The organism is Aeromonas sp. 75A (assembly GCF_051919425.1).
Taxonomy (GTDB): domain Bacteria; phylum Pseudomonadota; class Gammaproteobacteria; order Enterobacterales; family Aeromonadaceae; genus Aeromonas; species Aeromonas veronii.
The window spans coordinates 4,405,872-4,463,224 of sequence record NZ_JBQBES010000002.1; the positions used below are offsets into that span (position 1 = coordinate 4,405,872).

General features: G+C 57.5%; 52 protein-coding genes (2 of these 52 cut by a window edge). 25 read left to right on the top strand and 27 right to left on the bottom strand.

What is annotated here, in order from left to right; translation table 11 throughout:
- The 4 genes from ACTG2T_RS20480 to ACTG2T_RS20495 form a co-directional block, all read right to left on the bottom strand.
- Nucleotides 1-61, bottom strand: partial view of a glutaredoxin family protein gene (locus tag ACTG2T_RS20480; protein WP_182937440.1) — the beginning only. It extends 170 nt beyond the left edge of the window; only the first 61 of its 231 coding nucleotides appear in the window; the start codon lies at nt 59-61; its stop codon lies beyond the left edge, outside the window.
- A complete protein-coding gene (gene rlmKL, locus ACTG2T_RS20485) occupies nt 61-2,238 on the bottom strand; it encodes a bifunctional 23S rRNA (guanine(2069)-N(7))-methyltransferase RlmK/23S rRNA (guanine(2445)-N(2))-methyltransferase RlmL (RefSeq protein WP_330124259.1) in 2,178 nt (725 codons plus the stop codon). The genes ACTG2T_RS20480 and rlmKL overlap by 1 nt, the downstream gene beginning before the upstream one ends.
- A 141-nt stretch (nt 2,239-2,379) precedes the next feature.
- Nucleotides 2,380-2,505 carry a type B 50S ribosomal protein L36 gene (gene ykgO, locus ACTG2T_RS20490; protein WP_005336596.1) on the bottom strand — a complete coding sequence of 42 codons (126 nt, stop codon included), beginning with the start codon at nt 2,503-2,505 and terminating at the stop codon, nt 2,380-2,382.
- Nucleotides 2,506-2,769: a type B 50S ribosomal protein L31 gene (locus ACTG2T_RS20495; protein ID WP_005336598.1), complete on the bottom strand. Its 264-nt coding sequence runs from the start codon at nt 2,767-2,769 to the stop codon at nt 2,506-2,508.
- A 251-nt stretch (nt 2,770-3,020) separates the two neighbouring features.
- On the opposite strand from ACTG2T_RS20495, the gene ACTG2T_RS20500 reads away from it, so the two are divergent.
- Entirely contained in the window at nt 3,021-3,164 is a 144-nt protein-coding gene (locus ACTG2T_RS20500; protein WP_235655513.1) for a hypothetical protein, read from the top strand.
- On the opposite strand, the gene ACTG2T_RS20505 is transcribed toward ACTG2T_RS20500, so the two are convergent.
- The 9 genes from ACTG2T_RS20505 to ACTG2T_RS20545 all read right to left on the bottom strand — a co-directional run bounded on the left by ACTG2T_RS20505 (nt 3,152) and on the right by ACTG2T_RS20545 (nt 16,823).
- Nucleotides 3,152-3,688, bottom strand: coding sequence for a cell division protein ZapC (locus tag ACTG2T_RS20505; protein ID WP_005345444.1), 537 nt, complete (start codon nt 3,686-3,688; stop codon nt 3,152-3,154). The genes ACTG2T_RS20500 and ACTG2T_RS20505 overlap by 13 nt on opposite strands.
- Nucleotides 3,689-3,778: 90 nt before the next feature.
- Complete coding sequence (gene pyrD, locus ACTG2T_RS20510) at nt 3,779-4,789, bottom strand: quinone-dependent dihydroorotate dehydrogenase (RefSeq protein ID WP_005336601.1); 1,011 nt, start codon at nt 4,787-4,789, stop codon at nt 3,779-3,781.
- 77 nt (nt 4,790-4,866) lie between these two features.
- Nucleotides 4,867-9,705 carry an NAD-glutamate dehydrogenase gene (locus ACTG2T_RS20515; RefSeq protein ID WP_330124260.1) on the bottom strand — a complete coding sequence of 1,613 codons (4,839 nt, stop codon included), beginning with the start codon at nt 9,703-9,705 and terminating at the stop codon, nt 4,867-4,869.
- 278 nt (nt 9,706-9,983) lie between these two features.
- Complete coding sequence (locus ACTG2T_RS20520; protein WP_033136823.1) at nt 9,984-10,205, bottom strand: DUF2835 domain-containing protein; 222 nt, start codon at nt 10,203-10,205, stop codon at nt 9,984-9,986.
- Between the two features lie 70 nt (nt 10,206-10,275).
- A complete protein-coding gene (pepN, locus tag ACTG2T_RS20525) occupies nt 10,276-12,900 on the bottom strand; it encodes an aminopeptidase N (protein WP_330124262.1) in 2,625 nt (874 codons plus the stop codon).
- A gap of 144 nt (nt 12,901-13,044) precedes the next feature.
- Complete coding sequence (gene prc, locus ACTG2T_RS20530; protein WP_005351922.1) at nt 13,045-15,060, bottom strand: carboxy terminal-processing peptidase; 2,016 nt, start codon at nt 15,058-15,060, stop codon at nt 13,045-13,047.
- 8 nt (nt 15,061-15,068) lie between these two features.
- Complete coding sequence (proQ, locus tag ACTG2T_RS20535) at nt 15,069-15,707, bottom strand: RNA chaperone ProQ (protein ID WP_005351923.1); 639 nt, start codon at nt 15,705-15,707, stop codon at nt 15,069-15,071.
- Nucleotides 15,708-15,809: 102 nt separating this feature from the next.
- The gene (locus ACTG2T_RS20540; RefSeq protein WP_088868948.1) at nt 15,810-16,268 is read right to left on the bottom strand and encodes a GAF domain-containing protein; all 459 of its coding nucleotides are present in this window, start codon (nt 16,266-16,268) and stop codon (nt 15,810-15,812) included.
- Nucleotides 16,269-16,361: 93 nt separating this feature from the next.
- Entirely contained in the window at nt 16,362-16,823 is a 462-nt protein-coding gene (locus ACTG2T_RS20545) for a hypothetical protein (RefSeq protein WP_302247059.1), read from the bottom strand.
- A 281-nt stretch (nt 16,824-17,104) separates the two neighbouring features.
- Between ACTG2T_RS20545 and ccoN the strand changes: the two genes are divergently transcribed.
- The 11 genes from ccoN (at nt 17,105) to ttcA (ending at nt 27,347) form a co-directional block, all read left to right on the top strand.
- On the top strand, nt 17,105-18,529 hold the full coding sequence (gene ccoN, locus ACTG2T_RS20550; RefSeq protein ID WP_005336616.1) for a cytochrome-c oxidase, cbb3-type subunit I: 1,425 nt from the start codon (nt 17,105-17,107) through the stop codon (nt 18,527-18,529).
- A gap of 16 nt (nt 18,530-18,545) precedes the next feature.
- Complete coding sequence (ccoO, locus tag ACTG2T_RS20555; protein WP_021230095.1) at nt 18,546-19,160, top strand: cytochrome-c oxidase, cbb3-type subunit II; 615 nt, start codon at nt 18,546-18,548, stop codon at nt 19,158-19,160.
- A gap of 10 nt (nt 19,161-19,170) precedes the next feature.
- Nucleotides 19,171-19,350 carry a CcoQ/FixQ family Cbb3-type cytochrome c oxidase assembly chaperone gene (locus ACTG2T_RS20560; protein ID WP_005336620.1) on the top strand — a complete coding sequence of 60 codons (180 nt, stop codon included), beginning with the start codon at nt 19,171-19,173 and terminating at the stop codon, nt 19,348-19,350.
- A complete protein-coding gene (gene ccoP / locus ACTG2T_RS20565; RefSeq protein ID WP_021230094.1) occupies nt 19,350-20,333 on the top strand; it encodes a cytochrome-c oxidase, cbb3-type subunit III in 984 nt (327 codons plus the stop codon). The genes ACTG2T_RS20560 and ccoP overlap by 1 nt, the downstream gene beginning before the upstream one ends.
- A gap of 140 nt (nt 20,334-20,473) precedes the next feature.
- Entirely contained in the window at nt 20,474-20,974 is a 501-nt protein-coding gene (locus ACTG2T_RS20570; protein ID WP_330124263.1) for a FixH family protein, read from the top strand.
- An 86-nt stretch (nt 20,975-21,060) separates the two neighbouring features.
- Entirely contained in the window at nt 21,061-23,445 is a 2,385-nt protein-coding gene (locus ACTG2T_RS20575; RefSeq protein WP_330124264.1) for a heavy metal translocating P-type ATPase, read from the top strand.
- Nucleotides 23,446-23,583: 138 nt separating this feature from the next.
- Entirely contained in the window at nt 23,584-23,772 is a 189-nt protein-coding gene (gene ccoS / locus ACTG2T_RS20580; protein ID WP_005336630.1) for a cbb3-type cytochrome oxidase assembly protein CcoS, read from the top strand.
- Entirely contained in the window at nt 23,756-24,442 is a 687-nt protein-coding gene (locus ACTG2T_RS20585) for a sulfite exporter TauE/SafE family protein (protein WP_042054997.1), read from the top strand. The genes ccoS and ACTG2T_RS20585 overlap by 17 nt, the downstream gene beginning before the upstream one ends.
- Before the next feature lie 68 nt (nt 24,443-24,510).
- On the top strand, nt 24,511-25,266 hold the full coding sequence (locus tag ACTG2T_RS20590; protein WP_005351934.1) for an FNR family transcription factor: 756 nt from the start codon (nt 24,511-24,513) through the stop codon (nt 25,264-25,266).
- 150 nt (nt 25,267-25,416) lie between these two features.
- Nucleotides 25,417-26,364 carry a universal stress protein UspE gene (uspE, locus tag ACTG2T_RS20595; protein ID WP_042083128.1) on the top strand — a complete coding sequence of 316 codons (948 nt, stop codon included), beginning with the start codon at nt 25,417-25,419 and terminating at the stop codon, nt 26,362-26,364.
- A 74-nt stretch (nt 26,365-26,438) separates the two neighbouring features.
- Nucleotides 26,439-27,347 carry a tRNA 2-thiocytidine(32) synthetase TtcA gene (ttcA, locus tag ACTG2T_RS20600; RefSeq protein ID WP_005336634.1) on the top strand — a complete coding sequence of 303 codons (909 nt, stop codon included), beginning with the start codon at nt 26,439-26,441 and terminating at the stop codon, nt 27,345-27,347.
- Between the two features lie 103 nt (nt 27,348-27,450).
- On the opposite strand, the gene ACTG2T_RS20605 is transcribed toward ttcA, so the two are convergent.
- Complete coding sequence (locus tag ACTG2T_RS20605; protein WP_330124265.1) at nt 27,451-28,137, bottom strand: DUF2987 domain-containing protein; 687 nt, start codon at nt 28,135-28,137, stop codon at nt 27,451-27,453.
- Between the two features lie 16 nt (nt 28,138-28,153).
- Nucleotides 28,154-28,891, bottom strand: coding sequence for a hypothetical protein (locus tag ACTG2T_RS20610; protein ID WP_005351939.1), 738 nt, complete (start codon nt 28,889-28,891; stop codon nt 28,154-28,156).
- A 201-nt stretch (nt 28,892-29,092) separates the two neighbouring features.
- Between ACTG2T_RS20610 and potA the strand changes: the two genes are divergently transcribed.
- From potA to ACTG2T_RS20675, 13 genes are all read left to right on the top strand, one after another.
- The gene (gene potA, locus ACTG2T_RS20615; RefSeq protein WP_330124266.1) at nt 29,093-30,196 is read left to right on the top strand and encodes a spermidine/putrescine ABC transporter ATP-binding protein PotA; all 1,104 of its coding nucleotides are present in this window, start codon (nt 29,093-29,095) and stop codon (nt 30,194-30,196) included.
- The gene (gene potB, locus ACTG2T_RS20620; protein WP_330124267.1) at nt 30,183-31,070 is read left to right on the top strand and encodes a spermidine/putrescine ABC transporter permease PotB; all 888 of its coding nucleotides are present in this window, start codon (nt 30,183-30,185) and stop codon (nt 31,068-31,070) included. Before potA ends, potB begins: the two co-directional genes overlap by 14 nt.
- A complete protein-coding gene (gene potC / locus ACTG2T_RS20625; RefSeq protein ID WP_005336644.1) occupies nt 31,067-31,837 on the top strand; it encodes a spermidine/putrescine ABC transporter permease PotC in 771 nt (256 codons plus the stop codon). Before potB ends, potC begins: the two co-directional genes overlap by 4 nt.
- Nucleotides 31,838-31,918: 81 nt before the next feature.
- Nucleotides 31,919-32,986, top strand: coding sequence for an extracellular solute-binding protein (locus ACTG2T_RS20630; RefSeq protein ID WP_101530551.1), 1,068 nt, complete (start codon nt 31,919-31,921; stop codon nt 32,984-32,986).
- 402 nt (nt 32,987-33,388) lie between these two features.
- Nucleotides 33,389-33,664 carry an OapC/ArvC family zinc-ribbon domain-containing protein gene (locus tag ACTG2T_RS20635; RefSeq protein ID WP_139747255.1) on the top strand — a complete coding sequence of 92 codons (276 nt, stop codon included), beginning with the start codon at nt 33,389-33,391 and terminating at the stop codon, nt 33,662-33,664.
- Between the two features lie 8 nt (nt 33,665-33,672).
- Entirely contained in the window at nt 33,673-34,134 is a 462-nt protein-coding gene (locus ACTG2T_RS20640) for a hypothetical protein (RefSeq protein ID WP_058058162.1), read from the top strand.
- Nucleotides 34,135-34,413: 279 nt separating this feature from the next.
- Nucleotides 34,414-35,031, top strand: coding sequence for a glutathione S-transferase family protein (locus tag ACTG2T_RS20645; RefSeq protein ID WP_267516767.1), 618 nt, complete (start codon nt 34,414-34,416; stop codon nt 35,029-35,031).
- Between the two features lie 233 nt (nt 35,032-35,264).
- Nucleotides 35,265-35,684 (top strand): D-ribose pyranase, encoded by a 420-nt coding sequence (gene rbsD, locus ACTG2T_RS20650; RefSeq protein WP_201931224.1) that lies wholly within the window; start codon nt 35,265-35,267, stop codon nt 35,682-35,684.
- 35 nt (nt 35,685-35,719) lie between these two features.
- Nucleotides 35,720-37,249 carry a ribose ABC transporter ATP-binding protein RbsA gene (gene rbsA / locus ACTG2T_RS20655; protein ID WP_182970999.1) on the top strand — a complete coding sequence of 510 codons (1,530 nt, stop codon included), beginning with the start codon at nt 35,720-35,722 and terminating at the stop codon, nt 37,247-37,249.
- Nucleotides 37,246-38,214, top strand: a complete 969-nt coding sequence (gene rbsC, locus ACTG2T_RS20660; protein ID WP_330124268.1) for a ribose ABC transporter permease — start codon at nt 37,246-37,248, stop codon at nt 38,212-38,214. Before rbsA ends, rbsC begins: the two co-directional genes overlap by 4 nt.
- Nucleotides 38,215-38,244: 30 nt before the next feature.
- Nucleotides 38,245-39,120: a ribose ABC transporter substrate-binding protein RbsB gene (rbsB, locus tag ACTG2T_RS20665; RefSeq protein WP_330124367.1), complete on the top strand. Its 876-nt coding sequence runs from the start codon at nt 38,245-38,247 to the stop codon at nt 39,118-39,120.
- 108 nt (nt 39,121-39,228) lie between these two features.
- Entirely contained in the window at nt 39,229-40,161 is a 933-nt protein-coding gene (gene rbsK / locus ACTG2T_RS20670) for a ribokinase (protein WP_124929418.1), read from the top strand.
- Nucleotides 40,161-41,165, top strand: a complete 1,005-nt coding sequence (locus ACTG2T_RS20675) for a substrate-binding domain-containing protein (protein ID WP_330124269.1) — start codon at nt 40,161-40,163, stop codon at nt 41,163-41,165. Before rbsK ends, ACTG2T_RS20675 begins: the two co-directional genes overlap by 1 nt.
- Nucleotides 41,166-41,251: 86 nt before the next feature.
- On the opposite strand, the gene ACTG2T_RS20680 is transcribed toward ACTG2T_RS20675, so the two are convergent.
- From ACTG2T_RS20680 to ACTG2T_RS20735, 12 genes are all read right to left on the bottom strand, one after another.
- Nucleotides 41,252-42,901, bottom strand: coding sequence for a GGDEF domain-containing protein (locus tag ACTG2T_RS20680; RefSeq protein WP_330124270.1), 1,650 nt, complete (start codon nt 42,899-42,901; stop codon nt 41,252-41,254).
- A complete protein-coding gene (locus ACTG2T_RS20685) occupies nt 42,901-43,377 on the bottom strand; it encodes a hypothetical protein (protein ID WP_330124271.1) in 477 nt (158 codons plus the stop codon). The genes ACTG2T_RS20680 and ACTG2T_RS20685 overlap by 1 nt, the downstream gene beginning before the upstream one ends.
- A gap of 91 nt (nt 43,378-43,468) precedes the next feature.
- On the bottom strand, nt 43,469-44,242 hold the full coding sequence (gene cobB / locus ACTG2T_RS20690; RefSeq protein WP_005351956.1) for a Sir2 family NAD+-dependent deacetylase: 774 nt from the start codon (nt 44,240-44,242) through the stop codon (nt 43,469-43,471).
- Nucleotides 44,243-44,302: 60 nt separating this feature from the next.
- Nucleotides 44,303-44,944, bottom strand: coding sequence for a GNAT family N-acetyltransferase (locus tag ACTG2T_RS20695; protein ID WP_139733251.1), 642 nt, complete (start codon nt 44,942-44,944; stop codon nt 44,303-44,305).
- A 3-nt stretch (nt 44,945-44,947) separates the two neighbouring features.
- Nucleotides 44,948-46,192, bottom strand: a complete 1,245-nt coding sequence (locus ACTG2T_RS20700) for a response regulator (protein WP_330124272.1) — start codon at nt 46,190-46,192, stop codon at nt 44,948-44,950.
- Nucleotides 46,179-50,168, bottom strand: coding sequence for a response regulator (locus ACTG2T_RS20705; RefSeq protein ID WP_330124273.1), 3,990 nt, complete (start codon nt 50,166-50,168; stop codon nt 46,179-46,181). Before ACTG2T_RS20705 ends, ACTG2T_RS20700 begins: the two co-directional genes overlap by 14 nt.
- 15 nt (nt 50,169-50,183) lie before the next feature.
- On the bottom strand, nt 50,184-50,480 hold the full coding sequence (gene ihfA / locus ACTG2T_RS20710) for an integration host factor subunit alpha (protein WP_005300715.1): 297 nt from the start codon (nt 50,478-50,480) through the stop codon (nt 50,184-50,186).
- Between the two features lie 3 nt (nt 50,481-50,483).
- The gene (gene pheT / locus ACTG2T_RS20715) at nt 50,484-52,871 is read right to left on the bottom strand and encodes a phenylalanine--tRNA ligase subunit beta (protein ID WP_245131736.1); all 2,388 of its coding nucleotides are present in this window, start codon (nt 52,869-52,871) and stop codon (nt 50,484-50,486) included.
- A 12-nt stretch (nt 52,872-52,883) separates the two neighbouring features.
- Nucleotides 52,884-53,867, bottom strand: coding sequence for a phenylalanine--tRNA ligase subunit alpha (gene pheS, locus ACTG2T_RS20720; protein ID WP_005336686.1), 984 nt, complete (start codon nt 53,865-53,867; stop codon nt 52,884-52,886).
- 469 nt (nt 53,868-54,336) lie between these two features.
- Complete coding sequence (locus tag ACTG2T_RS20725) at nt 54,337-55,323, bottom strand: phage integrase (RefSeq protein ID WP_330124274.1); 987 nt, start codon at nt 55,321-55,323, stop codon at nt 54,337-54,339.
- A 548-nt stretch (nt 55,324-55,871) separates the two neighbouring features.
- A complete protein-coding gene (locus ACTG2T_RS20730) occupies nt 55,872-56,975 on the bottom strand; it encodes a ComEC/Rec2 family competence protein (RefSeq protein ID WP_330124275.1) in 1,104 nt (367 codons plus the stop codon).
- On the bottom strand, nt 56,968-57,353 hold the 3' portion of the coding sequence (locus tag ACTG2T_RS20735; protein ID WP_330124276.1) for a hypothetical protein. 118 nt of this gene lie beyond the right edge of the window; 386 of the gene's 504 nt are visible here — the last part of the coding sequence; its start codon lies beyond the right edge, outside the window — the gene reads right to left on this strand; its stop codon occupies nt 56,968-56,970. Before ACTG2T_RS20735 ends, ACTG2T_RS20730 begins: the two co-directional genes overlap by 8 nt.

Sequence of the window (57,353 nt, forward strand, 5' to 3'; positions counted from 1 at the left end):
CCACCAGCGCCCAGGCCTGCTCGCACAGGTGGCAACCGTCGGTATGAAACAGGGTCAGCATCACGCCTCGCCTTGCTCCGGCGCATGGGTGATGATCCAGCAGTTGTGGATGTGCTGGTTGCGCTCGAAATCCTTCGGTCGCGTCTTCTGGGTGATGTTCTGGGCCTTGAGACCAGTAGCCTCGAGACCGGCCAGATCCATCTTGAAGTGACGCTTGTTGTTGGAGAAGACCAGGGTGCCGTCCGCCGCCAGCAGGCGCTTCAGGTGCTGCATCAGCAGCAGGTGATCGCGCTGTACGTCGAAGCTCTCGTCCATCCGCTTGGAGTTGGAGAAGGTGGGCGGATCGATGAAGATGAGGTCGTACTTATCATCGGCTTCAGACAACCACTTCAGGCAATCAGCCTGGACAAACTTGTGCTGACGGCCCACCAGCGAGTTGAGACGCATGTTGTCCTGCGCCCAGTTCAGGTAGGTGTGGGACATGTCGACTGTGGTGGTCTCGCTGGCACCGCCAAGACCTGCGTGCACGGTGGCACTGCCGGTGTAGGCAAACAGGTTCAGGAAGCGCTTGCCCTTGGCCATCTGACCCAGCATGCGGCGAGTCTGACGATGGTCGAGGAACAGGCCGGTATCCAGATAGTCGTATAGGTTGACCCACAGGCGGGCACCGTACTCCTGCACTTCCATCCGGTGCTGCTCTTCGGAGAGCTTCTGATACTGCTGTTTGCCTTCCTGACGCTCACGCACCTTCAGGATCACCTTCTCGCCATCCATGCCGGTCACCTTGATGGCGGCCTGAACCATGTCAAGCAGACGCTGACGGGTCTTCTGGGCGGGGATATCCTTGGGCGCCGCGTACTCCTGCACCACCAGATAGTCCTGATAGCGGTCGATGGCGGCGTTGTACTCAGGTAGATCGGCGTCGTAGAGACGGTAGCAGTCGAGATTCTCTTTCTTGGCCCACTTCTCGAGCGCTTTCAGATTCTTGCGCAGACGGTTGGCAAAGTCCTGCGCCACCTCTTTTTGCGAGGCGACGGCATCGAGCGCGATCTGGTAGTTACGCAGCTGACACTCAAGGGCACCGTTGAACAGGCGATATTGCTTGTCGGCGCGCAGGCGCAGACAGCTGAGCAGCTCGGGTGATGCGGACAGAATGGAGACTCTCCACCCCTGGAAGCTGCGACGCAGGGCATCGCCGAGGGCTTGATGCACTTCCAGCAGGGCCGGAAATTCGCCGAGACGTTCGCCGTAGGGCGGGTTGGAGATCAGCATACCGACCTGACGGGCATCCCCTTCCACAGCTGGCATCGGCAGCGGATTTTCCAGCTTGGTGACATCGGCCTGCTTGAAGGTGATGAGGTGAGCGACACCCGCTGCTTTGGCGTTGTCACGGGCTTTGAGCAGCACGCGCGAATCGGCATCACAACCAAACAGTTTCACCTCGCAGCGCTGCATGCCACGTTTGGCACGTACTTGTGCTTCCATCATCAGGCTTTGCCACAGCTCACTATCATGCTGCAGCCAACGATCAAAACCGAAGCGCTCACGGCGCAGGGCCGGAGCCATGTCGGCAGCGATAAAGGCCGCTTCAATCAGCAGTGTACCGGAACCGCACATCGGGTCCATCATGGGCTCACCGGCCCAACCGCTACGGGCAATCATGGCGACCGCCAGGTTCTCTTTGAGCGGTGCTTCACCTGTGCCCTGACGATAGAAACGCTGATGCAGCGCCGGGCCTGACAAGTCCAGCGTGATATTGGCCTTGCCTTTGCCCAGATGCGCCATGATGCGAATATCCGGGGATTTCTTGTCCACGTCCGGGCGCACATGACCGCGCTTGGTAAAGCGATCGACGATGGCATCCTTGATCTTCAACGCGCCATATTGGGTATTGCGAATGGAGGCGTTGGTACCGGTAAAGTCCACCGCAATGGTGGCGGTGCCGGAGAAGTGCTCTTCCCAGGGGATGGTATGCGCGCCCAGATAGAGATCCAGATCGTCGTTCATCTGGAATTCGGAGAGCACCAGTACGATGCGGGAAGCCAGACGGCTCCAGAGACAGGCCTTGTAGCCTACCGCCAGTTCGCCTTTGAAGTGGACGCCAGCCACGGTCTCACGGACCTGCTCTGCACCCAGATTGGTCAGCTCGTCGGCCAACAGGTTTTCCAGCCCCTTGGGGCAGGTTGCAAAAAATTCTTTCATCACGCTCACGGGGAACCCATAAAAATAGTGCCGCATTATACCTCATCAGGCGGGCTGGGGCATGCAAAAGTCGGCGCAAACAGCAGGATGGAAACAGAGATTGGTAGACAGAGAGAAAGGCAAGAGACCCCATGACTACCCTATTGCGAGATCATGGGGCCAGACATCATTCACGAATCACTTCATGCGAGCCTTGAAGCGGGGATTGCTTTTACAAATCACGAACAATTTTCCCCGACGACGCACCAACTGACAATCGGGATGACGCGCCCGTGCGGATTTGAGTGAACAGACGACCTGCATTCAGGACTCCTTCTTGCTTGAAAATGCGCCAAAGCGCTTGTTGAATCGGGCCACACTCCCCTCGCTCGATACCTGCTTCTGCTTGCCGGTATAAAACGAGTGCGACTGGCTGGAAACATCGAGCGACACATAGGGGTACTCCTTCCCGTCTTGCCACGTATAGCGGCGATCGCTCTTGATGGTTGAACCGACCAGGAAAAAGGCATCAGCTGCCGTGTCATGGAACAGCACCAAACGATAATCCGGGTGAATATGAGGTTTCATAGTAACTCCATTTTGTTATGTTATAACAAAATGTAAGTGAGAATGGCTCTCGTTTCAAGCATGAAATGTCGTATGAAGAAAATCGCAGCAGTGAGTGATGTGTTGATAGCGAGGTGGAGGCACTACGCAAGTAGAACGAAACAAGAATGAGGCACCATGCTTACAGCACGGAAGACCAAGATACAGCGTGGGTCAGAACACAGGGTGCAAGTGGATGTAACAAGCCTCAAGAGAGAGGCTGGATCACAACCATGAAGATCAATCAGAATGGGCAAGATGTTCGCGGATCAATGAAGTATCAGAAACGAGGCACTATGGAGGTGACAACAGTAAAAACAGGCAGCGGTGTAATCACAGAGATAAAAAGATTGATGAAAATATATCAACTGACCTGACGATATTGCTCGGTCACGGTAATACGCGGCTTCATCCGGTTATTCATCACCTTGATCACCCCGAAACGCGGCAAGGTTTTACTAGTGGTCAATACCAGATCGGCAGTGAGGTTCAAACAGACGCTAGCCTGATCCCCTGCCTCAATGACCATAAATTCGCCGTTGCCGTGGGGTGTATTCATCAGGACCAGATCACCATTTTGCGGGATCACTTGCGGATGTTGTTCACTAAAAAACCAGCTTTGCGGCATCAGGGGTTTATAAAAACGACTGACCGCGATGGCATTAAGCACCAACTGAACCTGATGTGGAATACTCCACTCAAGTTCGGCTGCTTTATCCATCAACTGATAATAGAGGGCGGCATCATCAACACAAAAAGGCTGGGTCGCAAACGAGCTGGGCACCAATTGCCGCCCTTTATACTCGGTAGCAAATAACATGTTATCAGACAGGTCCAACATCAGACGGTCACTCTGGGCATCATAGTGCCATTGCCAGCTATCGGTCGGTTGGATAAACATGTTGGAGCCCTTACTTGATAATTACCAGTTGACTTTATTCCATATGCAGGAAATCAGCAACGTCAAATAAAGGGCTCCGCCATCTATTTCTTAAATATTGGTCACAATCTCTTTGACCAACCCCGGCCCTTTATAAATAAAGCCGCTATAAATTTGTACCAGACTGGCACCGGCGGCCAATTTTTCACGGGCGGCCATGGCACTATCAATACCACCCACACCGATAATTGGCAGGGCACCATTGAGCGCCTTGGCCAGATGACGGATCACCTCGGTACTCTTGTGCTGCAGCGGACGACCGCTCAGGCCACCCGCTTCACCGGCGTGGGGCATGTCATAAATCATCTCGCGCTCGAGGGTGGTATTGGTGGCGATAACCCCATCAATGCCATTACGCACCAGCGAAGCGGCCACCTGATCTATTTCTTCAAGGCTTAAATCCGGGGCAATTTTAACCGCCAGCGGCACATACTTTTTATATTGAGCGGCCAGCTCTTGCTGACGCACCTTGAGGGCGGCCAGCAATTCATCCAGCGCCTCGCCATATTGCAGTGAACGCAAACCCGGGGTGTTGGGGGAAGAGATATTGACGGCAATATAACCGGCATGATCATAAACCTTGTCCATGCAGATCAGGTAATCATCCTTGCCCTGTTCGATGGGAGTGTCTTTGTTTTTGCCGATATTAATGCCGATGACTCCCTGATATTTGGCCTCTTTTACCTTGGCCACCAGATGATCCACCCCCTTGTTGTTGAATCCCATCCGGTTGATGATCCCCTCTGCCGGAATAACCCGGAACAGGCGCGGCTTGTCATTACCGCTTTGGGGTCTGGGGGTGACGGTACCGACTTCGATAAAACCAAATCCCATGGCGCCCAGCGCGTCAATGCACTCACCATCTTTATCCAGACCGGCCGCCAATCCCACCGGATTGGCAAAAGAAAGCCCCATGACAGTGACGGGGCGTTTCGGCAAATTCTGGCGGAAGAAACAATCGAGTGGCGTACCGAGAAGGCGGGGCAAATATTTCATGGAGAGATCGTGAGCCTGTTCCGGATTGAGCTTGAACAGGAAATGCCTGGCGATGGGGTACAACATCTTTGCTCCTTAAAGAAAGCCCCGGCAACTGGCCGGGGCTTTGGGTGTAATGTCGGTGTCATGCCTTAATCTGGCAATTAAAGTGCCCGACAATTCAACTGGAGCAGGTTCAACTCTCGCAAGGCCACCGAGAACTTGGCGAACTCGTGAGTGCTGGTGGTCTTGAAGTCGGCCAACATATGGGTCCAACGGGACAAGAGTTGCTCATGCTCCGAAATCCAGTCGGCCAATATGGTAGCGCATTCTCCCTGATCTTTGCACCCTTCCAGTACCACAGAAGTGAGACTGCGTTGCTGCCAGTCCAGATCTTCGCGGAAGGATGCACGCGCCATCGCCTGCCAGTGGTTGCCAACCGGCTGATGGTTGATCTGGTCGAGGAACCAGTGCAGATCCAGTTTGGCACCGAGGCGATAGTAAACGTTGGCGGCGCGCAGGATATCGGTCTTGTGCTCCGCGGCAATCTGCGCCAAATCCAGGCTGGAGAAGAGGCTGCTCATATGGGCGACCTGACGGGCAATGGCCTCCGGCACCTGTTTCTCCATCCACTTTGCAACAGCCTGACGATGCTCGGCTACTTCGCTCTCATCCATCACCTCGTAGAGGTGTTGACCGAGGGTTTCGAATGCCGGACGGAAGAAGGCGATGTTCTCGCTGATGCTCCAGCTGCGATTGCGGGCACGCAGGAACCAGCGGGTGGCACGGCGCACGATCCGGCGGCTGTAGAACATCAGCTCGAGCTGAGTCTGGGCATCCACCAGATTGTCGCACCCTTCGATATCACGCCACAGCTGGTTCATGCCAAACACTTCGCGGGCCATGGCAAAGCAGCAGGCCACTTCGGCGACCGAGGCACCGGTCTCGTCCTTCATCCGGCTGGCGAAGTTGAGCCCCATGTCGTTGACCAACATATTGGCCACCCGGGTAGCGATGATCTCGCCGCGTAGCGGGTGATCGGCCAGCTGGGCACCAAACTGCTGCTGTACTTTGGCCGGGAAGCTGGTGACCAGCATGTTGGCGAGGAAGGGCTCGTCGGTCACTTCCGGGCAGTTGAGCTGCTCTTTCAGCACCATCTTGCCGTAAGCCACCAGCACCGCCAGTTCGGGGCGGGTCAGTCCCTGCCCTGCCGCCATCCGCTCGGAAAGCTCCTCATCGGATGGCAGGAACTCGAGCGCACGGTCCAGCTTGCCTTCCCGCTCCAGTCCCTGAATAAAGCGCTGCTGCTCTTTCAGTTGTTCAGAGCCGCGGAAGCTGGTGACCGAGATGGACTGGGACTGGCGATAGGCGTTGGTGATCACGATCTGCGCCACGTCGTCGGTCATCTCATACAGCATCTGGTTACGTTGCTTGAGGGTCAGCTCCCCTGCCGCCACCAACTGGTTCAGCAGGATCTTGATGTTCACCTCGTTATCAGAGCAATCCACCCCACCCACGTTGTCGGTAAAATCGGTATTGATGCGACCGCCCTGACTGGCGTACTCCACCCGGCCGAGCTGGGTAAAGCCAAGGTTGCCCCCCTCTCCTACGATACGGGCCCGCAGATCGCGGCCATTGACCCGCAATGCGTCATTGCTGCGATCGCCCACTTCCCCATCGCTCTCGCGAGCGCTCTTCACATAGGTGCCGATGCCGCCGTTCCACAGCAGGTCGACATTAAGGCAGAGCAGCGCCTTGATCAGCTCGTTCGGCGCCATGTTGGCCTTGTCGGTGCCGAGCAGGGTCTGCATCTCGGGGCTGAGCTTGATGGACTTGGCCGAGCGCAGGAAGATGCCACCCCCTTGTGATATCAGCTCGCGGTTGTAGTCATCCCAGCTGGAACCCGGCAGATCGAACAGACGCTGGCGTTCGACAAAGCTCTTTGCCGCATCCGGGGTCGGGTCAACGAAGATGTGCATGTGGTTGAACGCGCCCACCAGCCGGGTGTGCTCGGAGAGCAGCATGCCATTGCCGAACACGTCGCCGGCCATGTCCCCAATCCCCACGCAAGTGAAGTCGGTGGTCTGGCAGTTGACGCCAATTTCACGGAAGTGGCGCTTGACCGACTCCCAGGCACCGCGGGCGGTGATACCCATCTTCTTGTGGTCGTAACCGACCGAGCCGCCGGAGGCGAACGCATCGCCGAGCCAGTGGCCGTATTCGAGGCTTATTTCGTTGGCGATGTCGGAGAAGGTCGCCGTGCCCTTGTCGGCGGCGACCACCAGGTAGTAGTCATCCTCGTCGTGACGCACCACGGATGTCGGCGGGATCACCTCGCCGCCGATGATGTTGTCGGTCACATCGAGCAGGCCACGAATAAACAGGCGATAACAGGCCTTGCCCTCCTCCTGAATGACGGCACGGGGCGCCCCCACCGGCATCTGTTTGCAGTAGAAACCGCCCTTGGCCCCCACCGGCACGATGACGGTGTTCTTCACCTGCTGGGCTTTCACCAGACCCAGCACTTCGGTGCGGAAGTCCTCTTTGCGATCGGACCAGCGCAGGCCGCCACGGGCGACCTTGCCCCAGCGCAGATGCACCCCTTCCACCCGCGGCGAGTAGACGAAGATCTCGAATTTCGGCAGTGGCAGCGGCATGTCGGTGATGCTGGAGGGAGCCAGTTTGAAGGAGATGTAGGGCTTGATGTTGCCCGCCTTGTCCAGCTGGTAGTAGTTGGTGCGCAGGGTAGCGTCGATCATCTCCACATAGCGGCGAATGATGCGATCGTCGTCCAGGTTGGCCACCTGATCCAGCTTGGTGGCAAGCTCCTCATGCAACTTGGCTTCTGCTTTGGCATCCTGCTTGCTGGCAGGATCCAGGCGCTGTTCGAACAGGGTAAACAGCAGTTGGGCGATATCAGGGTAACGGGTCAGGGTCTCTTCGATATAGGACTGGCTGAAGGAGACGCCGGTCTGGCGCATGTATTTGGCATAGGCGCGCAGCACCGAGACCTGACGGCCGGTGAGACCCGCCCCCAATACCAGCCGGTTGAAGCCATCATCTTCCAGCTGCTTGTTCCAGATGGCGGCAAACGCCTGCTGGAAGCGCTGCTGACTCTGGGCCAGATCAAAGGGCTGCTCGCCATGCAGCAGCATGGAGAAGTCGAGGATCCAGAACAGATCACCGCCCGGAGTGCGTACCTGATACGGGGTCTCGCCGATCACCCGCAGCCCCATGTTCTCCAGCATCGGCAGCACATCGGAGAGGTGAATGGGCTCGGTGCGATGGAACAGCTTGAGCCGTACCCGACGGTCATTCTCCTCCTCCTGCGCGCGGTAGAACAGCATGCCCAGCGGCTCGGCTTCGCTCAGGTTATCGAGCGCCATGATATCGGCCACGGCCGAGCCAGGCAGCACATCTTCTTTGTAAGCGCGAGGGAATGCAGTGCTGAAACGGCGGCGCAGCTCGTTGCCACGGGCCTCGCCATAATGGGAAAGCAGCACGGAGTCGAGTCTGTCGTCCCAGCTGCGGGCCGCTTCAATCAGGTTGTTCTGTACTTCGTTCACATCCACATCCACGTTGTTGTTGTTGACCCGCACTATGTAGTGGGTCCGCGCCAGCACGCCTTCGGTGAAGTAGACGTTGAACTCCACCTCTTCATTGCTGCCAAAATATTTCTGCAAAATTTGCTGGGTCTTGATACGCAGCGCTGTGTTGTAGCGCTCCTTGGTGACATAGACCATGCAAGAGAAGAAACGACCATAGACATCCCGGCGCACGAATAGCCGCAGCATGTCACGCTCCTGCATCTCCAGCACCCCAAGACCGGTGGCCAACAGCTCCTCTTCACGAGCCTGGATCAGTTCGTCACGGGGATAGGTTTCCAATACATTGAGCAGCGCCTTGTAGGCGTGGGAGCCCTTCTCGTGACCGGAGGCGGCCATGATGCGCTCGAGACGATGGCTGATGAGCGGGATCTGGGTCGCGCTGGTGTTGTAGATGGAAGATGCATAGAGGCCGATGAAGCGATCTTCCCCGATCACCTTGCCATGCTCGTCGAAGCGCTTGATGCCGATGTAATCCACATAAGCCGGACGGTGCACCCGGGACTTGCTGTTGGATTTGGTGAGGATCAGCAGGTCAGAGCTCAGAGCGGCGTGACGGGCGCTGGCTGGCATGTTGCCAAGGCGCTGACCTACCTCCTTGATGGAGTTTTTCATCAGCCCAAGGCTGGAGCTCGCCTGCGGCAGGATCTCGTGATCCCCCTCCACTGCCTTGACGTCGTAACGGCGATAGCCCATCAGGGTGAAGTTGTGGGCCGCCACCCATTTAAGGAAAGCAACGCAGGAGGCCACCTCCTCCTTGCTAACCGGGTGCTTGCGCTTGGGCAGTTCGTCGATGATCTCATTGAGCTTGGCCAGCATGGGCTGCCAGTCGCCGACTGCCAGCGCCACTTCACCGGCCACGGAGTTGAGCTCGGTAGCCAGAGCGGCCATCTGCTCCTCGCTGGTGAGGTGATCGATCTCGATAAGGAATGCCGTTTCAACCGAGGTCTGCCCATCGGTGTTGTCGAGCTCCAGAATGGCGTCAATCTTGCCATCCGCACCACGAATGAGGTGCAGCGGTTGGTGCAGCATCATGTGGGCAGTGATATTGAGTCGCTTGAGCGCCATCCGGATGGAGTCCACCAGGAAGGGGGAGTCCTGCAGGATCACCTCGACGATGGTATGGGGCGATTGCCAGCCGTGACGGGTCAGTTCGGGATTGTAGACCCGGATGTAGGGATCGGTACCGCTGCGCTGATTGAGGGCATTCCACAGGCTCAGGGCCGCACCGTAGAGATCGCTGTCATTGCGGTCGTGCAGATCGGAGCTCGCCATGTTGCCGTAGAACTTGGCAACGAAGCGCTCGACCAGAGAGGCGCTGTTTTTGGGCAACTTTTGATGGATCAGGCTGAGAACGTTTTCGAGCAGAACTGAGGTAGGGGCGTCTTTCAATGCCATTTTTATATTCCTTATCGGACGACATTAACCACCGACGCAGAGGCAACCACCCTGGTTACCCGCTGGTGCAGAGTTGTTGCGAAGTGTAATGGCTTGGATAAGGGAAGGCGAGGAAAGGTGCTAACGAGATGTTAAAAACAAGGTACAGATCACGGCTTAAACTGTGAGAAATTTTGCAAATAACCAAAAATACAGAAATTCCCACTACCTTTGTGCCAGTTTACCGGATAGATAGTGACGCAAAGCAGATAAACAGTCGGTAATCTGTTCGATTTTTGTTAATTTATGCGTTCGAGACTGATAAAGCGGTAATCGTCCTGAGTTTTGAGGCGAAAATAGCCATGCACACCATTGATGGCGACAAAGGGGCGTATTTTTTCTATGCCAAGTTCCAGGGTCAATCCCTGTTCGCTGCGCACCACCAGCCGTCTGGCATGGCCCTGATACATCAGCATCACCTCGTCACTGCTCAATGAGAGCCGAAAAGTAAATTGCTTCACACTTGCTCCTGATCACACGACAAATCACACAATAGGGGCAGGCGCATTCACGCCCCTGCCCCATTGACACTTACTGCTGCAGCGCCTTGCTGACCTTCTCGAACAGATCCCGTGCCAGCCCCTCAAGGTTGGCAAGGCGGGTCAGCTCGGCACGGATCAGCGCCTTGCGCCCCTCATCGAGTCGCTTGAACTGAATAAGCGGGGTGATAAGGCGGGAGGCGACCTGCGGATTGACCTCGTTGAGCTCGATCAAGAGATCGGTCAGGAAGCGGTAACCGCGGCCATCCACCGCATGGAACTGCACCTGATTGCTCATGGCGAAGCTGCCGATCAACGCCCGCAGCCGGTTCGGGTTGCGAATGCTGAAGGTGGGGTGATTCATCGCCTGCTTCACTTCACTCAGCACATCGGCAGCCGGTTTACTGCCGATCAGCCGCAGCCAGTTGTCCAGCACCAGCCCATCCTTGGCCCACTTGCCTTCAAAATCGGCCAGCAGTTCAGCGCGACAAGGTAGCAGATACATGTTGGCCACCTGCAGTGCCGCCAGGGTGTCGGTCATATTGTCGGCAGTTGCATACTGCTCGCGCACCAGCGCATCGGCATGCTCCGCATCTAGTGCCGCCAGATAGCCGAGCACGACCCCTTTGAGGGCCCGTTTGGCCATGTCGGCATGCACCACCTGATAACCGTTCAGACGCAGACTCTGATAGGTTGCCGCCAAGCGCGCACCAAAGGCCTCGGCAAGACGGGTGTGGATCGCGTCTCGTACCTGATGGATGGCATCGATATCGGCCACCTCGAACAACTCGGCCAGGGTTGCTTCACCTGGCAGCGCCAGGATCTCCGCTTTGAGGGCCGGATCCAGCTGCTCATCCTCCAGAATGGCAACAAAGGCGGCCAGCAGGGTGCGGGATAGTTCAACCCCCTGCCCGTGCTGTACTCGCGCCACCCCGTCGATGACCGCTTTGTTGATCAGCATCTGGGCCGCATCCCAGCGGGCAAACTCGTTGCGGGCAAAGCGCATCAGGAAGGCCAGCCCTTCGTCGCTGTAGTCATAGTGCAGCTTGACTGGCGCGGAGAAGTCCCGCAGCAGGGAGGGAACCGGCTTGACCGGCACCCGATCGAATTCGAAAGTCTGCTCCGCTTCCAGCACATCGAGCACGTTGCCGATGGCCTTTCCCTGATACTGCAAAGCAATGACGGCTCCTTGCTCGTCATAGAGCTCGATATCGAGGGGAATGTGCAGCGGCAGCTTCTGGGGTTGATCCTGAGTCGGTGGAGTATGTTGGCTTACATGGAGTCGATAGATACCGCTGGTAACATCATACTCGTCGGTCACGGTCAGCTCGGGGGTGCCGGACTGGCTGTACCAGCGGCGGAAACGGCCAAGATCCACACCGGACGCATCCTCCATCGCCTGTACGAAATCATCGCAGGTGGCGGCCGAGCCGTCGTGACGCTCGAAGTAGAGACGCATACCGGCCTGGAAGGCATCTTCCCCCAGCAGGGTGTGCATCATGCGGATCACTTCCGACCCTTTTTCATAAACGGTCAGGGTGTAGAAGTTGTTCATCTCGATCACCACATCCGGGCGGATCGGGTGTGCCATGGGGCCGGCATCTTCCGCAAACTGCGGGCCGCGGACGGTACGCACGTTGTTGATGCGGTTGACGCCACGGGAGCCCAGATCGGAGGAGAACTCCTGATCCCGGAATACCGTCAGCCCCTCTTTCAGGCTGAGCTGGAACCAGTCACGACAGGTGACACGGTTGCCGGTCCAGTTGTGGAAATATTCGTGGCCGATCACCCGTTCGATACCGTGGTAGTCGCTGTCAGTGGCGGTGGCCGGATTAGCCAGCACGAACTTGGAGTTGAAGATGTTAAGCCCCTTGTTCTCCATGGCGCCCATGTTGAAGAAGTCCACCGCGACGATCATGTAGATGTCGAGATCATACTCGAGGCCGAAACGCTGTTCGTCCCAACGCATGGAGTTGATGAGGCTCTCCATGGCAAAACCGGCGCGATCGAGGTTGCCCTTGTCGACGAAGATCTCGAGGGCCACTTTGCGGCCGCTCTTGGTGGTGTAGTGGCTGCGCTCCACATCGAAATCACCGGCCACCAGCGCAAACAGGTAGCTCGGTTTGGGGAAAGGATCCTGCCACTGCACGAAGTGACGGCCGCCATCCAGATCACCGCTGTCGACCTTGTTGCCGTTGGAGAGCAGGAAGGGAAACTGGGCTTTGTCGGCGGTAATGCGGGTGCTGTAACGCGCCAGAATGTCGGGGCGGTCCAGATAATAGGTGATGCGGCGAAAGCCCTCCGCTTCACACTGGGTGCAGTAGGCATCGCCAGACTTGTAAAGCCCTTCCAGCGCGGTGTTGGCGGCCGGATCCAGCAGGGTGACAATGGTCAGTACACATTCGGCCGGCAGGTTGAACAGGGTCAGACTGCTCTCGCCTTGCTCGTAGTGGTCACAGGGAATGCCATCAATGGCAACGCTCTTGAGGGTCAGCTGCTCACCATCGAGGACGAGCGGCGCATTGTGCTCGCCGTTGCGACGAATGCGGGTGATGGCGGTGACCTGGGTCAGCGGCTCCTGCAGTTGGAAATCGAGGTCGATGGTGTCGATCCAGTAGAGCGGCGCCTGATAATCCTGGCGATATTTGGCCGTCATGGCCTGGGAGTGATCGGTCATTATTGTCTGCTTCCACGCTTGTTAAAGGCGAGAAAGAGGCTGTCACAACCAACTGGCGGGGTCAAACAATTTGCATTACGTCAGATACGCCAGACAAAAAGAAAGGGCGACCGCAGTCGCCCTTGTGCATTGGAGGTCGCTTTGTCAGCTGCGTTTGCTGACCTTGGCCAGATCTGCCGTGATATTGGCCGCTTCGATGAGATACTCATCGGGCGCTTCAAAATCAGCGGGCAATTCATCCAGACTCTTCACCGCCGGCTTGCCAAGACGTGCCAGACGCTCGTTGGTACGTTTGAGCGCTTTCTCATCCTGTTTCGCCTGCTCTGCAACACGCTCCGCCTCGTTGAGGGAGACCGACTTCTTGTCTTTCTCCTCCTTGTAGTCGGCGATGTCCTGCATCACATAGGCAAACTCGGGATCCTTGGCGATCCGGGCATCGTGCGCCGCCTGCAACTTGGGCAGTACACTGGCGAAGTTGCCGAGTTTCTCGTAGTTGGCGGAGGCAATCTTGTCCCACGGCAACGCATTGAACTCACGGCTTTCGCCCGTCTCTTCCGGAGCAACTGGTGTCGGGAAGCTGATATCCGGCGCAACGCCCTTGTTCTGGGTGCTGCCACCGTCGATCCGGTAGAACTTGGCGATGGTGTACTGCACGTGACCCAGCGGCTGCTCGTAGAAGTCATAGACCTTGGCGAGGCTGCGATGCTGCTGCACCGTCCCCTTGCCGAACGAGTTTTCACCCAGAATCAACGCGCGGCCATAATCCTGCATGGCAGCAGCGAAGATCTCGGAGGCCGAGGCACTGTAGCGATCGATCATCACCGACATGGGGCCGCCGTAGTAGACGTTGCCATCGTCATCGCCATTGACCGTGATACGGCCCATGTGATCACGAATTTGCACCACGGGACCGCTGGCAAAGAAGAGACCGCTCAGGGCGGAAGCTTCGGTCAGGGCGCCGCCGCCGTTACCGCGCAGATCGATGATCAGACCATCGATCTTCTTCTTGTTCAGGCTGGAGAGCTCCTTGATCACGTCATCGTGCAGATTGACGTAGAAACTCGGGATCTCGATGACCCCAATCTTCTTGCCTTCGGCGTTAATCACCTTGGACTTGGCTGCCCGGTCTTCAAGGCGCACCTTGTCGCGGGTCAGCTCGATCTGCTCAGTCTTGGCAGTTGCGCCCTTGCCGCGCTGGATCTCCAGCTTGACCTTGCTCCCCTTGGGCCCCTTGATGAGCTCGACCACGTCATCAAGACGCCAGCCGATCACATCGACAATCTTGCCATCTTCCTGCCCCACCCCGGTGATCTTGTCATCGGGCTTGAGGTGGTTGGATTTGGCAGCCGGGCCACCGGGCACCAGAGAACGGATGACGGTAAAGTCATCTTCCGCCTGCAACACGGCACCAATCCCCTCCAGCGAGAGGTTCATCTCGGTATTGAAACGATCGGCACTGCGCGGTGAGAGGTAACTGGTGTGCGGTTCGATGGCGCGAGCGAAGGAGTTCATGAAGAGCTGGAAGACATCCTCGCTCTCGGTCTGGGACATCCGCTTGATGGCGTTGTTGTAACGCTTGCCAAGCAGCTCCTTGATCTCGGGCCACTCCTTGCCACTGAGCTTGAGGCTCAGAGCATCAAACTTGACCCGCTGACGCCACAGCTCGTTGAGCTCTGCTTCATCTTTGGGCCAAGCCGCCCCTTCCCGATCAAACACATAGTTGTCGGTCTGGGTAAAATCGAAAGGAGTATCAAGCAGTTTGAGGGCGTATTCGAACCGCTCATAACGCCGCTGCTGACTCAGGTTGAACATCTCGTAGGCGGGAGCCAGACGGCCTCTTTCGAGGTCGGTGTCAAAACCGTTACGGTACTTTTCAAAACGGCTGATATCAGAGGCCAAAAACAGGTTGCGGCTGTAGTCCAGATTCTCCAGATATTTATCGAAAATCACGGAGGAAAAGGCATCGTCCAGCTTGAACTGTTTGTAGTGCGAGCGGGTAAACAGATTGGTAATTCGCTTGCTGGCCGTAGCATGTTGGCTCTCTTGAGCCAACACAGGCAAATCACTCTCCTTGAGCACCGGCTCGATGGCCTGTGCAAGCCCGGCAAGCGCCAGGCTACAGGCAACGAGGGAAAAACGAATTACGCCATGCTTCAACATTTGTCTCCTTAGAGAACCAAGTGCTCTGATTTGACCCGCACCATCATGCCGGTCTGCAGTTGGACCTGTACATCGTCCTTGGTTACTTCCTTGATGGTTGCCGGAACCGGGAATTTACCCATAACGACGCGCACATCCTGACCCACTTTCAGCGTAGCGGCATCCACTTTAACCAGCGGAGCGTCAGCGACCGGTGCCTTGGCGGCAGCTTTCGGCTTGGCAGCTACATCAGCTTTCTCGGTTTTGCGCACAGCAGGACGACGGGGCTTCTTGGCCTTCTCATCCTTCTCTTTGGTATTGGTACGACGGCTGGCGAATACGCGCTCTTTGCTCTCTTTCAGAGCTTGCTTGGCGTGCTCGATGTGCTCTTCGGTCAGCAGCTCGCCCGGGTTGCCATCCAGATCAACGCGAGCCTGGCCAGCTTTGAGACCGTGCAGGTAGCGCCAGCTGGAGGTGTATTGACGCAGTGCGGAACGCAGCATGGTCTTGGAGACTCTGGCATCGTCAGCAAGACGCTCGGCCAAATCCTGGAAGATGCCAATCTTGAGCGGCTTGGCCTCTCCTTCAGCAACGAAGCAGGCCGGGAATTTCTCGACCAGGTAGGCAACGATCTCTTTACTGTTCTTCAGCTTCTCAGTGTTTTCCATGTATAACCTTGGCTTTCATATAAACGCACGGGCACGTCCCGAGCACAACAAAGGCCCCATTATAGAGAGCTTGGGGCCTTTTGCGAACCATCTAGCAATGACTTAGAGCATGCTTTCCAAAATTTGCACCGTTTCTTCGAGGCCAATCCGGTCTTGCTGGTCGAAACGGTTAAAAATCGGACTGTCGATATCGAGCACCCCGATGATCTCGCCACCACGGCGCACCGGGATAACGATTTCCGAGTTGCTCGCGCCATCACAAGCGATGTGACCATCGAACTGGTGGACATCGTCAATGAGCTGGGTTTTCCCCTCTGCCACTGCCGTACCACACACCCCGCGGCCGACCGGGATCCGTACGCAAGCCGGTTTGCCCTGAAATGGCCCCAATACCAGGGTCTCGCCCTGCAACAGATAAAAACCGACCCAGTTTATCTCCTCCAGCTCCTGATTAAGCAGTGCGGAGAGGTTGGCCAGATTGGCAATCAGATCGGTTTCCCCCTCCAGCAGCGCCTTGGCCTGCTGGTTGAGGGTGCGATAAAACGGTTGTTTTTCAATCATGATTAAATGAACTTCACTCCCTGATGGTTTGGGGAAGGTAACGCCTGGCCGGGAAATTTCAAATATTTTTTCCACTCCCCACCTCTTGCGCCGTTATTCCCGGGCAACGGAAAGCGCCAATTGCTGGCGTTGACCATTACTCCACTCGATATTTAACAACCAGATCATGACGGGTGATGTACAGCTCCCCACCTGGGTTACCCCCTGCCACTGTCCGTCTATTTCTTCAAAGTTCACCGGAATGGTGCCCATAAACATATCTTTGCCTTCGAGTGTCGCTTTCACCGGTTTGATGGCCGGATCGCCGCCGGTAATAGCGATGGCAAAGTCATGTTCGGCGCGCAGCGGTAATTCCTTGATGGCGACCGTCAGCGACTTGTCACCAATCAGCGCGCTGCAAGGGGTGTGGGAAAGATCACAAATCTGATCTTTTTTCTGGTCAGCAGAGACGCTGTTATCGGCCGAAAACCAGGTGCGATAGGCCATCAGCGCCAATAACAGCGCCAATACCAGTACGAGGTGCAAAACTTTACGTGCGGTAAGTCTCTCTTTCATCAAAAACAGCCCGATTAAGATGCAATTAAAATAGTTTTTTGTGATCTCGAACAAGGTAAAAAACTGCCATATCGAGACCGGACGGAGCCAAATATATCACTGTTTATACTGTTATTTTACCTGTCACTTCAGTATCATTCCCATGCAGTTTTCATTTAGCCATCTTTTGCTTTTCCTTTCGTTAACAGATGTTAACAACTGGTCGGCGGTGGCTGATGAAGCCAGTCCGGTCCTCCGGATACAAAACCAAACAACAGCAGCATCGGAAGCGGAATATAACGATGAGCCATACAACTAACCATCCTGAGTACAACTACACCGTTGTTCGCCAGTTTACCGTCATGACGATTGTCTGGGGAATTGTCGGCATGTCGGTTGGCGTACTGATCGCAGCCCAGTTGATCTGGCCTGCCCTCAACTTCGAGACCCCGTGGCTGACTTACAGTCGTCTGCGGCCCCTCCATACCAACGCAGTGATCTTCGCCTTCGGCGTCAGTGCACTGATGGCCACCTCGTTTTACGTGGTGCAGCGCACCTGTCAAACCAGACTGTTTGGTGGCCCGCTGGCAACCTTCGTCTTCTGGGGCTGGCAAGCAATCATCCTCTCTGCCGCCATCTCTCTGCCGCTGGGTTACACCTCCGCCAAAGAGTATGCCGAGCTGGAGTGGCCGATTGATATCGCCATCACTGTGGTATGGGTCGCCTATGCCATCGTCTTCTTCGGCACCCTGATGAAGCGCACCACCTCCCACATCTATGTGGCGAACTGGTTCTTCGGCGCCTTCATTATCACCGTTGCGGTGCTGCACATTGTCAACAACATGGAAGTGCCCCTCTCCGGCATGAAGTCCTACTCCATGTACTCCGGCGCCATGGACGCCATGGTGCAGTGGTGGTATGGCCACAACGCGGTAGGCTTCCTGCTGACCGCCGGCTTCCTGGGGATGATGTACTACTTCGTGCCCAAGCAGGCCGGTCGTCCGGTTTACTCCTATCGCCTATCCATCGTCCACTTCTGGGCGCTGATCTCCCTCTATATCTGGGCCGGTCCGCACCACCTGCACTACACCGCACTGCCTGACTGGGCTCAGTCGCTCGGCATGGTGATGTCCCTGATCCTGTTCGTACCCTCCTGGGGCGGTATGATCAACGGCATCATGACCCTCTCCGGTGCTTGGCACAAACTGCGTTATGACCCCATCCTGCGCTTCCTGATCGTCTCCCTCTCTTTCTACGGCATGTCGACCTTCGAAGGCCCGATGATGGCGATCAAAACCGTCAACGCCCTCTCCCACTACACAGACTGGACCGTCGGTCACGTGCACTCCGGTGCGCTGGGTTGGGTTGCCATGGTCTCCATCGGTGCGGTCTATCACCTGATCCCGAACCTGTTCGGCCAGGGCCGGATGTACAGCGTCAAGCTGATCAACGTTCACTTCTGGCTGGCGACCGTGGGCACCGTGCTCTACATCGTTGCCATGTGGATTTCCGGCGTGATGCAGGGCCTGATGTGGCGTGCAGTCAACGAAGACGGCACCCTGACCTACAGCTTCGTTGAAGCGCTGCAGGCATCCTATCCCTTCTATTTCGTGCGCTTCCTGGGAGGCTGCTTCTTCGTCACCGGCATGTTGCTGATGGCTTACAACGCCTATCGCACCATCACTGCGCCCAAAGGTTCTCTGGAACCTGTCGCCCAGCCAGCATGATTGAAGAGGTCAACCCATGAGCAACAATAACCGTCACGAAATATTTGAAAAAAGCGTTCCCATGCTGGTGGTCGGCATCATCTTCGCCATCAGTCTGGGGGGCCTGGTTGAAATCACTCCGCTGTTCTTCCAAAAGCAAACCACCGAGCCGGTGGAGGGCCTCAAGCCCTACACCGCTCTGCAGATGGAAGGACGCGACATCTTCATTCGCGAAGGCTGCACCAACTGCCACAGCCAGATGATCCGTCCGTTCCGTGCCGAAACCGAGCGTTACGGTCACTACTCGGTCGCAGGCGAGAGCGTCTGGGAGCACCCCTTCCTGTGGGGCTCCAAGCGTACAGGTCCGGATCTGGCCCGTGTTGGTGGCCGCTACTCCGACGAGTGGCACAAGGTTCACCTGATCAACCCGCGCGATGTGGTACCGGAATCCAACATGCCCGCCTACCCCTGGCTTGATACCAATGTGCTGACTGGCGAGATGACCGGCAAAAAACTGGCGCTGTTCCGCGATCACTTCGGTGTGCCCTATACCGACGCCGATATTCAGGGTGCTGGCGAAGCCGTCAAGGGCAAGACCGAGCTGGATGCGCTGGTGGCCTATCTGCAATCACTGGGTCATGCCCTGAAATAAGGAGGCGAAAATGGACTACGGCACATTTCGCGGTCTGTATACCCTGCTGTTGATGGCCATCATGATTGGCATCATCGTCTGGGCCTACAGCAAACGCCGCAAGACCTCTTTCGACGAGGCTGCCAATCTGGTTTTTGCCGATGATGAGCAACCCGGTGCTGATAAAAAGAACGCAGGAGCGAAACAATAATGAGCACTCTGTTTAGCATTTTTGTGACTGTCATCAGTCTGGGAACCATCCTCGGCTGCTTCTTGCTGCTGATGTGGTGCCGCAAGGACAAGATGGGTGTTGAAGAAGGCAAATCGATGGGTCACTCCTTCGATGGCATTGAGGAGATCAACAACCCGCTGCCGAAGTGGTGGACTTACATGTTCCTCTTCTTCATCGTCACCGGTCTGGTCTATCTGGTCGCCTTCCCGGGACTTGGCAACTTCAAAGGCCTGCTCGGCTGGCAAAGTTCCAACCAGGACGTGCGCTCGCTGGCCGAGTCCAAGGCTGCAACCGAATCGGCCAAGGCCGAAGGTCGCGCTGTGGAGTATGACCGCGAGGTCGCCAAGGCTGACGAGATCTACGGCGCCAAGTTCCGTGAACTCACCTACGAAGCGGATGGCAAAACCTATCGTGCCATCACCGAGATCGCCAAGGATCCGGAAGCCCTGAAAGTGGGTCAGCGTCTGTTCCTGCAGAACTGCTCCCAGTGCCACGGATCCGATGCCCGCGGTGGCCGCGGCTTCCCGAACCTGACCGACAGCGAATGGCAATGGGGCGGCCAGCCAGATCAAATCAAGACCACCATCATGGGCGGTCGTCAGGGGATCATGGCTGCCTGGGGTGAAATCCTCGGCAAAGATGGCGTTCAGGAAGTGGCCTCCTATGTGCTGAGCCTCTCCGGTCGCAAGGTCGACCTGGTGGAAGCGAAGAAAGGTGAAGCACGCTTTGCCATCTGCGCTGCCTGCCACGGGGCCGATGCCAAGGGCGGTGTTGCCGTCGGTGCGCCAGATCTGACCAACAACACCTGGCTCTACGGCGGCTCCCGCGAAGTGGTGGTACAAACCATCACCCACGGTCGTCACGGCGTGATGCCAGCCTGGAAAGACATTCTGGGTGAGGACAAGGTTCACCTGCTGGCCTCCTACGTTTACAGCCTGTCTCATCAACAGTCTGCCAAATAAGGTTCGCCCGTAACGTTGTAACATGTGATAAACACGTGATTACACAGCAAAAAGCCTCGACTCCTCGAGGCTTTTTGTTATCTTGTGTTGCGTAAAAACCATCTTCCACGTTAATCATTCGTTTCATGGCAGTAGCAATCATGACCCAACCTCTATCCAAACCGTGGTATCGCCAATTCTGGCCCTGGTTTATCATCGCCCTCCCCACTGCCGCCGTTGTCGGCAGTATCGCCACCGCCATCGTCGCCAGCAAGGATGGGGTCAATCTGGTGGCCGAGGACTATTACAAACAAGGGAAAGAGATCAATCAGGACTTGAGCAAGTTTGACCGCTCCGAAGCGCTCAATATCCGCTTTGGGCTGGAGGTTGACGGCAACGAGCTGACCCTCAAACCCATCAGCGGTGACATTCCTGCCGGGCAAGCTCTCTATCTCTCATTGTTCCACCCGACCTTGGCCGGTCAGGACAGCGAACACATGATCACCGCCGATGCGAGCGGCACCTATCGCCTCCATTTCGACAAGCCGCTGGTCGGCAAGTGGCACATTCGGGTCGATGCCTTTGATCACCAATGGCGATTGCAAGAGACCGTCCAGCTGCCCACCCTGGCCCCTGTCGAACTCGACCCGAAAGGACGCTAAGCCATGATCGGCTGTTCTCACTGTGGCGAGCAGGAGCTCACCAGCGCCCCTGCTGCTTGCATTCTGCATTCAGGGGGGCATAACGCATGACTCCCTGTTTTCACTGTGGCGAGCCGGTACCCGCCAATAGTGGCTATTCCCTCGAGATAAAGGGGATTGTTCGCCCCATGTGCTGCCCCGGTTGTCAGGCGGTGGCGGAAACCATCATGGAGTGCGGCCTCGCCAGTTACTACGATCACCGCACCGCCCCCGGTACCAAGGGGGATCTGGTACCCGAGGAGCTGGCCGCCCTCACCCACTACGATCTGGCAGAAGTGCAACAGGATTTTGTCACCGACAGCGATACCCTTCGCGAAATCCAGCTGACAGTTGAAGGGCTCACCTGCGCCGCCTGTGCCTGGCTTATCGAACGCCACCTGATGACACTGACGGGCCTGCGCTACATCAATGTCAACACCACCACCCACCGGGCCCGCATCAAGTGGGATCCGGAGCTGCTCTCCCTGAGTGACATCCTCAAGGGATTTGCCCAGATCGGCTATCGCGCCTATCCGTTCCAGACCCATCAACAGGAGGCGCTCTACGCCAAAGAGGTGCGCAGCTATATGTTCCGGCTGGCACTGGCGGGGCTGGGCTCAATGCAGGTGATGATGTGCGCCGTGGCCCTCTACATGGATCTCTTCATCAGCGTTGAAGATGAGTTCATGGTCTACTTCAAGTGGATAAGCCTGCTGCTCTCCACCCCCATCATGATCTACTCGGCCCAGCCCTTTTACGTGGGTGCCTGGCGCAGTATGAAACAGGGTCACCTGTCGATGGATGTGTCGGTGTCGCTGGCGCTGATCGGGGCTTTTATCGCCTCCATGTGGGCCACCGTGTTCAATACCGGTGAGGTCTATTACGACTCCATCACCATGTTCGTCTTCTTCCTGCTGCTGGGGCGCTTTCTCGAGTTGCGGGCCCGACGCAAGGCGTCGGAATCGAGCTCCAACCTGGCGCGACTGGTGCCCATCATGGCGACCCGCATCGATGATGAAGGGGAGCATGAGGTAGCGGCCAAGACCTTGCAGGTCGGCGATCGGGTACGGGTGCTTGCTGGCGCCACCTTGCCGGCGGATGGCATCATTGTCGAAGGGCAAGCCAGCCTCAACGAATCCATGCTGACCGGTGAACAGCTGCCCCTGCTCAAACAGCGTGGTGATCAGGTCTATGCCGGCACCATCAACACCGATGCCCCGCTGCAGATCCGGGTCAGCCACCGTATCGAAGAGTCTCGGATCGCCCAGATCATGCGGCTGCAGGATCACGCCCTCGATGACAAACCGGCCATCGCACAGATGGCGGATCAACTGTCGCGCCACTTTATTCTGGTGCTGCTGATCATTGCCGCTGCGGTCTGGACCTTCTGGCACGTCCATCAACCGGATCAGGCGTTCTGGGTCACCCTCGCCGTGCTGGTTGCCACCTGCCCCTGTGCCCTGTCGCTGGCCACCCCGACGGCGCTGACCTCGGCCACCGCCAATCTGACCCGCAACGGCATTCTGCTGCGCCGTGGTCATGTGCTGGACGTGCTGACCAAGGCCAACCGGATCGTGATGGACAAGACTGGCACCCTGACCACAGGTGAGATCAGTCTGACCGGCACCACCACCTTGGCAAACGTGGAGGAGGCGCACTGCCTCGCCATCGCCCGGGCTATGGAGGCGCAATCCGAGCACCCCATAGCTCGAGCCTTCCGGCTACCTGCCGACAGTATCAGTGTGCTGCCATCCGCCCGCGAGATCACCCCGGTCATCGGTCACGGCATCACGGCGCTGGTGGAGGGTGTACGCTACCGCATCGGCAGTGCCCGCTGGCTTGGGCTGGATCCGGCGCAAGAGCACGGCCGCGGTCTGGCTATCTATCTGGCCAACGAGCAGCAGGTATTGGCCCGCTTCAATCTGGAAGATACCCTGCGCCCCGATGCCAGGGCGCTGATCGCGGCATTCAAGGCGGCAGGTCTGCAAACTACCGTGCTGACTGGTGACAGCTCTCTGCAAGCAGACGAGATTGCCCGGGAACTGGGGGTGGATGAGCTCGTCAAGGGGGTCTCACCCGATGGCAAGCTGGCCTACCTCAAGGCCCGGGAAGCCCAGGGGGATATCAGCATCATGGTGGGCGATGGCATCAACGACGCCCCGGTACTGGCTGGCGCTCACGCCTCGTTTGCCATGGCCGGTGGCACCGATCTGGCGAAAAACAGCGCCGATGCCATCTTGCTGGCCGATGACTTGAGCCGACTGCTCGAAGCCAGAGTGCTGGCAATGCGTACCCGCAAGATCATCATCGAGAACTTCGCCTGGTCCATCGGTTACAACCTGCTGGTGTTGCCGTTGGCGGCCTGCGGCTGGCTCCCCCCCTATCTGGCGGCGGCTGGCATGTCGCTCAGCTCGCTCATCGTGGTGACCAACTCCATGCGCCTCAACCGATGAGACTGGTGGCGGAAAATATCTGAAAATGTGGCCTGCCTCCGATGCAGGCCACATTTCTAACTAATACCGGCTGGCCCCCTGCCCGAACAGGGTTACCATAGGGGACGCTTGCCAAGGATGAACGCCAAGGTACCTCTCATGAATATAATTTTTGTCCTGATCCCCATCGCCATCCTGTTTGTGATCATCGCCGGGGTCGTCTTCTTCTGGGCCATTCGCTCCGAGCAGTTTGAAGATCTCGACCGGCAGGGTTCCAACATCCTGTTTGACGAAGAGCAACCTGCCCACAAACCCGTAAAGCCTGCTGACCATGACCCACAACCTTGATCTGGCCGGCGCCCTGCTGGTCGGACTGGCAGGCTCTGCCCACTGTATTGGCATGTGCGGTGGCGTCTCCGCCGCGCTCTCCATGGCGATCCCAGCCAACAAGCAGCATTTTTGGGGGCGACTCGCCTATCTGCTCAACTACAACCTCGGCCGGATCCTGAGCTATGTCATCGCAGGTGCACTGGTGGGCGGCCTGCTCGCCACCACCAGCGAGCTGGGGGCTGGCAAACACGCCATCGCCGGATTGCGCTTGGTGGCTGCGCTATTGATGATTGCGCTTGGCCTTTATCTGGCGGGCTGGTGGCAAGGGATCTTGCTGCTGGAGCGGCTCGGCGCCAGACTTTGGCCCCGTATCAAACCGCTGGCGGGCAAATTTATCCCCTTCACCTCACCTGTGCAGGCACTGCCCTTTGGCATGGTGTGGGGTTGGCTCCCCTGCGGGCTGGTCTACTCCATGCTGACCTGGAGCGCGGCGGCCGGTTCGGCCAGTGGTGGGGCGCTCATCATGCTCTTTTTTGGTCTCGGCACCCTGCCCACCTTGTTCGCGCTCGGGGGACTCGCGGATCGCCTGAGATACTGGCTCACCCTGCGCAGTTTGCGCCTTGGCGGTGCCCTGCTGCTCATTTTGTTCGGGGTACATACCTTCTGGATTGGCATTGCTTCCTTTTGAAACCCTATCCAAAACGGATGAGTTGATGGTAAACTTGTTTGATATAAATCAATTATTCGTATGAGCCTATGATCCCGGAAAAGAAACCTGGCAGACGTATCCAGAGCGGTGGCTGTGCAATTCATTGCCAGGATTGCAGCATCAGTCAGCTCTGTATTCCCTTCACTCTGAACGACAACGAGCTTGATCAGCTGGACAGCATCATCGAGCGCAAGAAGCCGATCCAGAAGGGTGAAGAGCTGTTCAAGGCTGGCGATGAGTTCAAATCCCTCTATGCCATCCGTTCCGGGACCATCAAGTCTTACACCATCACCGAGCAAGGGGATGAGCAGATCACTGCGTTCCACCTCGCTGGCGATCTGGTCGGTTTTGATGCCATCAACAAGCAGGCCCACCCCTCCTTCGCCCAGGCGCTGGAAACGGCCATGGTGTGCGAGATCCCGTTTGAAGTGCTGGATGATCTCTCCGGCAAGATGCCCAAACTGCGCCAGCAGATCATGCGTCTGATGAGTAGCGAAATCATGGGCGATCAGGAGATGATCCTGCTGCTCTCCAAGAAAAATGCCGAAGAGCGCCTCGCCGCCTTCCTGCACAATCTGTCGGTACGCTTCTCCGAACGCGGCTTCTCCGCCAAGGAGTTCCGTCTATCCATGACCCGTGGTGACATTGGCAACTATCTGGGTTTGACCGTCGAGACCATCAGTCGTCTGCTCGGCCGCTTCCAGAAGTCCGGTCTCATCAGCGTCAAAGGCAAATACATTACCGTGCTGGATCAGGTCGCGCTGGGCATGATGGCCGGTGCAACTCGCCCGCCCTGCGGCTGATTTTCCGCTTCCCCTCTCACTTTTCTCCTGCTTTTCCTGCCGGATCCTTTCCTCTGGAATGTGATCCGGTACGTTCCCCATGCCCTCCTCCTGCGCTAAGCTGTAATGGCTAAGATTCTGCTGTCATTGGACTTTTCCAAGGAGGAGAAGATGGTCAAATATCAGAATATTCTGGTGGTTATCAATCCAGAAGAGGAGCGTCAAATCGCCCTCGAACGGGCAGTCAAAGTCGCCGAGCTGGACGAAAACGCCCATCTGACCCTGCTGCTCACCATCTATGACTTCTCGTATGAAATGACCGCCATGCTCTCGGTGGACGAGCGGCAAGAGATGCGCGACGGCGTCATTTCACAGCGACGTGAGTGGCTGGACGAGATCCTGACCCCCTATCGGGCACAGGGGATCGAATGCGAAGTGAAGGTTGTCTGGCACAATCGCCCCTTCGAGTGTGTCATTCAGGAAGTGCTGGAGCAGCGCCACGATCTGGTGGTCAAAGCCACTCACCATCACAGCTTCCTGCAAACCTTCATTTTTACCCCCACCGACTGGCACCTGCTGCGCAAATGCCCCTGTCCGGTGCTGCTGGTCAAAGAGGGTCACTGGCAACGGGGCGGCAACATCATCGCCGCCATCAACTGCTCAAGTGACGATCCGGATCAGAAAGTGCTCAACGAACGGATCACCCAGGAGGGAAGCGACATCGCCGAACTACTGGGCTCCAACCTCTATCTGGTCAACACCTACCCGGGCACCCCGGTCAACGTGGCCATAGAGCTGCCGGAGTTTGATCCCAACGCCTACAACGAAGCGATCCGCAAACACCACGAAAGCCTGTTGCTCAGCCATGCCGACAAGTTCGGGATCGGTCATCTCTGGACCCGGGTAGCAGAGGGGCTACCGGAAGAGGTGTTGCCGGATATGGCCGAAGAGCTCAAGGCAACCTTGATGATCATGGGCTGCGTCGGCCGTACCGGGCTTTCTGCAGCTTTGCTCGGCAATACCGCCGAACATGTGATTGACCGCCTCTCCTGCGACATCCTGATCCTCAAACCGGCGGACTACAGCTGCCCGGTCGACAGTCGTCGCAATCAATCATAAGGTGCCTGGCACCTTGCCCTCCCCCGGGACATGGCTATAATAACGCGCTTATTTGTGTCCCGGGTTTTACGAGCATGCTAGAAGAGCTGAACGCCAAAGAAAAATACAGTTTTAACAAACTGCAGAAGCGCCTGCGGCGCAACGTGGGTCAGGCCATTGCCGACTTCAACATGATTGAAGAGGGCGACAAGGTCATGGTCTGCCTCTCCGGCGGCAAGGACAGCTTCGGTATGCTCGACATACTGATGAGCCTCAAAGCCAGCGCCCCCATCCATTTCGATCTGGTTGCCGTCAACCTGGATCAGAAGCAGCCCGGTTTCCCCGAGCATGTGCTGCCCGAGTACCTGGATTCCCTCGGCATCGAGTACAAGATTGTCGAAGAGGATACCTACTCCATCGTCAAGGAGAAGGTACCGGAAGGCAAAACCACCTGCTCCCTCTGCTCACGGCTGCGCCGCGGTATTCTCTATCGCACCGCCCAGGAGCTGGGTTGCACCAAGATTGCCCTTGGCCACCACCGCGACGACATCCTTGAGACCCTGTTCCTCAACATGTTCTACGGTGGCAAGCTCAAGTCCATGCCGCCCAAGCTGGTGAGCGACGATGGCAAGAACGTGGTGATCCGCCCGCTGGCCTACTGCAAAGAGAAGGATCTGATCCGCTACGCCGACGTCAAAGCCTTCCCCATCATTCCGTGCAACCTGTGCGGCTCGCAGGAGAACCTGCAGCGTCAGGCCATCAAACAGATGATGCAGGATTGGGATCGCCGCTTCCCCGGTCGTATCGAGACCATGTTCACCGCCATTCAGGACGTGATCCCGAGCCACCTGCTCGACCACAAGCTGTTTGACTTCAAGAGCATCAACCGCGACTCCGGCATCATCGATGGTGGCGACAAGGCGTTTGATCCGCCCGAGATGCCAAAGGCGCCGCTGCTGGATATCGACGAGATGGACATGCTGGATGTGATTGAAGTGCGCTAAGCCGCTCTCACAAGGCAAACGCCACGCAATAAAAAAGGAGCGATAATCGCTCCTTTTTTGCTTTCTTGATCTGCCTCTTACCAACGTGACAGCACCATCGGCATCAGCCTTTGTGCAGCCAGGGGGTCAGTCGCAACACGTCACCCTGCAGGCGCAGTTGCCCGGCAGCGAACGCGGCCAGTTGCTCATTGCTTAGCAGCAGGTGGCCTTCCTCCCAGGGCAGCGCTTCCTGACGGGCGCCATCAATCAGATAGGCGGTGCCGATCTGCTGTACCAGGGTAATGCGCACCCCTTCCATCTTCGGCAGGAAGTGCTTGCCGACCATGCCCGCCATCTTGTCGAGCAACGATTGCATCTGCTGCTGACGGGCCGCCAGCTCGGCCACCGGCAGCTCGGGCCCGTTCGGTGCGTCGGCCATCACCTGTACCGTCATATCGCATGTGGCGTGCTCTTCTTTCAGGCCGACGGTCACGATCCCCTTGTCGAGGTTGAGATCCTCATCAAAAGGCAGGCGCAGTTCGCTATCGACCGTTACCTCGCCCGCGACCTCCTTGCTGTCGGTTGCAACCCGGGCAAAGGTGAGGCCGCAGCGCTGACCATTTTGCGGATCGGTCAGATAAAACCCCAGTCTGGCGTGACCAAACTCCCCTTTGGCAAAGGTCTTCATCTGGCTGTAAAAGGTGCTGTATTGCAGATCCAGCACCGGCTCAGCCAGCGCCAGCCCAGGCAGCAAGAGCGTGGCTAGCAGACTCAGGCGCACAGCCTTGGTCACTCCATATCGACGGGTCATTCAACGTCCTTTTGCATCATGCATTGAAATGGTTGGGGCCTTCTGTCACCTCGTTAACCTCTACCCCCACCCCGCAGAGATCCCGATAGAGGATCCCCTTGCAGTTGAAATAGAGCGGTGCCACCCAGATAAGCCCCAACCCCATCGGGATCAGAGCCAGGAAGAAGAGCGCGGTCATCACGCCGTGGAACAGCACAATGCTGGGCCAGCCGCGCGCAAAGAGTTTGAGAGAAACCAGAATGGCCTGGGGCGGCGTCAGGCCACGCTCCAGCACCAGCGGGACGGTAAAGAGCAGCCCCATGCCGATCAGGGCCGAGGGGATGAAAGAGAGTACGGCGGGCAAGCCCAGCAGATCGAATAGCGGGCCAAACAGGCTGGTGAGCAGACTGCCAAGCAGGCTCAACATGCCGAGGCGTACAAAGTGGCGGAAGAAATCGAACACCTGGTTGGCTCTAGCGCGCACCCCGACCGACTGCTGCAACCCCAGCATATCGAGGGAGCTGGTCATGGGGGCCATTACCACCGTCATCAGCAGGCTCAGCACCATGGCCACATTCATCTGGCTGTCATCCCCCAGATAGGGCAACAGCAGCACATTGCTGAGCAGGATCCAGATCGCCGTCACCCCGACAATCGCCAGCAGCAGGCCAAATCCGGTACGGCGGGTCTGTTGCCATCCCTCCTGGATGACCCCTTTCAGATCAAGGCGGTAGCCCTGGTTCAGAGACTGCTCAAGGGAGCCGCCAATACGCATTTTATTACTCAATTGACTATCCAATATCGAAAACGACCAAATCAGGTGGCACATTATAGCGATTTGGTCTGCTATTCGTAGCCGTTTTTCCTGCACACTTGCGGCTAATTCGGGCCAAAAAGCCTTTAATTTCATGTGTCGGCTGCATAGAATGCGGCCCTCTTTCAACACGATGGCCACTGGCTGGGGTGAGACTGGCGGATGATGAACAATCCACAGGTAATTGTCGCGCTGAACAAGATCAGCAAAAAATACGATGGCAAGGTGATCCTGAGTGACCTTGACCTTGAAATCTATGACGGTGAATTTCTTACCCTGCTGGGCCCTTCCGGCTGTGGCAAGACCACCCTGCTGCGCCTGCTGGCCGGGCTCGAATCGGTCGACGGTGGCACCATCCATCTGGCCGGTGACGAGATCACCCATATCCCCGCCGAACACAGGCACATCAACACCGTGTTCCAGAGCTATGCGCTCTTCCCCCATATGACGGTGTTTGAAAATGTCGCCTTTGGCCTCGAGATGCAGAAAGTGCCTGCCAGCGAGATCCGCCAGCGGGTCGAGGAGACCCTCGCCATGGTGCAGCTCACCGAGCTGGCCAACCGCCGCCCGGATCAGCTCTCCGGCGGTCAGCAACAACGGGTCGCCATTGCACGCGCCGTGGTCAACAAGCCGCGCCTGCTGCTGCTCGACGAATCCCTCTCGGCGCTCGACTACAAGCTGCGCAAACAGATGCAGAGCGAGCTCAAGGCGCTGCAACGTCGCCTTGGCATCACCTTTGTCTTCGTTACCCATGATCAGGAAGAGGCGCTCACCATGTCTGATCGCATCCTGGTGATGGAGGGGGGCAAGATCATCCAGCGCGGCACTCCGCGCGATATCTACGAATCGCCAGCCAATCTGTTCGTGGCCCGCTTTATCGGCGAGATCAACGTGATGGATGGCAAACTGATCAGCCAGCGCGAGCCCAGTATCTGGCAGGCCGAGGTAGAGGGGCGCGAATGCCTGCTCCATACCGCCTTGCCGTTCCAGCCAGACGACAAGGTGCTGGTGCTGCTGCGCCCGGAAGATCTGCGCATTCTCGATCAGGATGACGATCAGAGCGGCGCGCTGCGGGGCAATATCCGCGAGCGCAACTACAAGGGGGCGACGCTGGATTCGGTGATCGAACTCGAAAGTGGCAAACAGCTGCTTATCTCCGAGTTCTTCGACGAGGATGACCCCGACTTTGACTATCGCCTGGGTCAGGAGGTGGCGATCCACTGGGTCGACAGTTGGGAGGTGGTGCTGCCCTATGAGCCTCACTAATCTGCGGGTAGCGCACAGCTTTGCCCACAACGGCTTTCGCAACACAGCCATCGCGCTGATCCTGGGCTGGCTGACGCTGTTTGTCTTCCTGCCCAACCTGATGATCATCGGTGTCAGCTTCCTCACGCGCGATGAGTCCAAGCTTATCGCGCCGCTCTTTACCCTGAGCAACTATGGCCGCCTGCTGGACCCGCTCTATTTTGAGGTGCTGCTCCACTCCCTCTGGCTGGCGCTGCTCGCTACAAGCATCTGCTTGCTGGTGGGTTACCCCTTTGCCTGGCTGCTGGCCCATCTGCCAGCGCGTATCCGCCCGCTGCTGCTGTTTCTGGTGGTGGTGCCGTTTTGGACCAACTCCCTGATCCGCACCTATGCGCTGAAAGTGCTGCTCGGCACCCGGGGGCTGATCAATGGCTGGCTGCTGGATCTGGGGCTTATCGAGCGACCGCTGCAGATGATGTATACCGAGGTGGCCGTCATCATCGGGCTGGTCTATGTGCTGCTCCCCTTTATGGTGCTGCCGCTCTACTCCAGCATCGAGAAGCTGGATGGCCGTTTACTGGAGGCGGCGCGAGATCTTGGCGCCAACGGCTGGCAGCGGCTGGTGCGGATCATTTTGCCCCTCACCCTGCCCGGCATCATCGCCGGTTGTCTGCTGGTGTTCCTGCCCGCCATGGGGATGTTCTACGTCTCCGATCTGCTGGGGGGCGCCAAGCACCTGCTGATCGGCAACCTGATCAAGACCCAGTTCCTCAACAGCCGTGACTGGCCCTTTGGCGCCGCCATCAGCGTGATGCTGACGGTGCTGATGGCGCTGTTGGTCTACTGCTACTGGCGGGCGGGCAAGCTGCTCAGCAAGAAGGGGGAGCTGGCATGATGCGCGCACTGAAAGCTCTGTTCCTGCTGCTGGTGTTTGGCTATCTCTATGTGCCCATCGGGGTGTTGATCGCCAACTCTTTCAACCTGTCGAAATATGGTATCGACTGGCGCGGCTTTACCCTTGGCTGGTATGAGAAGCTGTTTGCCAGCGCCAGCCTGATGCAGGCGGCCCAACACTCCCTGACTATCGCCGCCCTCACCGCCACCGCGGCCACCCTGATCGGCACCCTCACCGCCGTGGCGCTGTTTCGCTACCGTTTTCGCGGCAAGCAGTACGTGAGCGGCATGCTGTTCGTGGTGATGATGTCCCCCGATATCGTGATGGCCATTTCGCTCCTGACCCTGTTTGTGGTGACCGGCATTGCGCTCGGCTTCTGGTCGCTGCTGATCGCCCACATCACCTTCTGCCTGCCGTTCGTGGTGATCACCGTCTACTCGCGGCTGTGCGGTTTTGATGTGCGGATGCTGGAAGCCGCGCGGGATCTGGGGGCTGGCGAGTGGATTATCCTGCGCCGCATCATACTGCCGCTGGCCCTGCCGGCGGTGATGGCGGGCTGGCTGCTCTCCTTTACCCTGTCGCTGGACGACGTAGTGGTGAGCTCCTTTGTTACCGGCCCGGCCTACGAGATCCTGCCACTCAAGATCTACTCCATGGTCAAGGTAGGGGTCTCCCCCGAGGTCAACGCCCTGGCCACCCTGATGCTGGTCGCCTCCCTCGGGATGGTGCTGCTGGCGCAACTGTTACTGCGTAAACGGCAGGGTTGACCCTGCCCGTTTCGTCCCCGCCACCTTTGGCGAACTCTGTCACGGTGGGCCGCAAGGCCCCATAACCCCAAGGAGTTGTTGATGACAATCCAACACAAGGCCGGCGCCCTGCTGGCAGCCGCCCTCACCCTCACCACCCCGCTGCTGAGCCAGAACGCTCACGCGGCCGACGACAAGGTGGTCTACTTCTACAACTGGTCGGAATATGTGCCGGATGGCCTGCTGGAGCAGTTCCAGCAAGAGACCGGCATCAAGGTGATCTACTCCACCTACGAATCCAACGAGACCCTCTACGCCAAGCTGAAAACCCATGGCGACGGCTATGACGTGGTGGTGCCCAGCACCTACTTCATCTCGAAAATGGCCAAAGAGGGAATGCTGCAGCCGCTGGATCGCGCCCAGCTGCCCAACTTCAAGCATCTCGACCCTACCCTGCTCAACCACGAGTACGACCCGGACAACCGCTACTCCATCCCCTATATCTGGGGCGCAACCGGCATCGGCACCAACACCGACATCATCGAGCAGCCGGTCACCAGCTGGAAGCAACTCTGGGCACCGGAGTGGAAAGAGAGCCTGCTGCTGATGGACGATGCCCGCGAGGTGTTCCATATCGCGCTGGTGCAGCTGGGTTACAGCCCCAACACTCAAGACAAGGCGCAAATTGCCGAAGCGTTCGAATACCTGAAAAAGCTGATGCCCAACGTCAAGGCGTTCAACTCCGACAACCCGGCCGATCCCTTTATCGCCGGTGAGGTCAATATCGGCATGCTGTGGAACGGCTCGGCCTACGGCGCCCAGCGCGAATACCCCTCCATCCAGATGACCTACCCCGAAGAAGGCGCCGTGCTCTGGATGGACAACCTCGCCATCCCGGCCAAGGCCAAACATGTGAAAGAGGCCCACGCCCTGATCAACTTCCTGATGCGCCCCGATGTGGCCGCCAAGGTGGCCGAGGCGATTGGCTACCCCACCCCGGTCAAGGATGCCATTCCCCTGCTCACCCCGGCGTTTCGCAATAACCCCATGGTCTTCCCGAGCGACGAGATCAAGCGCAAAGGCGAGTTCCAGTCCGATGTGGGGGACGCCTCCCGCCTCTACGAGCAGTACTTCCTGCAGCTTAAAGCCATGGTGGCCAAGGCGGGGTAAGTCTGCGGTTAATCGACCCTGACGGGGTTAATAGTTTAAGGGGGGCAATATTTGCCCCCTTCGCTTTTTATCCACCAGCACGGTTTCTCGGCGCAATAGTCTTTAACACCGAGAGGCACGGGGAACCTCGATCATATATGAACAGCAACCGGCCTCTCAAACAGCCAGCTTCAAAGCCGATTTGAAGGGGGGTATGGTGATGATTGTGGTAAATATGGCCATCTTGATCAGATTCAGAGTTGCCCCATTGTGGGAATACGGGCAAAATAGACGAGTTTATAAGCAATAACTGTACAGTATTATCGAAACCGCGAACGTCCGATTACGCTTCACTAATCGAACCTACGGCCTGATATTAACAATGTCGCCCATCTTATAACTATTATGCGCTTCAGAGGAAATATGAAACTAAATAAGTTCGACAGAGAAATTAGATTGCATTGTCCGACTTGCGGATGTACAGACTTTTCATTTGTGGAGCATGATGAAGAAGGGCGAGTTACTTGTACTCAATGCGAGCGTCAAATGGCCAGGTTTGAGCTGATTCAAGAAAACGCTGAATTAATGACTGAAACTCAACATGAAATAGCAAAAGAAGCTCAGAAACAGATCCAAGCTGAAATGAAGAAAATGCTCAAAAATGCCTTTAAAGGCAATAAAAATATCAAGGTTAGGTAAGGTTTAGTATGGATTTTGGTGATATTGTTGCTCTTCTCGCTTTGTGCCTATCAGGTTATGCCACTTGGAAAACTGTTAAATTTAACAAACGACAAGATGAACTAGTTGAGACTCAGAGAGAGCTGAACAAACTGTTGCTTGCTAAGGAAACCGAAGAAGTCCTAGATGATAAAAAAGCTGATTTGGGCGCTTCAATTGTTAAACTTGGTAACAACAACTATCGTTTAAAAATCTGGAACAAAGGTAGTGCCGTGGCAAGGAATGTAGAGGTCAGCTTCCCAAATGGTAACGAATTTGTCAGTGACTCCGAATTAAATGATAAATTTCCATATGAATGCTTGGAAAAACACGCATCGGTTGAGCTCATCGCTTACATACATTCTGATACGGCACGAAAACAGACGTTGTGCTTGCGTTGGTCGGATGAGCATAAAAATAAAAATGAAAAGCTAGTTTATCCCACGTGGTAAAACACACATAACAGACAATTTAAGTGTGATTCGACACTTGTGGCATTTTTACTGCGTAAACACCAGCTGTTTCGTGCTATTAGGAAAGGTGTTTAAGGTGTGAGCAAACTACAAGGCGTTCAAAGCCGATTAAATTCTGCGCTTTTTCATTACCCCTCAGGGGTGTAGATTGGTTGGGGGCAAGCGTTGCCCCCTCTCTTTTTTCATGACTGCCCGTGGTGCTCCGCGAAGCAATCTTTCGCCAATATCGCGGGTGGCCTGAGCCAATCAGGAGTATTCATGTCCGATCTGACCCTCTATTTCGCTCCCGGCACCTGTGCCATGGCCGTGCAGATTGCCCTGCTGGAAGCAAATGCCCCGTTCCAACCCCGTCTCGTCAACCTCGCCGCAGGGGAGCAGCGTGATCCTGCGTATCTTGCCATCAACCCCAAAGGGCGGGTGCCTGCCCTGACCACCGAGCAGGGCACCCTGACCGAGACCCCGGCCCTGCTGCTCTATGTGGCACAGCGCTTCCCCGCAGCCAAGCTGGCGCCGCTGGACAACCCGTTCCTGCTGGCCCGCATGCAGGAGGTCAACAGCTTCCTCGCCTCCACCGTGCATGTCTCCCACGCCCACGGTCGCCGTGGCAGCCGCTGGGCCGATGACGAGCAGGCCATTGCCGCCATGCAGCAGAAAGTCGCCAGCAATATGCGCGATGGCTTTGCCCAGATTGAGCAGCACTATCTGGCAGGCCCCTGGGTGCTGGGCGAGCAGTTCAGCGTGGCGGACATCTATCTGTTCGTGGTCGCAGGCTGGCTGAAAAGCGATGGGGTCGAGATCAGTGAATTCCCCAAGGTTGCCGATCATTATCAGCGCATGCTGAGCCGTCCGGCGGTCGCCAAGGCACTGGCCAACTAACCATAAAATCAATAGCTCGATAAATAACAAGGGTGTCAGGGCTCTGCTGACACCCTTCCTGCCTCCTCCCCTGCACTTCTTCTCCCGCCTTTGAGATCGTTTTCACATTTCCGTGGTTTTGCCGTGGCCCTTCCTTAGTAAAAAGCCTATCTTTGCGCCATGACGCAACCGGTTGCGTAACCGGTTGCCTAACGGTTCACAGATTGACGGGCCAAGGCCTGATGAGGTGCTGTATGAAACGAGGCGTACTGCTCAATGCTCCCCTGAGTGCTCTGGTGGCACAGATGGGCCACACCGACGAGATCACCGTCTGCGATGCTGGCTTGCCCATTCCGGCAGGTCCGGAGCGGATCGATCTGGCGCTGATGGCGGGGACACCCAGCCTTGAAACCGTACTGACCGCCCTGCTCACCGATCTGGTGGTGGAGAAGGTGATCATGGCAAGCGAGATCAAGCAGATCAGCCCGGCCGCCCATCAGGCGCTGGTCGATCAGCTTGAGGCTCACGCAGCCGCTCAAGGCAAACCCATTGCCATCGAATACTGTCTGCACGAAGAGTTCAAAACCCGCACCCGCCAGAGCAAGGCGATCGTGCGCAGCGGCGAGGTGACTCCCTACGCCAACCTGATCCTCTGCGCCGGTGTGGCGTTCTGAATTCTTCAAAGAAGGCCTCTTCAAGGAAGCTGCAAATGAGCACAACCTCCCCCCTCTCACCCATTCTGGAGCTGACCGGGATCGTCAAGACCTTCCCCGGTGTACGCGCCCTCGACGAAGCGGGTCTGCGGGTCTATCCGGGCCAAGTGATGGCCCTGCTAGGTGAAAATGGCGCCGGCAAATCCACCCTGATGAAGGTGCTGACCGGTATCTATCAGGCCGATGCGGGCAGCGTCAGCTACCGCGGTCAGTCGGTCCACTTCAAGGGGCCGCGCGATTCTCAGGATCAGGGGATCAGCATCATCCACCAGGAGCTGAACCTGCTGCCGGAGTTGTCGATTGCCGCCAACATCTTCCTCGGTCGTGAACCCCGTACCCGTTTTGGCAGCATCGACCACCAACAACTGCGCGAGCGGGCAAGTGGCCTGCTGGCGCGACTTGGCGTCAAACACGGGCCGGATACCCGGCTCGGGGATCTCTCCATCGGCGAACAGCAGATGGTAGAGATCGCCAAGGCGCTGTCGTTCGATGCCAGCGTCATCATCATGGACGAACCCACCGATGCGTTGACCGATACCGAGACCGAGCAGCTGTTCAAGGTGATCCGCGAGCTGCGTGAGCAGGGTTGCGGCATCGTCTATATCTCCCACCGCCTCAAGGAGATCTTCGAGATCTGCGATCGGGTCACTGTGCTGCGCGATGGCAAGTGGATCGGCGAGAAGGCGGTGAGCGATCTGGATGAAGACAAGATCATCGAGATGATGGTGGGCCGCCGACTGGAAGAGCAGTACCCGCGTCTTGAGCGCGAGCTCGGCCCCGTCAGCCTGCAGGTGAAAGATCTGGCCGGTCCCGGCGTGCGCGGGGTGAGCTTCTCCCTGCGTCAGGGAGAAATTCTGGGTTTTAGCGGCCTGATGGGTTCCGGTCGTACCGAGCTGATGAAGCTTATCTATGGCGCCAGCCCCATCAGCGCCGGTGAAGTGCAAGTTGACGGCCATGCTCTGGTGCCCAAAAGCCCGGCGGATGGGTTGGCCGCCGGCATCGCCTATATCTCCGAGGATCGCAAGGGCGATGGCTTGGTGCTGGAGCTGTCGGTGCGGGAGAACATGAGTCTCTGCGCCCTCGACGAGTTCATCAGCAACGGCAAGATTGACGGCAAGGCCGAGCGACAGGCGGTGAGTGACTATGTGCGCCTGTTCAACATCAAGACCCCGAGTCAGGATCAGCTGATCAAGCTGCTCTCCGGCGGCAACCAGCAGAAGGTGGCCATCGCCAAGGGGCTGTTGACCCGGCCCAAGGTGCTGATCCTCGACGAGCCGACCCGCGGCGTCGACGTGGGGGCGAAAAAGGAAATTTATCAGCTGATCAACCAGTTCAAGAAGGAGGGGATGAGCATCATTCTGGTCTCCTCCGAGATGCCGGAAGTGCTCGGCATGAGCGATCGCATCATGGTGATGCACGAAGGGCGCATCAGCGCAGAGTTCAACACCCGCGATGCCAATCAGGAGAAGCTGATGGCGGCGGCAGTCGGTAAACAGTGGCAAGCAGAGCAAGAGGCATCCCAATGACAACCCAAACCCTTTCCCGCCGCGGTATCATGAACAAGGCCTGGTGGATCGAGAACAAATCCCTGGTCGCGCTGCTGGTCCTGATTGGTGTGGTCTCGGCCTTAAGCCCCAACTTCTTCACCGCCGACAACCTCCTCAACATCCTGCGCCAGACCTCGGTCAACGCCATCATGGCGGTCGGTATGACGCTGGTTATCCTTACCGCCGGTATCGATCTGTCGGTCGGCTCGGTACTGGCCCTGTGCGGTGCGCTGGCCGCCACTATGGTCGCCATGGAGTTGCCCATCTGGCTGGTGGTGCCCCTCACTCTGGGTGCCGGTGCCCTGCTGGGCGGCGTCAGCGGCCTCATCATTGCCAAGGGCAAGGTACAGGCATTTATCGCCACCCTGGTCACCATGACCGCTCTGCGCGGCATCACCATGGTCTATACCGAGGGTCGTCCCATCTCCACCGGTTTCAGTGACGGCGCCGATCACTTTGCCTGGCTTGGTACCGGTTACCTGTTCGGTCTGCCGGTGCCCATCTGGCTGATGGCTATCGTCTTCCTGCTCGCCTGGTTCATGCTCAACCATACCCGTCTCGGTCGCTACATCTACGCGCTGGGTGGCAACGAATCGGCTACCCGCCTCTCCGGTATCAATGTGGATCGGGTGAAGCTGGCGGTGTATGGTCTGTGCGGCGCGCTCTCGGCACTGGCAGGGCTTATCGTTACCTCTCGTCTCTCCTCTGCCCAGCCGACGGCGGGCATGGGTTACGAGCTGGATGCCATCGCCGCCGTGGTGCTGGGTGGTACCAGCCTGATGGGCGGCAAGGGCCGCATCATGGGGACCCTGATCGGTGCCTTGATCATCGGCTTCCTGAACAACGCCCTCAACCTGCTCGACGTATCCTCCTATTACCAGATGATCGCCAAGGCCAGCGTGATCTTGCTTGCCGTGATGATCGATAACAAAAGCAATCGTTGATAAGACAAGCCACACACAAGGAATGAAATGATGAAAAAGCTCAATACCCTGCTCGCTGCCGCCATCATGTCCGTGCTGGGCACCGCCCAGGCCGCCGATCAAACCCTGGCCATGGTGGTCTCCACCCTCAACAACCCCTTCTTCGTCACCATGAAAGAGGGTGCCGAAGCCAAAGCCAAAGAGCTTGGCTACGAGCTGGTGGTACTGGATTCCCAGAATGACCCGGCCAAAGAGCTCTCCAACATGGAAGATCTCACCGTACGCAAGGTCGGCGCCATCCTGATCAACCCCACCGACTCCGAAGCGGTCGGCAACGCTATCCGTCTGGCCAACCGCGCCAGCATTCCGGTACTGACCCTGGACCGCGGCGCTGCGCAGGGTGAGGTCAAGGCCCATATCGCCTCCGACAACGTGGCGGGCGGCAAGCTGGCCGGTGACTTTATCACCGAGAGACTGGGTACCGGTGCCAAGGTCATTCAGCTGGAAGGGATTGCCGGTACCTCCGCCGCCCGCGACCGTGGCGAAGGTTTTGCCCTGGCCGTGGCGGCCAACAAGCTGCAGGTACTGGCTTCCCAGCCTGCCGACTTTGACCGCACCAAGGGTCTGAACGTCATGGAAAACCTGCTGGCCGCCCATCCGACCGTACAGGCAGTGTTCGCCCAGAACGACGAGATGGCGCTGGGTGCCATCCGCGCCGTGCAGGCTGCCGGTAAAGAGGTGATGATCGTCGGCTTCGACGGCACTGACGATGGCAAAGCCGCCGTTGCCAAGGGTAAACTGGCCGCCACCGTGGCCCAGCAGCCTGCGCTGATCGGTGCCATCGGCGTCGAGACTGCCGACAAGGTGCTGAAAGGTCAGCCGGTCGAGAAATCCATTCCGGTACCGCTGCAAGTGGTCAGCAAGTAAGTTCTCGAGGGGAGGTTCGCCTCCCCTTTTCCCTCTCGTTCAGGTGCCTCCCGGCTTGGGCTCACTCCATCACAGTGTTCAAGCCAAGATGCATCAGGAGTAGTCAACATGAATCGTCTCGTCGTTCTGGGCAGTGTCAATGCAGACCATGTACTGCGCGTTCCCCACTTTCCTCGCCCGGGTGAAACCCTGACCGGTCACAGCTATCAGGTAGTCCCGGGTGGCAAGGGGGCCAATCAGGCGGTTGCGGCAGCCCGCCTCGGTGCCCCCGTCTCCTTTATCGCCCGCATCGGTGATGACGCCATCGGCCACCAGATGAAGAGCGGCTTTGCCAAAGATGGCATCGACGTCAGCGCCGTCGAGCTCGATCCCAAGCTCCCGACCGGTATCGCCATCATCTATGTGAGCGATGAGGGGGAGAACAGCATAGGTATCTCCGCCGAAGCCAACGGGGCCATCACTCCGGCTGTGGTGAAAAACCACGAAGCGATGATCGCCGACGCCCACACCCTGCTGTTGCAGCTGGAAGTGCCGCTGGAGAGCGTCCATGAAGCTGCACGGCTGGCCCGCGCCCACGGCACCCGGGTGGTGCTCAACCCCGCCCCCGCCCGTCCGCTCTCCGCTGAGCTGTTGGCGCTGGTGGATCTTATCACCCCCAACCAGACCGAGGCCGAGCTGTTGACCGGCGTGAAAGTCACCGATGAAGCGAGTGCCCGCGAGGCGGCCGCCCGCTTCCACCAGATGGGTATTGCGGATGTGATGATCACCCTGGGGTCGCAGGGGGTCTATTGCAGCAACGCACAGCAGCAACAGCTGATCCCGGGCTTTCGGGTCAAGGCGGTGGATACCACAGCAGCGGGCGATACCTTCAACGGCGCCCTGTTGGCGGCGGAACTGGCGGGTGCCGATTTCCACAGCGCGGTGCGCTTTGCCCACGGGGCGGCGGCGCTCTCCGTCACCCGGTTCGGCGCCCAGAGCTCCATCCCGAGCAAGCAGGAGGTCGACACCTTCCTGCTTGAGCAGACTGCGCAGGGGCACTGATGGCCAATATCAAGGAGGTGGCGGCGCTGGCGGGGGTCTCCACCACCACCGTATCCCACGTCATCAACGAGACCCGTTTCGTGGCCGAGGAGACCCGCGAACGGGTCTTCGCCGCCATGCGCGATCTCAACTATGCCCCGAGTCTGGTGGCCCGCAGCCTCAAGGTGAAGGAGACCAACAGTATCGGCATGCTGGTCACCACCTCCAGCAACCCCTTCTTTGCCGAAGTGGTGCGCGGGGTTGAGCGCTACTGCTTCGAGCAGGGCTACAACCTGATGCTGGGTAACACCGAAGGTCAGGCCGAGACCGCCCTCTCCTACCTCAAGATGATGCTGCGCAAGCGGGTCGATGGCCTGCTGATCATGTGCAGCGAAGGCCAACAAGAGGTGTTCAATCAGCTCGACTGGCTCAAGAGCTTGCCGGTGGTGGTGATGGATTGGGGGCTGGTCAGCGATGATGTGGATCTTATCGCCGACAACTCCTTCCACGGCGGTTATCTGGCGACCCGCCATCTGATTGAGCTGGGCCACACCGCCATCGGTTGCATCACAGGCCCCCACAGCCGCGCCCCCGCCAACCAGCGGCAGGCAGGCTTTGAGCAGGCGTTGCAGGAGGCAGGTCTCACGCTCAATCAAGAGTGGATCCAGGAGGGTGATTTTGACTGCGCCAGCGGCCATCAGGCGATGACCCGTCTGCTGGCATTGCCCGAGCGCCCCACCGCCCTCGTTGTCTGCAACGACATGATGGCGATGGGGGCCATCAGTGCCGCCCATCAGGCGGGGCTGGTGATCCCGCGCGACCTCTCCATTGTCGGCTACGACAATGTGGCGCTGGCTGAATTTATGTCGCCGCCGCTCACCACCATCAACCAGCCCAAAGAGGAGCTGGGGCGCCTCGCCGTCACCCGGCTGCTGGCTCGCATCAACGGTGAAGCTGTGGCTGACCACCTGATCACAGTTGACCCGGATTTAGTGATCAGGCAATCCTGCGCCCCTCGCCCCTGATTTTCAGGGGCAATAAATGACACAAGGCGACCCCGAGGTCGCCTTGTTTCATTTTGTCTCTTGCCGATGCAATATCGCTTTTGCCCTCAGGCCAGCGACCTTGTCTCCCTGGCCGCCAGCACTTGCAGTGGCACCAACCCCAATCGTCGGGCCAGAGGCTGCAACAACTCGCCATCTTCATCACCCTGCGGCAGCCAGTAGCGAACAGGCCAGCCGGCTGCCAACTGCGCCGAGGTGGTGCTGCCAATCTCTCTAAGCGCCAGAGTACAACCCTGCTGCCGCAATCCCGACAGCAAGGCACTATCCTGCTGCAGCATCGGCACCAACAACACCAGCGGCGTACGGGAAGCCTCCGGCAGATAGGCCAGTAGATGAGTCAGCTGGGCCTGGTTGTCGAGCGGGACCAGCAGCGCCCGACCATCGGCATACTGCGCCTCGTGCGCTTGCAGCACACGGGCCAACACTGGCCCCAGCACACCGCACTCCTGCAGCCAGCGCATATGGCAAGGCACTCCCTGCTCACGCCACTCAATCGCCAATTGCCACATGTCGTTGCCCTGCCCGTCCGTCAGCGCCTGCAATGCCACTCGCAGCGGTGCAGGCTCGCGCCCCGCCAGCCACTCTCGCAGCTGATGAAGCTGCTGCTGACTCAACTGCAACTGCTGCAGCATGGCAGGCTCAAACCAGCTGATCGCCCCCTCCTGGCTACGCTTGGCCTGGTTGAGGGCCAGGATGGCCTGATCCAGCAACCGGGCGGCATCCTGTTGCTGCGCCTTGGCGACCCCGAGTCGACAGGCCAGATCGAAGCTGCACTCCCGGGTCACGAACTCGAAATGGAGCAGATCCACCAGCTCATGAATGGCGGTTTCCAGCGCTTCATCCGCCTTGGTCAACACCACGGCAAATTCGTCACCGCCGAGCCGGTAAGCGTGGCTGCCATGGGCCTGCTGCAGCTTGCTGGCCACCATCTGCAACAGCCGATCACCGACCTGATAACCCAGCAGATCATTGACCTGCTTAAAGCGCTTGAGATCGAGCACCACCAGGGCGCTCACCTCGCCGGCATGCAGAGCGCGAGAGAGCTGCTCCTGCAGGGCACGGCGGTTGCCAAGCTGGGTCAGGGGATCGAGCAGGGCAAGCCGACGGTTCGCCAGATTGGCGCGAATGAGGGCTGCGACCAGAGCGCCACCGGTCAGCAACAGGATCAGTTGCCAGACCTGCAGCCAGAACAGGCTGTTGCGGATCTGGCCGACCGAATGCTCCCGCTCCTGGCCGGAGAGGATCTGATCCCCTATCTGTTCGATGAGACGGGTCTGGCTGGCGATCGCCTCCTGCAAGCGGGCAAGCTCAGCCCCCTCGCGCAGCGCACCAGCCTCCATCTGGGGTTCGAGCTGCTTGATCTGCTCGAACAGGGTGGCCAGCACTTTGCCGAGCCCGTGCCGCTGGCGCATCTCGGCGGTCTCGCTGCTGATGAGGAAGATGTCGAGCCGGTTCCACAGCAGATCGTAATCGAGGCTCAGGGTCTCCATCGACAGTCTGCCAGCCCGATAGAGCTGCAGATCGTAGAGGAAACGCTGGGATTCGAGCATCACCTGGCTGATGTTCCAGTGGACATTGCGGTAGAAAGTATCGACCAGCTGCTCCTGCCGATACTGCAGATAGAGGCTGCTGCCCGACGAGAGCAGAAACAGCAGCGACACCGCAACCAACAGCAGATTTTGGCGGGATAGCCCCATCAATCGACGCTCTCGATGCGGGTCACCTGCCACACCATGCAGTTGTGAATGGCAGGCACGTCCAGCTTGGGATAGGTGGTGAACGGGATGAGCAGCCAGAGCGGCCCCTTGTTACGCCGGGTCAGCGGTTTGCCGTCCTCCTGACGCACCAGGGTCAGCGGCACGCCGTCGAACAGGGCCAGATCCACCACCTGCTGATAACCGTTGAGGGCCGAGACGGCGATCTTGCGGGCATCCGGGATCCCTTGCGCCGCCAACACGGCTGACAGGGTCGGCCCGCGATAGTGGTGGGCGCCCTGAGTCCAGGGGGTAGTGGTGGTGAATTCGGTCTGTGGCAAGGCGGAGAGGGCCGCCTCATCGAGGGTCACTTGCTGGCCGCCTGGCAGTACCAGAGTCATCAGGGGGATGGAGGCCGATGCACTGGCACTGGCCAGCATCAGGAGAAAAAAAGCGATCCATTGCTTTACTGCGGTCATGGTAATTTGCGCCAACTGCGTCCCATTTTTTAAATGGTTGCCAGTGTGGCGATTTCACCGAACCATTGCAACTGTCCCGTCGCACACTAGCTCAGGGACCGCGCATCTCCATCCAGTTGTGCCCCTCGACTTGCCTCGGTTGATGAATGCCGCACGCCTCCAGCAACTCATCGACATAGGCGGGCACCAGCAGGGAGGCTGGGCCATAGCGTTTTTCGTCAAACTGGCTACCCACCTCGCTCGGTTCGAGATTGAGCTCGATGGTGTGCGCCCCGTTGAGGCCCGCCTCATGGACAAACCCGGCGGCCGGATAGACTGCGCCAGAGGTGCCGATGGAGATAAAGAGATCGCACTGGGCAAGCGCGCTATAGATCCGATCCAGCCCGAGCGGCATCTCGCCAAACCAGACCACATGGGGACGCATCGGCTGGGGGAACTGGCAGCAGGAGCAGAGCTCGTCCTGATGGAGATCGCCGCGCCACTCGATCACCTGACCGGACTCGGGGCAGCGGGCCTTGAGCAGCTCCCCGTGCATATGGATAAGGTTCTTGCTACCCGCGCTCTCGTGCAGATTGTCGATGTTCTGGGTGACCAAGGTGACCGTGCCGGGCAGCAGTCGCTCGAGGCGGGCCAGCGCATAGTGGGCCGGATTGGGGTGAACCTGGGGCTGTTGCAGCTGTTTGCGGCGGGAGTTGTAAAAGCGCAGCACCAGTTCGGGATCCCGGGCATACCCCTCGGGGGTCGCCACATCCTCGACCTTGTGCTCTTCCCACAAACCGTCGCAGGCACGAAAAGTCTTGATGCCGGATTCGGCAGAGATCCCCGCGCCGGTCAGGATCACGATATGTTTATATGACTGCGCCATAAGCTGCTCCGTCTATCCCCGCACAATAAATGTGACCTTAGCACAGGGAAAAAAGTGTCACTATTCGCCCTTGGTCTTAAGCGGCGCCGCTGGCGGTGCGGGTAACCAGGCATCCAGTACCGACAGATCCAGCCTGACAAAGACCATCTCCCGCCCGGTCACCAGGGTCAGCGGCAAGCCAAGGCGCTTGAGCAGGGTCAGCATGGGCCGGTTCTGGGCCAGCACTTCCGCCGTCCACTCCCGGATCCCGTCCACCCTGGCCAGCAGTGCCAGCGCCAGCAGAATGCGCCGCCCCGCCCCCTTGTGCTGAAAGTGATCCGCCACGATGCAAGAAAACTCCGCCCGATCGGGATGAAGGCGGCGGCGGATTGATTGCGCCTGAGCCAGCGGCTCACCGGCCAGATCGGTCAGTAGCAGCGAGATCTGTTGTTCGGGATGGTAATTGAGAAATTGGGCTACCTGTTCCGGTGGCGGCGTCCGTTTCGGGCGCATAAAACGCAGATAGATGCTCTCTTCACTCAATGCATCGTAAGCGGCCAGCATGCGGGCAGGCGCCACACCATGCAGCTCGCGCAGCAGGCAAGGCACCCCGGAGACCTGCATCGCCAGTGGCAGCGCGGCCCGGGAAACCGGATGGGGCCAGCCCTCCAGTCCTTTGCCAAGGCGCTCCCGGTGCATGGGCCAGCAGAGGTAGCGCGGCATGGCTTACCAGCGCCCCGTCATACCGCGCTCTCGCCACACCTCGACGTCGAGCAGGTTGTAAGGGTCATCCAGATAGACAGCGATCCCCAGCTCCCGAACCCGGGCCATAAAACGCCCCAGCAGGGAGTCACCGGTCAAGGACTCCATCTCCGGCAAGATCCCCTGCCCCAGCAGCAAGGCTTGCAGCGGCAAACGCTCCAGCAGATCGAATGGCAGATGTTGGCTGTTATCGAGCAGCAGCGCCAGCTTGCTCCCCGCCAGACTGGCTTGCAGCACCAGCGCGAAGCGATCGGCATTGCCGAGCAGGTGGTCTCGACGGTGGATAAGCAGGGTCAGTTCGGCTGGGGTACGCGACTGCTCCGTCAGCCAATCCTTGAGCGCCTCCCAGCGGCTGGGTAAACCCGTTACTGCCAGCCAGACCGGATGAGGGGTCGCGGGACTGGAGAGCAGCCCAAGCTGACCCTGCACCTCCCCCTGCCACCGGCGGATGGAGCGGCGCTGGCCGCTCAAGCGCTGCTGACGCAGCGGGCCCAGATAGAGTCGACGCAGCAACCTGAGCAGCTCCTCGCAATCGAGCGGCTTGGCCAGCGCCGCCAGAATATTGAAACCGGCATCGTGCAGCAGGCGGCGGGCACCGTCGATCAGCGTCTGCTCATGGGCCGAAAGCAGCACAATGGGCAGCCCGGCCTCCTGCAACTGGGGCTGGTTCATCAGCAGACTGATGGCATCTTGCTCCACTAGGCTGAGATCGCACACCAGCAGGCTGATGTCGCCCGCCGACAATGCCGCAAGACAGGCCGATTCATCCTGTACCCACTGACAGGAGAGCCCCAACCCGGCGATGGTCTGTTGCAGTTGCATCCCCTGAAACGGGTGATCCTCGAGCAGCAGCACCTTGTTAGCGGCCAGCCAGTTGCACCAGTTACGGTAACTGGCGGCAAGCCCCCCCAGCCAATCCTCGCCGATAGCGTAGATCCCCTCATGCTGCTGCAACTGGGGGAAATAGTCCGCCTGCTGATGAGCGGCGGGGTCGTAAAGGGCAATGGCACCTGCCGCAAACAACCCTTCCCACTGCCAGCAGGCATCCGGTCGGGTACGGTGCAGCGTGACATAGGAGGGCAATGTCATGGTGCTGGCCAACTCATGGGCGGTGCTGTCGAGGGCATAGAGCACAATGGGGCAAAATCCTGCCGCCTCATGCTCTTCCGAATCGAGCAACGCCAGTAATTCTTCATCAGTGATGATCATCTTGAGCCCTCTTTGAAAACTGCTGGCTGAACTCATCCAGTGCCCGGTTCAATCTGGCTTGCAGCATCGGATGGGGCGCCTGTTGCCACTCTTCAATGACCGCCACCAACGCAGTCGCCCCTACCATTCTGGCGGCCCCCTTCAACTTGTGTAAAGCAGCATTCACGCCAACTTCATCTTCTTCTGTGCTGCAGCGCTCAAGTTCGGCCAAATCATCACGGGTAGCCTTCAGATAAAGGGCGGCCAGTTCATCGGTCAGCAGCGAGGCGACCGGTGTCGGGGCGACAACATTGCTCCCCTCTTTGGCAATATGGCGCAGCAAGGTCGCCAGCTCCTTGAGGGCGACCGGCTTGTCCAGATGGCCATCGCAACCGCAGGATTGCAGCTCCCTTGCCGCCTGATCACTGAGATCTGCGGTGATCACATAGACCGGCAGACGGGCCCAACGGGCGGATTGGCGCAATTGCCTGCACAGCTCGGCCCCGTTCATCACCGGCATCTGCAGATCGGTCAGCACAAAATCCACCTCCTGCTGCGCCAGCATCTCCAGCGCCAGCTGCCCGTTGGCGGCAGTGATAACGCTGGCACCAAGTTGCCCCAGTTGCAGGCTGATCAGCTCGCGATTGACATCGTGATCTTCAACCAGCAGTACCCGCATGCCAAGCCCTGGCTGGGTGCCGGCGACCGGTTGATCCGGGGTCAAGCGTGGTTGCTGCAGGGTGATGATGGTCCCGGGCACCCAGGACTCCCCTTGCCAGGCCCAATAGTAGAGCCCCTTCTCGTCCACCTCCGCTTGCAGCGTATCAACGGCGTTGCTGACGGTGGCGATCCCCAAGCGACTGAGCCAGGGCGACAGCGCTTGCGCCTCATCGTGGGGTAAAGAGAGTGCCAGCTGCCGCACATTGGGCAGCCAGTCCGGCTCCTGCTGCACCCGCTTCAGCGGCAACTCGCAATAGAAGCGGCTACCACCACCGGCACGCCCCTCGACATCGATAAGACCCCCCATCTGCTCGATCAGCTGCTTGCAGATCGCCAGACCAAGACCGGTGCCCGGCGCCCGCAGTTGTCCTTCAACGGCAAACTGCTCGAACGGCATAAAGAGCGTGGTGCGCATCTTGGCAGTGATCCCCGGCCCCTGATCATCCACACCGAAGCGCAAGGTTGATGCGACCACCTCGGCCCACAGCACCACTTCCCCACGCAGGCTGAACTTGATGGCATTGGAGAGCAGGTTGTGGAGCACTTGCCGTACCCGGTGAGGGTCGAGGGTCTGCAGGGCTGGCAGAGCCGGGTCCAACGTAAGGCGCAGTTGCAATCCCTTGGCCCGCGCCTTGGTCCAGTGCACTGCCGCCACGTGCTCGCACAGCTCGGCAAAATCGGTGGGTTGCGGCGAGAGGGAGAGTTTGCTGTTTTCGTTGCGGCTAAAGTCGAGCACATCGTTGAGTAGGCCGAGCAGCTCATCCCCCGCCTGACGCACCCGCGCCAGCGCAGAGTCTTGCTCTCTCGACAAAGGAGTACTGGCCAGCCACTCCAGCAAGCCGAGCATGGCGTTCATCGGCGTGCGGATCTCGTGGCTGATGGCGGCCAGAAAGCGCCCCTTGGCCAGCACTGCCTGTTGCGCCTGCTCATGGGAGTGCTGCAATGCCTGATCCTGCTCGACCCTGGTAGTGGCATCCTGCATCACCGCATAGATCCGCCAACCCTGTGGCTGACTGCGGCCACGGCCATAGAGCTGCAACCAGCGCAGACCCTTGGTCGGATGGTAATAGCGCATGGTGAACGCGAAGGGTTTGCCAGCCTGCAACATGGCGAACATCTCACGGCTTACCCGACGACGATCCTCGCGCTCCAGCATAATGAGCACCCGTTTGGGCTCACGACGGATCTGCTGGCTCGCCAGCCCCAGCAGCTCATAACAGCCCCGGCTGATAAACTCGATGCCCCCCACCCGTCCCCGCTCGAACATAAACTGCAGCACCACGCCGGGCACGGTATTGGTCAGGGCGCGCAGGCGGCGCTCTGCCTGACGCAGAAAACGGGCCTGCTCACGCAGCACACTGATATCCGACAGGGCGATGAGATCGGTGGCAGGTGCCTGCTTGTCCAGTCGCAGCGGATGCTGGGCATAGGCGAAGACCTGATCCCCCAACACCAACTCCCCTTCACTCTTCTGAGGCTGCACCGGCGGCAACATCAACTGCTGCGAATAGCGCAGGGCCAGACGTCGCCCCTGTTTATTGGATTTGATCACCTTGCCCTGGCTGTTGCGCAGATAGACGGGCACCGGCAACGCCTGAAACATGGTTTCCCGCAGCTCGCTCTCGATGGCCAGCGCCTTCTCGGCGGCGTGACGCTGGGCCACTTCCCTTGCCAGTTGCTGGCGGGAACGCCAGATCCCGCCGATGACAATACCGCTGATCAGCAGTGCCATGGCGATGGAGCCAAACCAGGCGGCGTAGCTCACGCCGGGCTGCTGCACAACGAGCAAGCGGCGCCAGCGCTGGTTAAGTTCGTCAATCTGGGTGCTGGTCAGCGCCATCAGGTTGCGATCCATCACCCCGGCCAGTTCGGTCTGACTCTTGTTGATGGCAAAGCCAAGGCTGAAGCGATCTTCCAGCTCCTCGATATCGAGCCCTTCCAGCAAGTTGGTACGCTGGGGATATTGCAGCTGATATAGCTCGCTCAGCATGGCGTCAGCCTTGTCCTGTTTGATCGCTGCCAGCCCCTGCTCGATGCCGTCGGTGCGAAGCCACTCCTGATCACCGAGCAGGGCGAGCAAGGAGGGATCGTAGAGGGATTCCGGCACCAGAATACGCTGCTGCTTGAGCTGCCCGATGCGATCGGCAGCCAGCTTGCGCTTGCTGATCAAGGCAAACCGGTTGGTGGAGATCGTCCGACTGAAAATGAACTGGTTCGTCAATGCCGGGGATTCCGGCAAGCCGGCCATCATGTCCGCCTCACCACGGCGCAGCTTTTCTACGGCCTCCGCCTTGCTGGCGGCAGGCACCAGCTTGTATTTCAGGCCGGTCTCCTGGGTGACCCAGCGCAGCACATCCGCGCTCCACCCTTTCGCCTCCCCCAGATCATTAACACCGCTATAGGGCATCAACTCGGGATTGACCACCAAGCGAATGGTACGCCCGCGGCCGGATAACCAGGCCTGCTCGGTATCGCTGAAGTGGGGCTGGTTGACGTAGAGCGATCCCTGATCGAGATAGCGAGCCAGATCGGTATAGATAGTACCGGCGGGCATATGACGGATCAGGGTGTCCACCAGATTGGCCAACTCAGGCTGATCACGCATCATCAGGCGATAGCTGATGATCCGATCCTCACCAAACAGGCGGCGCAGGCGCAACCCATCGGCAGGAAACTCGCGCATCAGATAGCGCAGTTGCAGATAGTCCCCCAGATAGGCGTCACCCTTGCCACTCTGCAGCGCGTCGTAGACCTTCTCTCCGCTCTTTAGGGAAATAATGCGCGCCTGTGGATATAGCTCGTGCAGCAGGCGGGCAGAGTCTGCCACCGAGTAGACCAGAAAGCGGGCCTGTTTGAGATTTTCACCCTTGTAGAGGATGGCGGCATCGGTCTCCATCATCGGACGGCTTAACCGCATGCCCTCCACGGCCTTCTTGCGGGTTCCGACATAAGGAATGATGTCGCATTCCCCCTCTGCGAGCCCGTTGCGCAATGTCTGCCAGTCGGGCAACTCTTTGAGCACAAGTGGAATCGGGAACAGCTCCTGCAACCGGGCAAGACGATCCTTGAGCAGTCCCCCCTCGGCCATCAGGTATGGTGGAGGAAGCGTCGCAGGATAGCAAAGCGAAAGCTGACTCAGTGAATTCACATAAGCCTGGGTAGCCGGCGCCAACGGCAGCACAGTTGTCTGCAAAGGCTTGGCGTGCAATGGCAGTGCCAGCACGGCACCCAGAAGAAAAACGGGGAATTTGGTCATCTGAAAACAAAAGCCAGGCATCTGCCTGGCTTTTTATCACTCGTTGGGTTCAACATTTTCTACCCTGGCCTTGAGCTTCTGGCCAGGCCGGAAGGTCACCACGCGGCGGGCGCTGATCGGAATATCCTCGCCCGTCTTGGGGTTGCGTCCGGGACGCTGATTCTTCTCACGAAGGTCAAAGTTACCGAAGCCTGAAATCTTGACTTGTTCACCACGCTCAAGCGCCTGTCGGATTTCCTCAAAGAAGGCTTCCACCATATCTTTGGCTTCACGCTTGCTCATCCCGAGCTGGGTGAACAGGTGCTCTGCAATGTCGGCTTTGGTAAGCGCCATAGATCAATCCCTCAAGGATGCATTCAACTCTTCACCAAGGGCCCGCACGACATTGTCTACGGTCTCGGCAATCTCTTTCTCCTCCAGGGTTCGCTGGGTATCTTGCAATACAAGACTGATGGCCAGGCTCTTCTTGTCCTCTGCCATACCAGCACCCTGGTATACGTCAAACAAGTTTATTCCAACTACCTGATTTCCGCCAACTTTTTTAATTACCGCAAGCACATCACCTGCCAGAACCTGACGATCGACCACGACGGCGATGTCGCGACGGTTTGCCGGGAACTTGGAAACTTCGGCTGCCACAGGCACCTTGGCCGGGGTCAGCTTGTCCAGCTCCAGCTCAAACATCACCGCGCGGCTCTTGAGGCCCAGCTTCTTCTCGAGGCTCGGGTGGATCACGCCGATGTGGCCGATGATCTCGCCATTACGCAGGATGGCTGCGCTCTGGCCCGGATGCAGGGCGCTGTGCTCGGTACGCTCGAAGGTAAAGGTGGCCCCTTCGGCGGTCAAATCCAGCACCGCTTCCAGGTCCCCTTTCAAATCAAAGAAGTCGGCTGCGCGGGTTTTGATGTCCCAGTGCTCGTCGCTCTGGTTGCCGGTGATGATACCGGCCAACATCGGCTCCTGACGGATGCCGTTCTCGGCGCTTTCATCCTTGATGAAACGCAGACCCTGTTCAAACAGACGCACCCGCGGCTGCTGACGGTTCTGGTTGTAAACAACAGCTTGCACCAGACCCGGGAACAGAGAGACCCGCATGGCGGACATTTCGACCGAGATCGGGTTCGGCAGTACGATGGCATCGCTCTGCGGGAACAGGGTTTGCTGGGTCTTGGGATCAACGAAGCTGTAGGTGATCGCTTCCTGGAAACCGCGGTCAACCAGCAGGTCGCGCACGCGCTTCAGGGTCACCTGCCCTTCTGCCTGCTCCACCATCGCCAAGGAAGCAGCGGGTTTCAGGTTCGGGATGTTGTTGTAGCCGTAGATGCGAGCCACTTCCTCGATGAGGTCTTCCTCGATGGCGATATCGAAACGCCAGGAGGGTGCCAGCGCGGTCCAACCGTCAGCATCCACAGTCACCTGCATGCCGAGGCGAGTCAGGATCTCGACCACCTGAGCATCCGCCACGCTGATACCGATCACCTTGTCGAGCTTGGCGCGACGCAGCTTGATGGGGGCCGCTTTCGGCAGATGGGCATCGGATTTGACCTCGATGACCGGACCCGCTTCGCCGCCGCAGATGTCCAGCAGCAGACGGGTGGCTCTGTCCATCACCTTGGCTTGCAGCTCGGGATCAACCCCGCGCTCGAAGCGATGGGAAGAGTCGGTGTGCAGACCGTAAGCACGAGCACGACCTGTGATGGAGAGCGGCGCGAAGAAGGCGCACTCCAGCAGGATGTCGGTGGTGGTCTCGGATACACCGGTGCGGTTACCGCCGAAGATCCCGGCCATGCAGGCAGGGCCTTTGGCATCAGCAATCACCAGGGTGGTCTCTTTGAGCTTCACTTCGTTGCCATCGAGCAGGGTCATCGGCTCATCGGCGTGGGCACGACGCACCACCAGTTCCCCTTCCAGGGTAGCCAGATCGAAGGCGTGCATCGGCTGACCGTATTCCAGCAGCAGGTAGTTGGTGATGTCGACGATGGCGTCGATGGAACGAATGCCGCCACGGCGTAGCTTCTCTTGCATCCAGAGCGGGCTCTGGGCCTGCAAGTTCAGCCCTTTGATGACGCGGCCCAGATAACGGGGGCAATCAGCTGGTGCTTCAACCCGGATCGGGAAAGTTGCATCAATGGTGGCAACAGCTGGTGCCCAGGTCGGCTCGACCACGTCCACGCTGTTAAGCACGCCAATTTCACGGGCCAGACCGGCGATACCGAGGCAATCGGCACGGTTCGGAGTCAGATCCACATCGATGGAGACGTCGTTCAGATTGAGGTAGTCGCGAATATCGGTACCGATGGGGGCATCGGCCGGCAGCTCGATGATGCCATCGGCTTCAACGTCGATACCCAGCTCACTGAAAGAGCAGAGCATGCCGTGGGACGGCTGGCCACGCAGCTTGGCTTTCTTGATGGTGAAATCACCCGGCAGGGTCGCCCCTACTTTGGCCACGCACACTTTGAGGCCCTGACGGCAGTTCGGCGCGCCACAGACGATGTCCAGCAGCTCGGCTTCACCCACGTTGACCTTGGTCACCCGCAGCTTGTCGGCGTCAGGATGCTGGGCGCATTCGACCACTTCACCCACGACCACATTGTTGAACTGGCCAGCCACCGCTTCCACGGCGTCCACTTCCAGACCGGCCATGGTGATCTGCTCGGCCAGCGCGTTGTCACTCAACTCGGTGCGGACCCACTCCATCACCCAGGATTTACTGAATTTCATGTTCTCTCGCCCTTACTTGAACTGCTTGAGGAAGCGCAGGTCGTTTTCGAAGAAGGCACGCAGGTCGTTGACCCCGTAACGCAGCATGGTCAGGCGCTCAACGCCCATGCCGAAGGCAAAGCCCGAGTATTTTTCCGGATCGATGCCGACCGAACGCAGTACGTTCGGGTGAACCATGCCGCAGCCCAGCACTTCCAGCCACTTGCCGTTCTTGCCCATCACGTCCACTTCAGCGCTCGGCTCGGTGAACGGGAAATAGGAAGGACGGAAGCGAATGGTCAGGTCTTCCTCGAAGTAGTTGCGCAGGAAGTCGTGCAGAATGCCCTTCAGCTCGGTAAAGCTGGCATGCTCGTCAACCAGCAGGCCTTCAACCTGATGGAACATCGGGGTGTGGGTCATGTCGTAGTCGTTACGATAGACGCGGCCCGGTGCAATGATGCGGATCGGCGGCTGCTGATGCTCCATGGTGCGGATCTGCACACCGGAGGTGTGGGTACGCAGCATCAGATCAGGATTGAAGTAGAAGGTATCGTGATCGGTACGCGCCGGGTGATGAGCCGGAATGTTCAGCGCATCGAAGTTGTGGAAGCCATCTTCAATCTCGGGACCACGGGCAACCTTGAAGCCCATCTCGCCAAACAGGCGCTCGATGCGCTCGATGGTGCGGGTTACCGGGTGCAGACCGCCATTCTCGATGCGACGGCCCGGCAGGCTGACGTCGATGGTCTCGGCAGCCAGCTTCTGGTTCAGCACAGCAACTTCGAGCGCTTCACGACGCTCGTTCAGCGCATCCTGAACCTGCTGTTTGGCCTGGTTGATCACGGCGCCCGCGGCGGGACGCTCTTCGGCAGACAAGGCACCCAGGCCCTTCATCTGCTCGGTAAAAAAGCCCTTTTTACCCAGATATTTGACCCGGATTTCGTCGAGGGTAGCGATATCGCTCACGCCCTCAATTTCGGCTCTGGCTTGGCCGACTACTTCTTCAAGCTGTTGCATGTCTTCCTCGTCACCACTCCCGGTACAGGAGCCTTTAGGCTAAATAAGGTCAAGAGGGGAATAATACAAAAAAAGCCCCTTCGCTGACCATAGCTAAGGTGGGCTTTTCTCCCTACAAATCATTTTGTTATATCAAGCGAGTCTCATTGGCTCACCGTCACTCTTGAAATAGTAGAACAAACATCTAGTTTGTTGGCATATGAAGCTTTTGTAGAACAGGTCATCTCGCACTTATCACCTTATGTGGAGAAATATGTAGCGCGTGTAAAACAGCGGACAGAATATGGACGAGGAAAAAGAAAAAATGATGTAAAACAGATGGTTATAGATACAAAAAAGGAGGCCTGAGCCGCCTTAACATACCCAATAAAAACAATAACTTAGATTAAAATCAATGAGTTGGGGACTACAAGGGGTGACGCTTAGTCACCCCAGACGACCCTGTTTGGGGCAATTTGTGGACACTTTGTCATATGGTGGGCAGTGGATTTTCCAGCGGGTTGAAGCGCACAGCATCGCTCAGGTAGTCCGGTGCGAAGTGGGCATAGGTCATCGTCTGCTGGATGTTGTGATGGCCCAAAATTTTTTGCAGCGCGAGGATGTTTCCCCCAGACATCATAAAATGTGACGCAAAAGTGTGCCGGAACACATGCACCGCCTGCCCTGCAGGCAGATCCGGTGCCACTGACTTGATCACCTCACGCACAAACATATAGTCGAGGTCACGGAACAGCGGGCCCCGATTTACCCCATTCGTTATCTCTTTCGTCAGATCGGCCGAGATCGGCACGGTGCGGTTCTTGCCATTCTTGGTATTAATATAGGTTACCCGATGGGCCCGCACCTCCTCGCGGCGCAGATTGGCTGCCTCACTCCAACGCGCCCCCGTGGCCAAGCAGAGTTTGACCACCTTCAGGTTATCCCCCGATAACGCGGCCAAGACTTCGCTAATCTCATCCTGGGCCAGGTAGCCCATCGACCGCTCAACCAGTTTGACCTTCTTCATTTCTTTGAGCGGATGTACATGTTGGTAATGGCCGAGGTCTATCAGTACCGAGAACACCCCACCCAGCATCTCCTGCTCGCGGTTCACCGTCTTGGGCTGTCGGCCTGCGTTGAGTCGCTTCGCCCGATACTCGGAGAACAGCGCCCGCGTCACCTGCCTTGCCAATGGGTGGCGCAACGCGGCATCGATATTGTGAAGTTTCTTGCGAACCGCCTCCCCTGCTTTCAGGGTTTGGCCATGGTAGCGCCACCAGAGTTCGATCAGCTCAGAGAGCGGTCGGTTATCTGCAGGGCGATCAACCCACTCTTTATTATGTTCGGTGGCGATCACCCAGCGTTCGAACTGCTGGGCTTCTGACTTGGTATTGAAGCGCTTGCGGATCCGCTTGCCCTCCCTCCCCTGCGGGCGGATATCGACCAGGTAACCCTCGGGAATAGACTTGATGCTCATCGTCCCTCCTTGTACAGGAAGGCGTTCACCCATCCCCGAAGTCCATACATATACACCTCTCCCGGCCCAGCCACACTCATTGTCATTACACCCCCTACAAAACACTGTAAATTTATACAGCACTCTATGATGATTGACAGTGTTTGATTAAGGTGATGGCATACAAAGTGGATAGTCAGAAATTGGGAAATTAGAGAGTACTAAAACAGAGTATAATTTGACCTAGTAGCTCAGCTAGAGATCTATACAAAGAAAGAGAAAGTGTGGTTATGAAGTACTAGAACGTCAGCTTGATACACGTCCAACTGATGTTGATTACCCTTAAATCGTTTGTGATGCTCTATCCTATCTGGCAGCATGGATAATAGGATATTTGATGATTAATATAGGTGAAATAATTGAAGGCATTTCAAGTATCTATTCGATAAAAATCTATCACACTTACTAAGTTTCGCCAGCACATCATCATATCTACAATCTGCCCATCATTCCGATAAAGTTCGGGGGATGGGCGTGGTTTCTTATAAATCGGTTAAATAACGGCAAATTTAATTTAAAGGTTCACACTGTGTTGGGTATTGCATTGACGGATATGCAGACCAACCATCCCTCTTCGGCGCATTATATTGAAATCTTTTATGTGACTCTTCCGTAGAACCAATGTGCCCCCCTCGATGAATAATTGCTCTAATAACAGTTTTCCTCGGATGTTTTTTATCCTTTTTGGATGCACAGACAATGGCACTAAACAAAGTTTCATCTTTTTCGGGTATAGCATCCAGAACTTTTCCCAGCCAAGAATCTAAAGTCTCGGTGTCAACATTATTTCTGGAACCATGATGAGGAACTTGAAAGTGCGTTATTTTTGGTGCGCCAAACTGCTCTGTTACATACGTATATGCACTTGACAATGCTCTTTTTCCTGCATCACCTGTTAGCAATATTTCTTTGCCATCAATTTTAGCATACTGGATAATGCTCATGTTATTTTCTGCGCTAGTATCTTTTGTAGGGAAAAGTTCCACCCCCCATTTAGCTGAAATATATGCCTGCGCACTATCAATAAGCTTTGAATATGCTTCGCTTGCTACTTTAACAGCTTCAACACCAGCATATGCATCCTCATGAACTTCTGGTGTTTTATCCGAATCATAAATTAATTCAAAGTAATCAGCTTTGGATGGCCAAAGTACTGTAAATTCTCCAATTGATGTCCCTTGGAAAGGCTCTTTAATTTCAATTCCTTTCTCTAAGGCTATTTTTTCTAAGGCATCTAAATTTGGATATGCACTTCTAAGCTCTTTCTCCAAATTTTCTGGGATACGCCATCGTTTGAAACCGTCAATTAACTCATCAGCATATATCCAAGGCCTGAGCATATACAAAGTACCTACATCATACTTCTCTAGAACCGCTCGAAGCCCACCAGCATGGTCACCATCATTATGGGTAACAACTACATAATCAATTTTATCTGTGACGCCATAGTACGTCTCTAAAAAGCTGCATATCTTTTCACCTGTAGATTGAAATCCTCCATCAACAACATGAATCTTAACTACGCCATTTACAGTCATCTTAATTGTTATGGCATCACCACTTTTAGGTGAACCAACATTGAGAAAATCAATTTCAAAAGAGTTTTTACTCATCCCGTTCTCCATCGAGTTGTTTATTTATTTTTTTTGTGATGTATTGAGTTTGTTTTCTATATGCAAAAACAAATAACACTCCTCCCCCAATCAATAGGCAGTACGATATATTTTCAGTTGAGATAAATTCACTTAAAACACTAGATTTATATATCTTCAAAAAACCGAGACACATGAATAAAGAAACAAATGTTCTAAACATATTATTTGTTTCTGAATGCATAGGAAGTGTAGTATCAAGCTTAGATGCTTTTATATATCTTTCATATTTTTCAAACTTGACTACTCTACAAAAAAGAAGTAATGGTTCAACTATAACAGAGCCTATCCGGCTAATAATAAGACCGATAAAGTAGTAGAAAAAAGCTCCGACTAGGA

What these genes read in the sequence shown, in the direction of transcription:
- rlmKL (WP_330124259.1), bottom strand. Translation starts at nt 2,238, where the DNA reads ATGCGGCACTATTTTTATGGGTTCCCCGTGAGCGTGATGAAAGAATTT.
- ykgO (WP_005336596.1), bottom strand. Translation starts at nt 2,505, where the DNA reads ATGCAGGTCGTCTGTTCACTCAAATCCGCACGGGCGCGTCATCCCGAT.
- ACTG2T_RS20495 (WP_005336598.1), bottom strand. Translation starts at nt 2,769, where the DNA reads ATGAAACCTCATATTCACCCGGATTATCGTTTGGTGCTGTTCCATGAC.
- ACTG2T_RS20500 (WP_235655513.1), top strand. Translation starts at nt 3,021, where the DNA reads ATGAAGATCAATCAGAATGGGCAAGATGTTCGCGGATCAATGAAGTAT.
- ACTG2T_RS20505 (WP_005345444.1), bottom strand. Translation starts at nt 3,688, where the DNA reads ATGTTTATCCAACCGACCGATAGCTGGCAATGGCACTATGATGCCCAG.
- pyrD (WP_005336601.1), bottom strand. Translation starts at nt 4,789, where the DNA reads ATGTTGTACCCCATCGCCAGGCATTTCCTGTTCAAGCTCAATCCGGAA.
- ACTG2T_RS20515 (WP_330124260.1), bottom strand. Translation starts at nt 9,705, where the DNA reads ATGGCATTGAAAGACGCCCCTACCTCAGTTCTGCTCGAAAACGTTCTC.
- pepN (WP_330124262.1), bottom strand. Translation starts at nt 12,900, where the DNA reads ATGACCGATCACTCCCAGGCCATGACGGCCAAATATCGCCAGGATTAT.
- prc (WP_005351922.1), bottom strand. Translation starts at nt 15,060, where the DNA reads ATGTTGAAGCATGGCGTAATTCGTTTTTCCCTCGTTGCCTGTAGCCTG.
- proQ (WP_005351923.1), bottom strand. Translation starts at nt 15,707, where the DNA reads ATGGAAAACACTGAGAAGCTGAAGAACAGTAAAGAGATCGTTGCCTAC.
- ACTG2T_RS20540 (WP_088868948.1), bottom strand. Translation starts at nt 16,268, where the DNA reads ATGATTGAAAAACAACCGTTTTATCGCACCCTCAACCAGCAGGCCAAG.
- ACTG2T_RS20545 (WP_302247059.1), bottom strand. Translation starts at nt 16,823, where the DNA reads ATGAAAGAGAGACTTACCGCACGTAAAGTTTTGCACCTCGTACTGGTA.
- ccoN (WP_005336616.1), top strand. Translation starts at nt 17,105, where the DNA reads ATGAGCCATACAACTAACCATCCTGAGTACAACTACACCGTTGTTCGC.
- ccoO (WP_021230095.1), top strand. Translation starts at nt 18,546, where the DNA reads ATGAGCAACAATAACCGTCACGAAATATTTGAAAAAAGCGTTCCCATG.
- ACTG2T_RS20560 (WP_005336620.1), top strand. Translation starts at nt 19,171, where the DNA reads ATGGACTACGGCACATTTCGCGGTCTGTATACCCTGCTGTTGATGGCC.
- ccoP (WP_021230094.1), top strand. Translation starts at nt 19,350, where the DNA reads ATGAGCACTCTGTTTAGCATTTTTGTGACTGTCATCAGTCTGGGAACC.
- ACTG2T_RS20570 (WP_330124263.1), top strand. Translation starts at nt 20,474, where the DNA reads ATGACCCAACCTCTATCCAAACCGTGGTATCGCCAATTCTGGCCCTGG.
- ACTG2T_RS20575 (WP_330124264.1), top strand. Translation starts at nt 21,061, where the DNA reads ATGACTCCCTGTTTTCACTGTGGCGAGCCGGTACCCGCCAATAGTGGC.
- ccoS (WP_005336630.1), top strand. Translation starts at nt 23,584, where the DNA reads ATGAATATAATTTTTGTCCTGATCCCCATCGCCATCCTGTTTGTGATC.
- ACTG2T_RS20585 (WP_042054997.1), top strand. Translation starts at nt 23,756, where the DNA reads ATGACCCACAACCTTGATCTGGCCGGCGCCCTGCTGGTCGGACTGGCA.
- ACTG2T_RS20590 (WP_005351934.1), top strand. Translation starts at nt 24,511, where the DNA reads ATGATCCCGGAAAAGAAACCTGGCAGACGTATCCAGAGCGGTGGCTGT.
- uspE (WP_042083128.1), top strand. Translation starts at nt 25,417, where the DNA reads ATGGTCAAATATCAGAATATTCTGGTGGTTATCAATCCAGAAGAGGAG.
- ttcA (WP_005336634.1), top strand. Translation starts at nt 26,439, where the DNA reads ATGCTAGAAGAGCTGAACGCCAAAGAAAAATACAGTTTTAACAAACTG.
- ACTG2T_RS20605 (WP_330124265.1), bottom strand. Translation starts at nt 28,137, where the DNA reads ATGACCCGTCGATATGGAGTGACCAAGGCTGTGCGCCTGAGTCTGCTA.
- ACTG2T_RS20610 (WP_005351939.1), bottom strand. Translation starts at nt 28,891, where the DNA reads ATGCGTATTGGCGGCTCCCTTGAGCAGTCTCTGAACCAGGGCTACCGC.
- potA (WP_330124266.1), top strand. Translation starts at nt 29,093, where the DNA reads ATGATGAACAATCCACAGGTAATTGTCGCGCTGAACAAGATCAGCAAA.
- potB (WP_330124267.1), top strand. Translation starts at nt 30,183, where the DNA reads ATGAGCCTCACTAATCTGCGGGTAGCGCACAGCTTTGCCCACAACGGC.
- potC (WP_005336644.1), top strand. Translation starts at nt 31,067, where the DNA reads ATGATGCGCGCACTGAAAGCTCTGTTCCTGCTGCTGGTGTTTGGCTAT.
- ACTG2T_RS20630 (WP_101530551.1), top strand. Translation starts at nt 31,919, where the DNA reads ATGACAATCCAACACAAGGCCGGCGCCCTGCTGGCAGCCGCCCTCACC.
- ACTG2T_RS20635 (WP_139747255.1), top strand. Translation starts at nt 33,389, where the DNA reads ATGAAACTAAATAAGTTCGACAGAGAAATTAGATTGCATTGTCCGACT.
- ACTG2T_RS20640 (WP_058058162.1), top strand. Translation starts at nt 33,673, where the DNA reads ATGGATTTTGGTGATATTGTTGCTCTTCTCGCTTTGTGCCTATCAGGT.
- ACTG2T_RS20645 (WP_267516767.1), top strand. Translation starts at nt 34,414, where the DNA reads ATGTCCGATCTGACCCTCTATTTCGCTCCCGGCACCTGTGCCATGGCC.
- rbsD (WP_201931224.1), top strand. Translation starts at nt 35,265, where the DNA reads ATGAAACGAGGCGTACTGCTCAATGCTCCCCTGAGTGCTCTGGTGGCA.
- rbsA (WP_182970999.1), top strand. Translation starts at nt 35,720, where the DNA reads ATGAGCACAACCTCCCCCCTCTCACCCATTCTGGAGCTGACCGGGATC.
- rbsC (WP_330124268.1), top strand. Translation starts at nt 37,246, where the DNA reads ATGACAACCCAAACCCTTTCCCGCCGCGGTATCATGAACAAGGCCTGG.
- rbsB (WP_330124367.1), top strand. Translation starts at nt 38,245, where the DNA reads ATGAAAAAGCTCAATACCCTGCTCGCTGCCGCCATCATGTCCGTGCTG.
- rbsK (WP_124929418.1), top strand. Translation starts at nt 39,229, where the DNA reads ATGAATCGTCTCGTCGTTCTGGGCAGTGTCAATGCAGACCATGTACTG.
- ACTG2T_RS20675 (WP_330124269.1), top strand. Translation starts at nt 40,161, where the DNA reads ATGGCCAATATCAAGGAGGTGGCGGCGCTGGCGGGGGTCTCCACCACC.
- ACTG2T_RS20680 (WP_330124270.1), bottom strand. Translation starts at nt 42,901, where the DNA reads ATGGGGCTATCCCGCCAAAATCTGCTGTTGGTTGCGGTGTCGCTGCTG.
- ACTG2T_RS20685 (WP_330124271.1), bottom strand. Translation starts at nt 43,377, where the DNA reads ATGACCGCAGTAAAGCAATGGATCGCTTTTTTTCTCCTGATGCTGGCC.
- cobB (WP_005351956.1), bottom strand. Translation starts at nt 44,242, where the DNA reads ATGGCGCAGTCATATAAACATATCGTGATCCTGACCGGCGCGGGGATC.
- ACTG2T_RS20695 (WP_139733251.1), bottom strand. Translation starts at nt 44,944, where the DNA reads ATGCCGCGCTACCTCTGCTGGCCCATGCACCGGGAGCGCCTTGGCAAA.
- ACTG2T_RS20700 (WP_330124272.1), bottom strand. Translation starts at nt 46,192, where the DNA reads ATGATCATCACTGATGAAGAATTACTGGCGTTGCTCGATTCGGAAGAG.
- ACTG2T_RS20705 (WP_330124273.1), bottom strand. Translation starts at nt 50,168, where the DNA reads ATGCCTGGCTTTTGTTTTCAGATGACCAAATTCCCCGTTTTTCTTCTG.
- ihfA (WP_005300715.1), bottom strand. Translation starts at nt 50,480, where the DNA reads ATGGCGCTTACCAAAGCCGACATTGCAGAGCACCTGTTCACCCAGCTC.
- pheT (WP_245131736.1), bottom strand. Translation starts at nt 52,871, where the DNA reads ATGAAATTCAGTAAATCCTGGGTGATGGAGTGGGTCCGCACCGAGTTG.
- pheS (WP_005336686.1), bottom strand. Translation starts at nt 53,867, where the DNA reads ATGCAACAGCTTGAAGAAGTAGTCGGCCAAGCCAGAGCCGAAATTGAG.
- ACTG2T_RS20725 (WP_330124274.1), bottom strand. Translation starts at nt 55,323, where the DNA reads ATGAGCATCAAGTCTATTCCCGAGGGTTACCTGGTCGATATCCGCCCG.
- ACTG2T_RS20730 (WP_330124275.1), bottom strand. Translation starts at nt 56,975, where the DNA reads ATGAGTAAAAACTCTTTTGAAATTGATTTTCTCAATGTTGGTTCACCT.